The organism is Saccharothrix sabaoui, from assembly GCF_051756985.1.
In the GTDB taxonomy this organism is placed as follows: domain Bacteria; phylum Actinomycetota; class Actinomycetes; order Mycobacteriales; family Pseudonocardiaceae; genus Actinosynnema.
Genome location: NZ_JBPKJK010000068.1, coordinates 1 through 45,415, shown reverse-complemented (window position 1 = coordinate 45,415; position 45,415 = coordinate 1). Strand labels below are relative to the sequence as shown.

The following is a 45,415-nucleotide window of genomic DNA, read 5'->3' as shown; positions in this document are numbered from 1 at the left end:
TTCTGCTCGGCGACCTGCTTGCGCACGTCCTCCATGTCGACCTTGCGGGCCTGGTCGATCAGGTCCTCCAGCGCCGACTCGGGCAGCGCCCCCGGCTGGGCGTAGAGCACCACGCCGTCGCGCACGATCATCAGCGTCGGGATCGAGCGGATCTCGAACGCCGCGGCGAGCTGCTGCTGCGCCTCGGTGTCGACCTTGCCGAACACGATGTCGTCGTGCTTCTCGCTGGACTTCTCGTAGGTCGGGGCGAACTGGCGGCACGGGCCGCACCACCCGGCCCAGAAGTCGACCAGGACCATCTCGGAGCCGCCGACAACCTCGTCGAAGTTCTCCGCGGTCAGCTCCACGGTGGCCATAGGTCCTCCTCAAAGTGGACTCAGGGGTCGGCCCCCTTGTACCCGCTCCAACGACCGGGACACGCCGGACATTCCTTTCAACAAACTGTGGACCTCTTCAACAGAACGTTGTAGCTTTCGGTCACCCGATCGCAGGAGGTGTCCCGTGCGCAGGACCGCAGCCCTCGCCCTGTCCCTGTTCGCGCTGGTCGCGTGCGGTGCCCCCACCGAGGAGCCGCCCGCCGGACCGGCCGACGACCTGCCCGACACCGCCGCGGTGGTGCGGGCCGTCACCAAGGACGAGGCGCTCGCCGCGACCCTCCCGGAGGCCGTCCGGCAGGCCGGCAAGCTGCGCGTCGGGTCGAACGTGCAGAACCCGCCGAACAACTTCTACGCGGCCGACGGCAAGACCGCGGTCGGCTCCGAGGTCGACCTGGCCAAGGCGATCGGCGCCAAGCTCGGCCTGACCGTCGAGCACCAGGACATGGCGTTCAGCTCGCTCATCACGAGCCTCCAGGCGGGGCGCATCGACGTGACGATGGCCGCGATGAACGACACCGCCGAGCGGCAGCAGGCGATCGACTTCGTCGACTACTTCACCTCGGGCATCACGATCATGGTCCAGAAGGGCAACCCGCAGGGCGTCAAGGGCCCGGACGACCTGTGCGGCAAGGCGGTCGCGGTCAACCTCGGCTCCAGCCAGGAGACCTACGCCAAGGAGTACCCCTGCCTGTCCGGCGACCCGATCCAGGTGACCTCCACGGACAGCGACACGCAGAACCAGAACCAGCTGCGCACCGGGCGCGTCGCCGCGATCCTCAACGACCTGCCGACCGCCGTCTACGTCGCCAAGACCGCCGGTGACGGCGAGTTCTTCGAGGTCGTCGACCTGGCCCCGATCAACGGCGGCCCGTACGGCATCGGCGTGAACAAGGCCACCCCCGAGCTGACGGCCGCGATCCGGAAGGCCCTCCAGGCGCTCGTCGACGACGGCACCTACGGCAAGCTCCTCGCCGCCTGGGACGTCGAGCAGGGCGCGGTCGACGAGGTGACCGTCAATGGCCGGTGAGCCCGGAGTGACCCCGGCCCCGACCGACGACGAGCTGGTCGTCGTCCCGCTGCGCCACTGGTGGCGGTGGGTCGGCGGCGCGGTGATCCTGGTGCTGCTCGGCCTGCTGGGCTGGGCGCTGGCCGACGCGAGGATCGACTACGCGGCCGTGCCCGGGTTCTTCACCCACGACATCATGCTGCGCGGCCTGGTCAACACGGTCGTGCTGGCGCTCGCGGCGCAGGCCGGGGCGATCGTGCTCGGCGTCGTCATCGCCCTGATGCGCCGCTCGGCCAACCCCGTCGCCCGCTGGTTCGCCGCCGGGTACGTGTGGCTGTTCCGCGGCCTGCCCGTGCTGCTCCAGATCCTGCTGTGGTTCAACCTGGCCCTGGTGTTCGAGGACATCTCGTTCTTCGGCATCTGGGAGGAGAAGACGAACGTGCTGGTCACGGCGTTCGTCGCGGCTCTGCTGGGCCTCGGGCTCAACGAGAGCGCCTACATGGCCGAGATCGTGCGGGCCGGCCTGAACAGCGTCGACCACGGGCAGGTCGAGGCGGCCAAGGCCATCGGCATGACACCCGCCGTGGCGCTGCGCCGCGTCGTGCTGCCGCAGGCCATGCGGGTGATCATCCCGCCCACCGGCAACAACTTCATCAACATGCTCAAGGGCACGTCCATGGCGTCCGTCATCGGCTTCCTGGAGCTGGTCCACGCGGCCAACAACATCGCCTCGCGCAACCTCCAGATCATGGAGACGCTGCTCGCGGCGGCGGCCTGGTACATGGTGGTGGTGAGCGTGGCGAGCGTCGGGCAGCACTACCTGGAGCGCCACTACGGCAAGGGGGTCGCCCGATGAGCCTGGTACGCGCCGTGGGCGTGCGGAAGTCGTTCGGCGGGACCGAGGTGCTGCGCGGCGTCGACCTCACCGTGGAGGCCGGGCAGGTGGTGTGCCTGCTCGGGCCGTCCGGGGCGGGCAAGTCCACGTTCCTGCGGTGCGTCAACCACCTGGAGACCATCGACGCGGGCCGGATCTGGGTGGACGGCCAGGCCGTCGGGTTCGCCTCGCGCGGCGGGAAGCTGCACGAGCTGCGCGAGCGCGAGGTGGCCCGCCAGCGGCGCGGCATCGGCATGGTGTTCCAGCGGTTCAACCTGTTCCCGCACCGCACGGCGCTGGAGAACGTCGTCGAGGGGCCGGTGCGGGTGCTGCGCAGGCCCCGGCGCGACGCCGTCGACGAGGGGCGGGCGCTGCTGGCGCGCGTCGGGCTGGCCGACAAGGCCGACGCCTACCCGCACCAGCTGTCCGGCGGCCAGCAGCAGCGGGTGGCCATCGCGCGGGCGCTGGCGATGCGGCCCCGGCTGATGCTGTTCGACGAGCCGACGTCCGCGCTCGACCCCGAGCTGGTGGGCGAGGTGCTGGACGTGATGGTCGACCTGGCCCGCGACGGCATGACGATGATCGTGGTCACGCACGAGATCGGGTTCGCCCGCCAGGTGGCCGACTCCGTGGTGTTCATGGTCGACGGCGCGGTGGTCGAGACCGGCCCGCCCGGTCAGGTGCTGGACGACCCCCGGCAGCAACGCACGAAGCAGTTCCTCGCGAAGGTGCTCTAGGTGGACATGCGCATCCCGTCGTCGTACCTCGTCCAGTTCCACGAGCCGGAGGGCTACCTGGACTTCGCCCGCTTCGGGCCGCCGTCGCACGCGGTCGTGGACGCCTCCACCCGGCTGCTGGAGGCGTCCGCCGCCGCCGGTCCGTCCACCGTGGATGAACTGATGCGGCAGGAGCTGCGGGCGAAGGCGGCCGTGGCGCGGCTGTGCCGGGGCGACACCGACCACGTGGCGCTGCTGCCGAACACGAGCACCGGCCTGTTCCAGGTGGCGCTGGGCGCCACCGGGGAGGTGCTGGTGTCGGCGGGGGAGTTCCCGGCCAACACCTACCCGTGGGTGCGGTCCGGGCGGGCGGCGGTGCGGTGGCTGCCGGGCGGGCCGGTGACGCCCGAGGCGGTGCGGGAGGCGTTGACGCCGTCGGTGACGGTGGTGTCGGTGAGCGCCGTGGACTTCCGGACCGGTTACCGGGCCGACCTGGCCGCGTTGCGCGAGGTCGTCGGCGACCGGGTGCTGGTGGTCGACGGCATCCAGGGCTTCGGCGTGGTCGACGAGCCGTGGGAGGTGGCCGACGTCCTGGTCGTGGGTGGCCAGAAGTGGCTGCGGGCCGGGTGGTCCACCGGGTTCATGACGCTGTCCGACCGGGCCCTGCACCGCCTCGACCCGGTGCTGTCCGGGTGGACCGGCGCCGAGGACGCCGGGTTGTTCGACGACGCCGTCCACCCGGTGGCCCGGCACGCCGCGGGGTGGTCCATCACCAACCTCAGCCCCGTCGCCGCAGGCGCCCTGGCCACGGCCTTGGAGCTGGTCGAGCTGGCCGGTGTTCCACGAATCAACAACAGGATTGTTGAACAATCCGACAATCTCATGGAGATCGTCCGATCCGCAGGCGGCACCGTGGTGTCCGCGACCGACCGGCGGGCGGGCATCACCGCGTTCACGCTGCCCGACCGGCCGTCGTCGGTGGTGGGCGCGGCCCTGGCCGAGGCGGGGGTGACGGCGACCGTGCGGCCGGAGCACGTCCGCCTGTCGCCGCACGTCTCGACCACCCCGGCGACGGTCGCGCGGTTCGCCGACGCCCTCAAGGCCCTCACCGCCCGCGCCCACCGGGCACCCACGCCCGTCGCCACCAAGCTGGCCCCCGAGCCCACTGCCGCGTCCGCCGCCAAGCCGGCCACCGAGTCCGCCGCCGCCTCTGCCGCCGAGTCGGCCACCGAGTCCGCTGCCGCCTCTGCCGCAGCCGCCGCGTTTGCCACCACCGCATCGGCCGTTGCCGGGCCCGCTGTTGCCGCGTCCGCCGTCACCGCGTCCGTCATCGCCGCGCACTCCGCCGCCATGTCCGCGACCGCCGCATCCGCCGCCCCTGCCGCCCCTGCTGCCGCCGGGCCTGCCGCACCTGCCGTCACCTCCGCCGTCCCGGCGGCGGAGGTGCTCAAGGCGCTCGTCCCCACGGTGAACAGCCTGGCCGAGGCGTTGGGCGCGGGCACCGAGGTCGTGCTGCACGACCTCGGCGCACTGCCCAACTCGATCATCGCCATCGCGGGCGACCTGACCGGCCGCTCGGTCGGCGGTCCCATGACCGACCTGCTGCTCGGCCTCGTCCGCCGGGGCACCACCCAGGACCTCGCCGGTTACGAGACCTACGCGCCCGACGGCCGGGTGCTGCGCTCCTCCACCGTCTTCCTGCGCGACGAGCACGGCGAGGCGATCGGCTGCCTGTGCGTCAACAGCGACCCCGGCTCGCGGACCGGCGCCGGGCCCGCCGCGCGGCCGGTCGAGGCGTTCCCGGGTGACGTCGACACGCTCCAGCGCCTGCTGGTGGAACGGGCCGTCGCCGCAGTCGGCGTGCCGGTCGAGCTGATGAAGAAGTCCCACAAGTCGCAGGTCGTGCGCGTCCTCGACGAGGCGGGGCTGTTCCTGATCAGGGACTCCGTCGACTACCTGGCGGGCGTGCTCGGCGTCACCCGGTACACCATCTACAACTACCTCAACGAGACCCGGGGCTGACGTCGGCGTGCGCGGCGCGTTTTCCACCCCGGCGCGGCCGTGCCGCATGATGCACCCATGTTGTCGAGCAGCAGCGACGAGTTCCGCGCGTTCTGGGCCGAGCGCCACCTGTGCACCCTCACCACGATCCGGAAGGACGGCACGCCGCACGTCGTGCCCGTGGGCGTCACCCTGGACGTCGACACCGCCACCGCGCGCGTGATCACCTCCGGCGGGTCGCACAAGGTGCGGCAGCTCCTCGCCGCGGGCGAGGCGGGGGCACCCGTCGCGGTGTGCCAAGTGGACGGTCGCCGCTGGTCCACCCTGGAGGGGCGCGCGGTGGTCCGGCGCGACCCCGCGTCCGTCGCGGACGCCGAGCGGCGCTACGCCGCCCGCTACCGCACGCCCCGCCCCAACCCCGAGCGCGTGGTGATCGAGATCGCCGTCACCCGCGTCCTGGGCACGGTGTGAGCGCGCCCACCGCCGTCACGGTCGTCGGCATCGGCGCGGACGGCTGGGACGGCCTGCCCCACGCCTCGCGGCACGCCCTCGCCTCCTGCGACGTGCTGATGGGCAGCACCCGCCAGCTCGACCTCGTGCCCGGCGCGTTCGACCGCGTCCCGTGGCCGTCACCGCTGCTGCCCGCCCTGCCCGACCTGCTCGACCGGTACGCCGGCCGCCGAATCGGCGTGCTGGCCAGCGGCGACCCGATGTTCCACGGCATCGGCACCACGCTCGTGCGGCTGCTCGGCGCGGACCGGGTGCGGGTCGTGCCGCACCCGTCGTCGGTGTCGCTGGCCTGCGCCCGGCTCGGCTGGGCGCTCGACGACGTGGCCGTGGTCAGCCTGGTCGGCAAGCCCGCCGCGCTCGTCGTCCCGCACCTGCACCCCGGGCGGCGCGTCCTCGTGCTGGGCGCCTCGCCGGTCGAGGTCGCCGGGCTCGCCCCGCGCGCCCGCCTCACCGTCCTGGAGAACCTCGGCGGACCGGACGAGCGCGTGCACCACGACCCGGCCGCCGCCGGCCCGCTGCACGTCCTCGCCGTCGAGTGCGGCGCGGACGGCGCGTCCCTGGTCCCCGGCCGCCCCGACGACGCGTTCGAGCACGACGGGCAGCTCACCAAGCGCGAGGTGCGCGCGGTGTCCCTGGCGCTGCTCGCGCCCCGCCCCGGCGAGCTGCTGTGGGACGTCGGCGCGGGCGCGGGCAGCATCGCCGTCGAGTGGTGCCGCACGCACCCGTCGTGCCGGGCCGTCGCGGTCGAGAAGCACCCCGGGCGCGCCGAGCGCGTCACCCGCAACGCCACCGCCCTCGGCGTGCCCGGCATCCGCGTCGTGGTCGGCCCGTCGCCCGCCGCCCTGGAGGGCCTGGACGCCCCGGACGCGGTGTTCGTCGGCGGCGGCCTCACCGCGCCCGGTGTCGTCGAGCGCTGCTGGTCGGCGCTGCGGCCCGGCGGCAGGCTCGTCGCCAACGCCGTCACCCTGGAGTCGGAGGCCGTGCTCACCGCGTGGCACGCCCGGCTGGGCGGCGAGCTGACCCGGGTCGAGGTGAGCCGGGCCGCCCCGATCGGCGGCTTCACCGGCTGGCGCCCCCAGCTGCCCGTGACCACGTGGGCCGTGACCAAGCCCGTGACCAAACCCGTGACCAAGCCCGTGACCGAGGAGAACGCGTGACCGTCCACTTCATCGGCGCCGGCCCCGGCGCGGCCGACCTGCTCACCCTGCGCGCCGCCCGGCTCCTCGCCGAGTCCCCGGTGTGCCTGTACGCGGGCGCGCTCGTGCCCGTCGAGGTGCTGGGGCACTGCCCGCCCGGCGCGCGGCTGGTCGACACCGCGGACCTCGACCTCGACCAGATCCTGCGCGAGCTGTCCGACGCCCACGCCGCCGGGCACGACGTGGCCCGCCTGCACTCCGGCGACCCGTCCGTGTTCAGCGCGGTGGCCGAGCAGATGCGCAGGCTGGACGCCCTCGGCATCCCCTACGACGTCACGCCGGGCGTCCCCGCGTTCGCCGCCGCCGCCGCGTCGCTCAAGCGCGAGCTGACCGTGCCGGGCGTGGGCCAGACCGTCGTGCTCACCCGCACGGCCGCCCGCGCCACCCCCATGCCGCCGGGGGAGGACCTGGCGACGCTGGGCGCGTCCGGGGCGACCCTCGTGCTGCACCTGGCCGTGCAGCGGATCACCGAGGTCGTCGCCGACCTGCTGCCGAACTACGGCCCGGACTGCCCGGTCGCCGTGGTGGCGCGGGCGAGCCGCGAGGACGAGGAGGTGCTGCGCGGCACCCTGGCCGACATCGCCGCGCGGGTCGAGGCGGCCGGGATCAGGCGGACGGCGGTGATCGTGGTGGGCCGCGTCCTGGCCGCCGAGGGGTTCCCGGACAGCCACCTGTACTCGACCACCCGGTGCCGGACGGTGACGAGGGGTCGGGCGGGCCGCGCGTGACAGCGGGCCGGGCGTGACAGCGGGCCGGGCGTGACAGCGGGCCGGGCGGGCCGGGCCTGAGGGCGGTTAGGCGCGGCCCACCACCGTGCCCGCCCGGTCGATCACGATCACGTCCACCTCCACCGGGGCGCCGCGCAGCACCTCGTCCGCCGTCGCCTTCGCGCGCACCGCCACCAGGTCGCCCAGCGGCACCCCGGCGGCCTGGGCCAGGTGCAGGGCGCCCAGCGCCGTGTTGGCGCCCCGGACGGCGGCGGCCAGGGCCGGGTCGCCCACCAGAGAGGCCACGAAGCCCAGGTCCACCTGGGAGCGGCCCGAGTGCAGGTCCAGGTGGCCGTGCGCCAGCTTCGACAGCTTGCCGATGCCGCCCGCCACCGTCAGCCTGGGCACCGGGTGGCGGCGCAGGTACTTCAGCACCGCGCCGGCGAAGTCGCCCATGTCCAGCAGCGCGTCCTCGGGCAGGCCGTGCACCTCGGCGGCGACCCGCTCCGACGTGCTGCCGGTGCACCCGGCCACGTGCTCGCGCCCCGCCGCGCGGGCCACGTCCACGCCGCGCCGGATGCTGTCGATCCACGCCGAGCACGAGTACGGCACCACGACGCCCGTCGTGCCCAGGATCGACAGGCCGCCCAGGATGCCCAGCCGCGGGTTCCACGTCCTGCGCGCCAGCTCCTCGCCGTGCTCGACGGAGATCTCCACGACCACGTCCCCGGTGCCGCCGTGCTCCGCCGCCACCCGCGCCACGTGCTCGGTCATCAACCGCCTCGGCACGGGGTTGATCGCGGGCTCGCCGACCGCCAGCGGCAGCCCCGGCTTGGTGACCGTGCCGACGCCCGGCCCCGCGCGGAACACGACGCCGCCGCCGGGCGGGCCGGGGCGCACCGTCGACGAGATCAGCGCGCCGTGCGTCACGTCCGGGTCGTCGCCCGCGTCCTTCACCACCGACGCGGTCGCCGTGCCGCCGGACAGGGACTCGCGGGCCAGCGCGAACGTCGGCGTGCGACCCTTGGGCAGCACGACCCCCACCGGGTCGGGGAACTCGCCGGTGAGCAGCGCCGTGTAGGCCGCGGTCGTCGCGGCCGTGGCGCAGGCGCCGGTCGTCCATCCGTAGCGCAGGGTGCTCACGACGACAGGATGCAACAACGATGGGAACGGTGCTGGTGCTGGGGGGCACGGGGGAGTCCCGCGCGCTCGCCGCCGCCCTCACCGGCACGAGGGTGATCTCCTCGCTCGCCGGCCGGGTGCGCGACCCGAAGCTGCCCGAGGGCGAGGTGCGGATCGGCGGGTTCGGCGGCGTCGACGGGCTGGTCGCCCACCTGCGCGCCGAGCGCGTCGACGCCGTCGTGGACGCCACCCACCCGTTCGCCGACCGCATCACGGCCAACGCCCTCGCCGCGACGACGGCCACCGGCACGCCGTTCCTCGTGCTGCGCCGCCCCGGCTGGCCGCCGCGCCCCGGCTGGGAGTACGTGGGCAGCGTCGCCGAGGCCGCCGAGCGCGTCGCCGGCCGCACGCCGTTCATCACCACCGGGCGGCAGGAGCTGGCGCACTTCCGCGGCGGCGTGGCGCGCACCGTCGACCCGCCCGACCCGCCGGTCCCCGGCGTCACCGTCCTGCTCGACCGCGGTCCGTACGCGGTGGACGACGAGCTGGCGCTGATGCGCGCGCACGGCGTGGACGTGCTCGTCACCAAGGACAGCGGCGGGCCGATGACGGCGGCCAAGCTGGAGGCCGCCGCTCACCTGGGCCTGCCGGTCGTCGTGGTGCGCCGCCCGCCCGCGCCGGACGCGCCGCACGTGGCCACCGTCGCCGAGGCGCTCGACTGGCTCGCCCGCGGTGGCGTCCTCACCCGGGGTAGCGGCGCGGGGTGAACACCGTGCCGCGGTGGGTGAGCGTCGTCTGCGTCGACCCGACCAGCAGCAGGCACCGCATGTCCACGGTGGACGGGTCGAGGTCGGCCAGCCGCAGCACCCGCACGTCCTCCTCCGGTCCGCCGACGTCGCGGCCCACCACCACCGGGGTGTCCGGCGAGCGGTGGCGCAGCAGCAGGTCCCGCGCCGCCTCCACCTGCCACGTGCGGCTGCGCGAGGCCGGGTTGTAGATCGCCAGCACGAGGTCCGCCGCCGCCGCGGCCTCCAGCCGGCCGGCGATCACCTCCCACGGCTTGAGCCGGTCCGACAGCGACACCACGCAGTAGTCGTGCCCCAGCGGCGCGCCCACCCGGCTGGCCACCGCGTGCGCCGCGGTCAGCCCCGGCAGCACGCGCACCGGCACGTCCGCGAACTGCTCCTCCGCCGCGACCTCCAGCACCGCGCTGGCCATCGCGAACACGCCGGGGTCGCCCGAGGACACCACGGCGACCCGCCGGCCCCGCTTGGCGAGGTCCAGCGCGAACGCCGCCCGCTCGGACTCCACCTTGTTGTCCGAGGCGTGCACGCGCTGCCGCGGCGAGGCGTTCACCCGGTTCAGGTACGTCACGTAGCCGACCAGGTCGTCCGCCCCCACCAGCGCCCGGCGCGCCTCCGGCGTCAGCCACTCCGGCCCGGCCGGGCCGAGGCCCACCACGACCACCTCGCCGACGCCCGACGCCGAGACCGACGCCCGCCGCCGGTCCCCGGAGGGCAGCAGCGCCAACGAGAAGTACGGCACCGTGTCCGGGTCCACTTCGGACAGCGGCGCGGTGCGCTGGCCGCCGGTGGTGGCCCGCTCCACGTACCACGCCTCGTCGAGCCGACCGGCCTTCTCCAGCGCCGCCCGCACGTGCGGGAAGGTCCGCCCCAGCTTCATGATCGCCACCGGGTCGCCGCCCGACAGGTGCTCGACCAGCGCGTCGGTGGGCAGCGTGCCCGGCAGCACGGTCAGCACCTCGTCCCGCTCCACCAGCGGCCGGCCGATCACCGCCGCGCCCGCGCTCACCGACGTCACGCCCGGCACCACCTCGGCCGGGTACCGGTGCGCCAGGCGCTTGTGCAGGTGCATGTACGAGCCGTAGAAGAACGGGTCGCCCGCCGCCAGCACGACCACGTCGAGCCCCGCGTCGAGGTGCTTCGCGAGCCGTTCCGCGCACTCCTCGTAGAACCCGTCGATCTCGCCCTGGTAGTCGTCGGAGTCCTCGGTGGTCACCGGGTAGACGAGCTGCTCCTCGACCTGGCCCTCCCGCAGGTAGGGCTCGGCGATCCGCCGCGCCACGCTGCGCCCGTGCCGCGCGCTGTGGAACACCACCACGTCGGCCTCGCGGATGAGCCGCGCCGCCTTCACCGTCACCAGCTCCGGGTCGCCCGGACCCACGCCGACGCCGTACAGCCTGCCCGTCATTCGTCCTCGCTCGCGATCGCGTTGACCGCCGCGGCCGTCATGGCGCTGCCGCCGCGCCGCCCGCGCACGACCAGGTGCTCCAGGCCGAGGTCGTTGGCCACCAGCGCGTCCTTCGACTCGGCCGCCCCGATGAACCCGACCGGCACGCCCAGCACGGCGGCCGGTTTCGGCGCGCCCGCGGCGATCAGGTCGAGCAGGTGGAACAGCGCGGTCGGCGCGTTGCCGATGGCGACCACCGCGCCGTCCAGCCGGTCGCCCCACAGCTCCAGGGCGGCGGCGCTGCGGGTGTTGCCCAGCTCGTCGGCCAGCTCCGGCACGCGCGGGTCGTTCAGCGTGCACAGCACCTCGTTGCCCGCGGGCAGGCGCTTGCGCGTCACGCCCGCCGCGACCATCTGCGCGTCGCACAGGACCGGCGCGCCCGCCAGCAGCGCCTCGCGGGCGTCGCGCACCACGTGCGGCGAGAACGCGACGTCGTCGACCAGGTCGACCATGCCGCAGGCGTGGATCATCCGCACCACGACGCGCGCGACGTCGTCGGGGAACCGGGTCAGGTCCGCCTCGGCGCGGATGGTGGCGAACGAGCGGCGGTAGATCTCCGGCCCGTCCTTGACGTAGTCCTGCTCGGTCACCTGATCTCCTCGTACCCGTCGCCGGTCGCGACGAACTCCACCGCGCCACCGGCCGGCCGCCCGCACCTGCGCGCGCAGCCGGACCAGTGCACGCGCCCCGCGTGCGGGGTGCCGATCCAGCGCGCGACGTCCGCGCGCACGTCGGCCAACGACTTCGCGCACCCCGGCCGGCCGGTGCACGCGCTCACCCCGTGCCACGGCGAGTCGGGGGAGGTGAACAGGCCGCCCGCGTCGCTGCCGGCCGGGAGGACCAGGCCGCGCCACGGCGTCAGCCGCACCGGCGTGCCGGCCAGCAGGCGGGCGTCGAGCCGGCCCAGCGGGACGCCCGCGACCACGACGTCCCCGACCGGACCCGGTGTCGCGGGGATCACAGCGGGGTCGAGGCGGTCGGCCACCGGGACGCCCAGCGCCTCCGTGATCTTCCGCACACCGCCGTCCACTTCGGACAGCCGCCAGGCGGTCCCGCGCAGTTCCCCGAACAGCCGAGCCGCGCGCACCACGGCGCCCACCGGATCGGTCACCCGAAGCCCGGAATCACGCCCCGCCAGGAACAACGCGTCACCGACCAGGCCGATGTCACCCGAAAGCCCGCTCACCGCGTGACCCACCGTGACCAGGAACCGGCCCGGCAGGTCGGCCAGCGACGGTTCGGCCAGCAGCGCGGCGTCGAGCGCGTCCACCAGGTCCTGGTTGTCCTCCAGCGGCGCGGCGACGATGTTGCGCATCCGCTCGTGGGTCGCCGAGGGCAGCAGGCCGGCTTCCCGCAGGCGCGCCCCCAGCTCGTGCTCCGCCCCCGGCGCCAGGCCCCTGATCTGCACGTTCGCCCGCGACGTCAGCTCCAGGAACCCGTCGCCCAGCTCCAGCGCCGCCGCGCGCACCACGTCGAACCGCCGGGCGTCCAGCGTCCCGCCGGGCACCCGCACGCGCGCCAGCCCGCCGTCGGCCGCGACGTGCACGTCGACGGCCCCGGGGCAGGCGTCCGGGCGTTCCCGATCGGAGGACATGGGATGGATGCTAACCGCCGGGTTAGGGTGGCCCCGAACGGCGAAGCAACAGGAGGAAGCCGGTGCGAATCCGGCGCGGTCCCGCCACTGTGACCGGGTGAGCGCCCGGGAGTCAGGAACTCCGCCCAGCCGTCCCCCACGACCTGGGGCGAGGACCCCCGAGGGATGGAGCCCGCACGTGATCCTGCTGCTGTCGACCTCCGACACGGACCTGCTGTCCGCCCGCGCGAGCGGCGCGGACTACCGCCTGGCCAACCCCTCCCGCACCGCCGCGGCCGACCTCCCGGCGCTGGTCGAGGGGGTCGACCTGGTGGTCGTGCGCATCCTCGGCGGTCGCCGGATGTGGGAGGAAGGGCTCGACCACCTCCTCGCGGGCCCGCGCCCCGTCGTCGTGCTCGGCGGCGAGCAGAACCCCGACGCGCCGCTGATGGAGCTGTCCACGGTGCCCGGCGGCGTGTGCGCCGAGGCCCACGCGTACCTGGCGCACGGCGGCCCGGCGAACCTCGCCGAGCTGCACCGCTTCCTGTCCGACACGGTCCTGCTCACCGGCCACGGCTTCGAGCCGCCCGCGCCCGCGCCGAACTGGGGCGTCCTGGAGCGGCCGGAGCCCGCGGGGCCCGCGAACGACGGCCCGACCGTCGCGGTCCTGTACTACCGGGCCCACCACGTCGCCGGGAACACCGCGTTCGTGCACGCCCTGTGCGACGCGGTCGAGGCGAAGGGCGGCCGGCCGCTGCCGATCTTCTGCGCCTCGCTGCGCGCCGCCGAACCGGGGCTGCTCGCCGAGCTGGGCAAGGCGGACGCGCTCGTGGTCACCGTCCTCGCCGCGGGCGGCACGAAGCCCGCCGCCGCGTCCGCCGGCGGTGACGACGACGCGTGGGACGTGGGCGCGCTCGCCGCGCTGGACGTGCCGATCCTCCAGGGGCTCTGCCTCACCTCCAGCCGCGCGCAGTGGGACGACAACGACGACGGCCTCTCCCCGCTGGACACCGCCACGCAGGTGGCGATCCCCGAGTTCGACGGCCGGATCATCACCGTCCCGTTCTCCTTCAAGGAGGTCGACGAGGACGGCCTGACCGTGTACGTGGCCGACGAGGAGCGGGCCGCGCGCGTCGCGGGCATCGCCGTGCGGCACGGGAAGCTGCGGCACGTCCCCAACGCCGACAAGCGGATCGCGATCATGCTGTCGGCCTACCCCACCAAGCACTCCCGCATCGGCAACGCCGTCGGCCTCGACACCCCGGCGAGCGTCGTGCGGCTGCTCCAGGAGCTGCGCGCGGCCGGGTACGACATCGGCGACGAGCTGCCCGGCGTGGACGACCTCGACGGCGACGCGCTCATCCACGCCCTCATCGCGGCCGGCGGGCAGGACGCGGACTGGTTGACCGAGGAGCAGGTCCAGGGCAACCCGGTGCGGCTGCCCGCCGCCCGCTACCGCGAGTGGTACGCCACCCTGCCCGAGGACGCCCGCGCGGGCATGGAGGCGCACTGGGGGCAGGCGCCCGGCACGCTGTTCGTGGACCGCTCGAAGGACCCCGACGGCGAGGTCGTGCTGGCCGCCCTGCGCTCCGGCAACGTCGTGGTGATGGTCCAGCCGCCGCGCGGGTTCGGCGAGAACCCCATCGCGATCTACCACGACCCGGACCTGCCGCCCAGCCACCACTACCTGGCCGCCTACCGCTGGCTGGAGTCCGAGTTCCGGGCGGACGCCGTCGTGCACGTCGGCAAGCACGGCAACCTGGAGTGGCTGCCCGGCAAGACCGTCGGCATGTCCGCGGGCTGCGGCCCGGACGCCGCGCTCGGCGACCTGCCGCTGGTCTACCCGTTCCTGGTCAACGACCCGGGCGAGGGCACCCAGGCCAAGCGCCGCGCGCACGCCACCCTGGTCGACCACCTCGTGCCGCCGATGACCCGCGCCGACAGCTACGGCGACATCGCCAGGTTGGAGCAGCTGCTCGACGAGCACGGCACGATCGCCGCGATGGACCCGGCGAAGCTGCCCGCGATCCGCGCGCAGATCTGGACCCTCATCCAGGCCGCGAAGCTCGACCACGACCTGGGCGTCGCCGAGCGCCCGGCCGACGAGGGCTTCGACGACCTGATCCTGCACGTCGACGGCTGGCTGTGCGAGGTCAAGGACGTGCAGATCCGCGACGGCCTGCACGTGCTCGGGCAGGCCCCGACCGGCGAGGCCCGGGTCAACCTGGTGCTGGCGATCCTCCAGGCCCGGCAGATGTGGGCCGGTCGGGTCGCGGCGCTGCCCGGCCTGCGCGAGGCGCTGGGGCTGGCCGACACCACGCGCACGAGCACCGACCGGGTGGAGGCCGAGGCGCGGGCGCTGGTGCTGGGCATGGAGGAGGCGGGCTGGGACCCGGCCGCCGCCCGGACCCTCACCGACGTGGAGGACGTGGCGCGCGTGCTGGAGTTCGCCGCGCACGAGGTCGTGCCCCGGCTGGCCCGCACCACCGACGAGATGACCCACGTGCTGCACGCCCTGGCCGGCGGCTACGTGCCCGCCGGTCCGAGCGGGTCGCCGCTGCGCGGCCTGGTCAACGTCCTGCCGACGGGCCGCAACTTCTACTCCGTCGACCCCAAGGCGGTGCCGTCGCGGCTGGCGTGGGAGACCGGGCAGGCCATGGCGGACTCGCTGCTGGAGCGCTACCGCGCCGACACGGGGGAGTGGCCGCCGTCGGTCGGGCTGTCCGTGTGGGGCACGAGCGCGATGCGCACGGCGGGTGACGACATCGCCGAGGTGCTCGCCCTGATGGGTGTCCGCCCGGTGTGGGACGACCAGTCCCGCCGCGTCACCGGCCTGGAGGCGATCCCCCTGGCCGAGCTGGGCCGCCCGCGCATCGACGTGACGGTCCGCATCAGCGGGTTCTTCCGCGACGCCTTCCCGCACGTGGTCACCCTGCTGGACGACGCCGTGCGGCTGGTGGCCGACCTGGACGAGCCGGACGGGGACAACTTCGTCCGCGCCCACGCCCGGGCGGACCTGGCCGAGCACCAGGACCCGCGCCGCGCCACGATGCGCATCTTCGGCAGCAAGCCCGGCGCGTACGGGGCGGGCCTGCTGCCGCTCATCGACAGCCGGAACTGGCGCGACGACGCGGACCTGGCCGAGGTCTACGCGGTGTGGGGCGGGTACGCCTACGGCCGCGAGCTGGAGGGCGTGGAGGCGCGCAAGGACATGGAGAGCGCCTACAAGCGCATCGCCGTGGCCGCGAAGAACATCGACACCCGCGAGCACGACATCGCCGACTCCGACGACTACTTCCAGTACCACGGCGGCATGGTCGCGACGGTCCGCGCGCTCACCGGCACGGCCCCCAAGGCGTACGTCGGCGACAGCACCCGGCCCGAGGCGGTGCGGACCAGGACGCTGCACGAGGAGACCCACCGGATCTTCCGGGCGCGCGTGGTCAACCCCCGCTGGCTCGCGGCAATGCGCAAGCACGGTTACAAGGGTGCGTTCGAATTGGCCGCCACGGTCGATTACCTGTTCGGCTACGACGCCACCACGGGGGTGGTCGCGGACTGGATGTACGAACAACTGGCGGCCAGCTACGTGCTCGACCCGGAAAACCGGGAGTTCCTGGAGAAGTCGAACCCGTGGGCGCTGCACGGGATCTCGGAACGCCTGCTCGAAGCGGCCGAGCGCGGCCTGTGGGAACACCCCGAGCGGGCGACCCTCGACGCCCTGCAAGCCGTTTACCTGGAAACGGAGGGCGAACTGGAGGGCGGCGACTAGCCGGACCCGGTGAGCCGGAAAAGCGGCGCGCATTCCCCGGCGGGGAGTGCGCGCCGCTTTTCCCTTGTAGGGGTGCGTCAATTCGCGGATCGGCCGGTCGAGACACGCCGGTGCCGTCAGGTGAACGCTGTGTACCCGTATGGTCGACGCACTGTGCCCGAACGGACCACAGTGCGCACCGCTACCAGAATCGGTCCAGCCGCGCAAATGTCGCAAAGTGTGTAACAGCGCGGACACGAGAGCTTGACACGACTTCGTGGCGCGAACCACACTCCTCGAAACCTGGGAGCGCTCCCAGAACGTTCACCGCCGATCACCTGAGGAGTTCTCGTGCGCTACCGCAGAGCGGGCTTGGCCAAGGTCCTCGCCTGCACCGCAGTGCTCGCCGCAGCTGCCACGGCCTGCGGGTCGGGCGGGTCCGGCACCACCGCGGACGGCAAGACGGAGCTGACCGTCGCCACGTTCAACGAGTTCGGCTACGAGGACCTCTTCAAGGAGTACGAGGCCGCCAACCCGAACGTCAAGATCACCCACCGCAAGACCGGCCAGGGCGCGCCGCACCACCAGAACCTGTTCACCAAGCTGGGCGCGGGTTCCGGTCTCGCCGACATCGAGGCCGTGGAGGAGGGCTACCTCAGCCAGGTCATGGCCAAGTCCGGCCAGTTCGAGAACCTGAAGGAGATCGGCCCGGCCGAGGTCCGCGACGACCGCTGGCTGCAGTGGAAGGTCGACGCCGTCACCACCAAGGACGGCAAGCTCATCGGCTACGGCACCGACATCGGCCCGCTGGCCATGTGCTACCGCAAGGACATGCTGGACGCGGCCGGCCTGCCGTCCGACCCCGAGGGCGTCAAGTCCCTGTTCGCGACCTGGGACTCGTACTTCCAGGCCGGCGACACCTACGTGCAGAAGACCGGCAAGCCGTGGTTCGACTCGGCCGCCCAGATCTTCAACCCGATGCACAACCAGGCCAAGACGGGCTACTTCGACCGCGACGACAAGCTCGCGATCGAGACCAACGACGACAAGAAGATCTGGGAGCAGGTCACCGGCGCGGTGTCGCGCGGCCAGTCGGCGAAGCTCGTCGCGTGGAGCAAGGAGTGGCAGACCGGCTTCAAGGAGTCCGCGTTCGCCACGAAGACCTGCCCGTCCTGGATGCTGGGCGTCATCGAGGGCAACGCCGGTCCGGACCACAAGGGCAAGTGGGCCGTCACGGCCGCCTTCCCCGGCGGCGGCGGCAACTGGGGCGGCTCGTACCTGACCATCCCCAAGCAGGGCAAGAGCAAGGCCGAGGCCGTCAAGCTCGCCGCGTGGCTGACCGCGCCCGAGCAGCAGATCAAGGCGTTCGTCGCCAAGGGCACGTTCCCGAGCCAGACCCAGGCCCTGATCTCGCCCGAGCTGCTGAACAAGACCAGCGACTACTTCGGCGGCGAGAAGGTCGGCCTGCTGTTCTCCGAGCAGGCCAACAAGGTCGCCGGCGCCCAGTACAAGGGCCCGCAGGACGGTGAGATCCAGGACAACGTGATCGCGCCGGCCCTCCAGGCCGTGGAGCAGGGCGCCTCCGCCGAGGACGGGTGGAAGCAGGCTGTCGAGGGAGCCAAGAAGGCTGCCAAGTAATGACGACCGAACTCACGGTCACGCGCGGGCGGGGCGCCGAGCCCCGCCCGCCGCGGCGTGCCGACAACGATGACACCCCGCCCGGGAAGCTGAGCCTGCGCCACCGGCTCACCAACCTGGACGTGAAGGTCTCCCCGTACCTCTACATCGCCCCGTTCTTCGTCCTCTTCGCCGTCGTCGGCCTCTTCCCGCTCCTGTACACGGCCTACGTGTCGCTGTTCAAGTGGGAACTGGGTGCCGACGAACAGCCGTTCGTGGGGGTCGAGAACTACACGACGCTGCTCGCGGACTCGCAGTTCTGGAACGCGATGGTCAACACGCTGAGCATCTTCGCGATGTCCACCGTGCCCCAGCTGATCATCGCCGTGATGCTGGCCGTGCTGCTCAACACCGCGCTGCGCGCGCGGACCGCGTGGCGGATGGGCGTGCTGCTGCCCTACGTGGCCAGCCTCGTGGCCCTGACGATCATCTTCGGCGACCTGTTCGGCCCGCAGTACGGCCTGGTCAACGACACGCTGGAGCTGTTCGGCATCGACCGCATCGACTGGCAGTCCGAGCGCTGGTGGAGCCACGCGGCCATCGCCACGATGGTGAACTGGCGCTGGACCGGCTACAACGCCCTCATCGTGCTGGCCGCCATGCAGGCGATCCCGCGCGACGTGTACGAGGCGGCCTGGGTGGACGGCGCGAGCAAGGTGCGCCAGTTCTTCAGCATCACGCTGCCGCTGCTGCGCCCGACGCTGATCTTCGTGGTCGTCACCTCGACCATCGGCGGTCTCCAGATCTTCACCGAGCCCAAGCTGTTCGCCCCCGCGGGCAGCAGCAACGGCGGTGCGACCAACCAGTACCAGACGGTCGTGCTCTACATGTACCAGTCCGGTTTCCAGAGCTTCGACCTCGGTTACGCCTCCGCGATGGCCTGGGTCCTGTTCGTCGTCATCATCGCGATCGCGGGCATCAACTTCCTGCTCACCCGCCGGCTCGCGTCCAGTGGGGAGGCGTGATGACCACCGTCCTCGACCGCCGCGACGCGGTCAAGCCGCGACGGTTCAAGAAGGTGGTGAACCTCGCCGAGCAGCGACCGAGCTTCACCGTCTACGGCATCCTGATCGCGTTCATCCTCGGCTCGGCGTTCCCGTTCTACTGGTCGTTCCTGGTCGCCAGCCACGACGACGCGGAGTTCACCGCGACGCCGAGCCTGCTGCCCGGCGGCCAGTTCTTCTCGAACGCGAGCCGGGTGCTCGACTCGATCCCGTTCTGGAAGGCCCTGGGCAACAGCGTCCTGGTGTCCGGCACGGTGACCCTGTCGGTGGTCGTCCTCTCCACCCTGGCCGGCTTCGCGTTCGCCAAGCTGCGCTTCAAGGGCCGGGGACCGCTGATGGTCTTCGTGGTGGCCACCCTCGCGGTGCCCACGCAGCTCGGCATCATCCCGCTGTACATGGCGATGGCGGAGTTCGGCTGGTCCGGCACCCTCGGCGCGGTCATCGTCCCCAACCTGGTGACCGCGTTCGGCGTGTTCTGGATGCGCCAGTACATCGCCGACGCCGTGCCCGACGAGCTGATCGAGGCGGCCCGCATGGACGGGTGCAGCATGATCCGCACGTTCTGGCACGTGTGCCTTCCCGCCGTCCGCCCGGCGGCGGCCATGCTCGGCGTCTTCACGTTCATGACGTCGTGGAACGACTTCCTCTGGCCGCTGATCGTGCTCAACGCGGAGAACCCGACGATGCAGGTCGCCCTGGAGAAGCTCCAGAGCGGCTACTACGTCGACAACTCGCTCGTGCTCGCCGGGACCACCATGGCCACGGTCCCGGTCTTGATCGTGTTCCTCGTACTCGGTCGGCAGATCGTCGCCGGGATCATGCAGGGTGCTGTGAAGGGGTAGCTGTGGAGTCGATTTCCTTTCCCGAGGGATTCGTGTGGGGCGCCGCGACCGCGGCGTTCCAGATCGAAGGCGCGACCACCGCGGACGGTCGCACCGCGTCCATCTGGGACACGTTCTGCAAGACGCCCGGTGCGGTCGTCGGCGGCGACACCGGTGATCCCGCCGCCGACCACTACAACCGCGTGGACGAGGACGTCCAGCTGATGGTCGACCTCGGCCTCCAGGCGTACCGCTTCTCCACGGCGTGGCCGCGGGTGCGGCCCGACGCCGGCCCCGTCAACCAGGCCGGCCTGGACTTCTACTCGCGCCTGGTGGACAAGCTGCTCGAAGCGGGCATCGCGCCCTGGCTGACCCTGTACCACTGGGACCTGCCGCAGACCCTGGAGGACGCGGGCGGCTGGGCCAACCGCGACACCGCGTACCGCTTCGCGGAGTACGCCGAGTCGGTCGTCGGCGCCCTCGGCGACCGGGTGGTCAACTGGACCACGCTCAACGAGCCGTGGTGCTCGTCGCTGCTCAGCTACGCCGCCGGCGTGCACGCGCCGGGCCGCCAGGAGCCGGAGGCCGCCGTGGCCGCCGTGCACCACCTGCTGCTGGCGCACGGCCTGGCCACCGCGGCCATCCGCGAGCAGGCGCCGAACGCCAAGGTCGGCATCACGCTCAACATGTACCCGATCATCCCGGCGGACCCGGACGACGACGCCGACCTCGACGCCGCCCGCCGCCTCGACGGCCTCCAGAACCGGATCTTCCTCGACCCGCTGTTCAAGGGCGAGTACCCGGCGGACATCGTGGCGGACCTGGAGCCGTACGGCTTCTCGAAGCACATCCGCGAGAACGACCTGGAGATCATCTCCGCGCCGCTGGACCAGCTGGGCGTGAACTACTACGCCGAGCACTTCGTCAGCGGCACCCCGGCGGAGGAGCCGGCGGCACCGGTCCAGACCAACGGCCGTCGCCCGACCGGGTCACCCTGGGTCGGCGCGGAGCACGTCACGTTCCCCAGCCGGGGACTGCCGCGCACCGACATGGACTGGGAGGTCGAGCCCGACGGCCTGTTCAAGGTGCTCAAGCGGGTGCACGAGGACTACCCGAGCATCCCGCTGTACGTGACCGAGAACGGTGCCGCGTACCAGGACTCGATCGAGGACGACGGGTCGATCAACGACCACGAGCGCCGCGACTACATCGACGGCCACCTCCGGGCGGCGCACGCGGCCATCCAGGCGGGTGTGGACCTGCGCGGCTACTTCGCGTGGTCGCTGATGGACAACTTCGAGTGGGCCGAGGGGTACGCCAAGCGGTTCGGGATCGTGCATGTCGACTACGAGACCCAGGTGCGGACGCCTAAGATGAGCGCCATGTGGTACTCGCAGGTTGCCCGCGGCAACGCTCTCGCGGCGACGGTCGCTCCGTGACGGATGCCGTTGACCCACCCAAGGCGCGACGACCCAACACCCGGCTGGAGGAGGTCGCTCGCGCCGCCGGGGTGTCCAAGTCGACCGTCTCCCGGGTGATCAACGGCGAGCCGTACGTGAGCTCGAAGGCGCGCGAGGCCGTCCACCTGGCCATCGGCAAGCTCGGGTACAGCCCGAACCAGGCGGCCCGGACCCTCGCGGGCAGCCGCGCGAACTGCATCGCCGTGGTCGTCTCGGAACAGGGCAGCAGGGTGCTCGCCGACCCGTTCTTCGCGGGCGTGCTCCGCGGTGTGCACGCGGAACTGGCCGGCAAGCGCGTCCAGCTCGTCCTGATGATGAGCAAGGAAGGCGACGAGCAGGACCTGGTGAACTACCTCTGCGGTGGCCACGTGGACGGCGTGCTGGTGCTCAGCCTGCACGGCCAGGACCCGCTGCCCCGCACGCTCGCCGACGCGGGCCTGCCGACCGTCGTCGGCGGCAGGCCCCTCGGCGCGGGCGGGGTGCCCTACGTCGACTCGGACAACTTCAACGGGGCCATGGAAGCGGCCCGCTACCTGGTCTCCCTGGGGCGCAAGCGCATCGCCACGATCGCGGGCACCCGGGACATGGCGGTGGGCATGGACCGCCTGTCGGGCTGGAAGCGCGGCCTGAGCCAGGCCCGGATGGAGACCGACCTGGTCGCCTACGGGGACTTCACCCCGGAGAGCGGCGCGGTCGCCATGGCCGATCTGCTCAAGCGGGACCCGTCGCTCGACGCGGTGTTCGTCGGGGCCGACATCATGGCGCTGGGCGCGCTCCAGACCCTGCACGCCCACGGGAAGAGGGTTCCCGAGGACGTGGCCGTGGTCGGGTTCGACGACCTGATGATCGCCGCCACCGCCGTGCCCGCGCTGACCACGATCCGCCAGGACGTGGAGCAGCTGGGCCGGACGATGACGTGGCGGCTCATGGCGGAGCTGGCGGGGGAGGAGAACCTGCCGCCCTTCCTGCTCCTGCCCACCTCGATCGTGCAGCGCGCCAGCGCGTGAGGACCCCGCGGGACCGGTCGGCGACGTCGTTCGCCGGCCGGTCCCGCGCGCGTTCGGCGGCATCCGCCCGGTGATCGACCGGTCATCGTCCCACCGGGCGGAACATCACTCGGATGGCCCAGCTGTTACCACTTGCTGACCACCGTTCGGCCTGGCTAACGTCCTCCCCACTGCTCTGGGAGCGCTCCCAGAGACCGGTAGCCAGGGGGAGGCGGTTCCTCTCGCCCACCGCCTCCCCCAACCCCCGCGCGAAGGAGCGCAGCACGATGGCAGCCCGACACGCACCACCGACGGCCGAGGCCGCCGCGGACCCCCGGGGTCACCGCCCCGCGGGGCGGGCGCGGACCCCCGGCGGTGGCCGGGCGGCGCCGTCGTGACCACGGGCGACGAGGGCCGCGACGGGACCACCGCCACGGGTGGCCCGGTGGGATTCGGGTTCCAGGCGAGCTGGCAGGGCAGCGGCGTCACCCCCACCGGGTCCACCCCGAGCGGCAGGACCCGTTCCTCCGGTTAGCGGAGCCCTCGTTTGGCCTGGCGGCGCAGCTGCATGATCCGGGCTGCGCCGACCAGGCCCACCAGCACCGCCCCGGCGAGCGCGCCGAACAGCAGGGCCACGCCCAGCGGCAGCGTCCCCGACGCCCCCAGGAAGTGGATCGTGGACTGGGCGGGGTTCTGGAGGATGAACACCAGCAGGAAGACCAGCACGACGAGCGACGCCAGCACCGCCACCCACGTGCCGCTGATCCTGGTCGGCCGGATCTTCCCCGGCGTGGTCGTGCCGGACGGGGGCGTGGTCGTGCCGGGCGGGGTCGTGTCCCGGGTGGTCGTGCCCCCGGTGGTCGTGCCCGGTGCCCCGGGCGGGCCGGCCGGCGGTCGGACGACGGCGTCGCGGGTGTCCCTCGGCGCGGGCACCGCGGGGTCGACCGGGATCGGGGTCGTGGGCAGTGCCTCTGCGCGGTCGTCGCGTGGGGTGGTCACGCCCGGATTATCGGCCCGCCACCCCCCGCCCGCACGGTCACTCACACGGTCGGCGGTAGTCCAGCGCGCCGCTGACCGCCTCGACGTACTGCGACCACTCCTCGCGCGAGACGTGCGCCTCCACCCGCCCGCAGATGGCGGCGACGGCGACGGTGAAGTCGAACTCCCACGACCGGGTCGTCCCGTCGTCGTTCGACGTGACCACCTTCGAGGGGGTGTCGCCGAACGACACGCCGTTGACGCCGGCGGTCCGCCCGCTGATCGACGCCAGCTCCCGCGGCACCGCCGAGTCGGCCACGTCCCACAGCGTCACCCGGTCGTACTCGCCGACCGTCACCAGCGCCGGCGGCCCCTCGGTGCGGAAGGCCAGCGCGCGGACCGCGTCCGGGTGCACCTTCTGCGACAGCCGGCTCCGGGGGTCGCCCGGACTGGTGATGTCCCAGACCCGGAGCACCCCGTTCGCCAGGCCGGCGGCCAGCGTCCCGCGGTCCCGGGACATCGCCACGGCGGTGACGTCCTGGGCGGTGCGCAGCTCGACGACCCGCTGCGGCTGCGCGGGGTCGGCCAGGTCGTAGAGCCGGATGACGCCCGCGTCGTCGTAGGTGATCGCGACGCCGCCGTCCTGGCTGAAGCCCAGGCCGTTCAGCGGTCGGTCGTGCTTCGTCAGGCGCGACTTCTGCCGCGCCCGCTGCCCCGGCGGGGCCGACGGCACCCACTCCCACAGCGCCACCTCGGCCAGCGGGGACGCGGTGATCAGCCGGTCCGCCCCCACCGGGTCGAACGCGATGCGCGCCACCGGGGAGCCGAAGGTGTGCAGGACCTCCGGGTTGATCGCGTCGGTGATGTCCCAGACCTGCGCCACCTGGTCCTCCAGGGTGGTGGCGTACGCCCGCGCGCCGCTGTCCACGACCACCGAGGTGACCACGGCCGTCGGCCCCATCCGGGCGGCCAGCCTGCGGTACTTCCCCTCGGCCGGGACGGGCACCCGGGCGTTCGGCCGCGGCGTGCCGTCGGGGTCGAGGCCCTGGCCGGACGGGAACGCCGAGCGGGTGACCACGTCGGGCGCGCTCGCCGCGTTGGCGCCCAGCACGCCGTTGCGCAGCGCCGCGGTCGGGTTGAGGTGGTACGCGGTGAGGGCGAGCTGGTCGGCCAGGCCCGGCTTGCTGCTGCGCAGCGCCTGCGACTGGTTGGAGACCGACCAGGCGGCCGAGGAGCGCCACCCCTCGTTGGCCTCGTCCTGCGCCCGGATCGCGAAGAACACCGCCGTGCCCGAGCACAGCAGCAGCACGGCCAGCAGCGCCACGAGCTGCCGCAGCCTGCGCGTGCGGCGCTGCGCGAGCAGCCGCTCCCGGTCGCGGGCGGCCAGGCCGGCGGCGAGGAAGGCCCGTTCCTGGGTGCTGGTGCACACGCCGTCGCGCTGCGTCCACTCGACCGCCGTGTCCAGCCGCGTGCCCCGGTACAGCGCGTCCGGGTCGCGGTCCAGGGAGGCCCAGGTGGCGGCGGCCTCGGTGAGCTGCCGCATGGTGCGCAGGCCGTCGCGGTCCTCGGCGAGCCAGCCGCGCAGCCTCGGCCACGAGCGGATCAGCGCCTCGTGCGCGATCTCCACGCCGTCCCGGTCGAGGGTCAGCAGCCGGGCGTGCGCGAGGCGGTCGAGGACCAGGTCCACGTCCGGGCCGGGGTCCAGCTCGGCGCGCGGCAGCCGCCGCTTGGTGTCCTCGGTGCCGTCGCCCAGGGCGGTGAGCCGCAGGAAGACCTGCCGGGCGAGCGCGCGCCGGGGCTTGTCCAGCGAGGTGAACGTGCGCTCGGCGGTCTGCGCGAGGGCGTGCTGCACGCCGCCCGCCGCCTCGTAGCCCGCCAGGGTCAACGTCGTGCCGCGCCGCCGCCGCCACGTCTCCAGCAGGGCGTGCGACATCAGCGGCAGCACGCCCGCCTGCCCGGTGGCGTCCGCGACGAGCCGCGACACCAGGGCGGTCTCCACCGTGCACGACGCCTTCACGGCGGGCTGCATGATCACCTGGCGCAGCTCCTCCGGGCCCATCGGCCCGAGCAGCAGCTGCCCGTCGGTCACCGCCTCCACCAGCTCCGGGTGCTGCGCGCAGTGCCCGTAGAAGTCGGCGCGCACGCCCAGCACCACCGTGCAGTCGGCGGTGAGCAGGGCGTCGATGAACGCGGTGCGCTGCGCGGCGTCCTGGCAGAGCGTGAACACCTCCTCGAACTGGTCCACGATCAGCAGGTCGACGTCGAGGTCCAGCCCGTCCGCCCGCACGCCGGACTGGCCGGGCGTGACGACCGCCGCGCGACCGGTGAAGCGGGGCACGAGGCCGGCGCGCAGCAGCGACGACTTGCCCGCGCCGGACGCGCCGAACACCGCCACGAAGCGGCGCCGCGTGAGGCGCTTCTCCAGGTCGTCGAGCACGAGGTCGCGGCCGAAGAACCACTCGGCGTCCTCGGTGCCGTAGGCGGCGAGCCCCGCGTAGGGCGGGTGGCCCTCGTCGGGGCCGGGCTCGGCGGTGGGCAGCACGTCGGCGGCGACCCGCCGCCAGCGCTCCTCCCACGCGGCGGCGTCGCCGTCGCAGGCCCGCACGTAGGCCAGCGTCACGGCGAGGGTGGGCAGCTTGCGCCCGCCCGCCGCGTCGGACAGCGTCGTCGCGGAGTAGTGGGCGCGTGCGCCCAGCTGCCGGTAGCTCAGGCCACCGGCGCGGTCGCGCAGCGCGCGCAGGTCCGCGGCGAACGCGAGCAGCGGGCTGTCACCGGCGTCCAGCGGTCGCTCTCCACGCGGCACGGGTCACCCCCTGACCAGTATCCCCGATCCTCGGCGGCGTCCGGGGCGCGGTCCAGGCTCCCAGAACCGCCGGGGCGGTGGGTCCGCTTCGGAGCGTGCATCCGGGTGAACGCACCGCCCCCCGGTGCTGCTCCGTGTCGGCCCGTGTTCACGGTGTGACGGAAGTGGGTGGCCACCCCGATCCCGGCGGTTACCCTCGGGTCGTGACCACCCCCGCCGCGCCCCGCCTGGTCGTGCTCAACGGGCCGCCGGGGTGCGGCAAGTCCACCCTCGCCCGCCGCTGGACCGCCGACCGGCCGGGCGCCCTGGCGCTGGACGTGGACGTGGTCCGGGACCTGATCAGCGGCGACCCCGCCGAGGCCGGCCCGCCGGCCCGGGACATCGCGGTCGCCGCCGCCCGCACCCACCTGCGCTCCGGGCGCGACGTGGTGGTGCCGCAGTTCCTGGGGCGGGTGGAGTTCCTGGAGCGGCTGGAGGCGCTGGCGGGCGAGGTGGGCGCGTCGTTCCACGAGGTCGTGCTGTTCGTCGCGAAGGACGACGCCCTGCGCCGGTTCGCCGCGCGCGGCACCGTCCGCGAGGACCCGGAGGTGCTCGCGCGGTACCACGACCGGCTGGTGGAGGTGGTCGCCGCCCGCCGGCCCGTCGTGGTCGAGCCGGTGGAGGGCGACGTGGAGGGGACCTACCGGGCGCTGCTCGCGGCGCTCACGCCAGCACGGCCGTGACGTAGGGGTCCGGGTCGGCCAGGATCGCCCGCACCGCGCTGCCCGCCGCGCCCCGCACCGCCGCCTCCGCGCCCAGCGACGACGCGACCACCCGCACCGGGGACCACTCGGCGCTGACCACCCGCCGGTCCAGCTCGGCGCGCAGCGGCTCGCGCAGCCACGGCTCCAGCCGCGCGTAGGTGCCGCCGAGCACGACGGTCGGCAGGTCGAGCAGGTTCACCGTGCCCGCGAGCGCCACGCCCAGCCACTTCGCCGCGGTCCGCACGGCCGAGGTCGCCGCCCGGTCGCCCGCGGCGAGCGCCGCCAGCAGCTCCTCCACGCCCGCGACGCCCGCCGCGCGCAGGACCGGGTCCTGCCCGGCCAGGCGCTCCAGGCAGCCGCGCGAGCCGCACCCGCACTCGGGGCCGCGCGGGTCGACCGACAGGTGCCCCAGCTCGCCGCCGAACCCGGACACGCCCTCGAACAGCCCGCCGCCGACCACGATGCCCGCGCCGATGCCGATCTCGCCGGAGATGTGCACGAAGTCGTTCGCCACGTCGCCGTGCCACAGCTCGGCGAGCGCGGCCAGGTTCGCCTCGTTGGCCACGAGCACCGGCACGTCCAGGGCGACCCGCCTGGTCAGCTCGCCGCGCACGTCCACCTCGCGCCAGCCCAGGTTCGGCGCGACGCGCAGCGTGCCGCCCGCCACCTCGACCAGGCCGGGCACGGCCACGCCGACGCCGCCGACCGGCACGTCCTCCGCCAGCGCGGTGCGCACCGCGCTGGCGACCTTGGCCAGCACCCGGGCGGGGGAGGAGTCGCGGTTGTCGCTGGCCCGCAGCCAGCGGGCGCGCACCCGGCCGGTGAGGTCGACCAGGCAGGTGGCGAGGTAGTCGACGCCGATCTCGACGCCCAGGCCGTGCGGCCCGGTGGGGGACAGGTGCAGGGCGGTGCCGCGCCGGCCGGGTCCGGTCCTGGCCTGCGCCTCGCCCTCGGCCACCAGGTCCGCGCCGATCATCCGGTCGACGAGGCTCGACACGGTGGCCTTGGTCAGGCCGGTGCGCGCGGCCACGGCGGCGCGGGAGGAGCCGGGCGCGTCCGCGATGGCGTCGAGCACCAGGGCGGAGTTGTGCCGGCGCACGGTGTGCTGGCTCGCCGGCTGCGGTCTGGGCACTGGCGGTCTGGACACCACTGGATACTAGCCGGGAAGTGGGTTAAGTTTAGGCATCAAACTTATTTGGAGGTGTCCTCGTGTCGGACAAGTTCAGCTTCGGTCTCTGGACGGTCGGCTGGCAGGGGCGTGACCCCTTCGGCCTCGCGAGCCGCCCCGTGCTCGACGCGCCGGTGGCCGTGCGCAAGCTCGCGGAGCTGGGCGCGTGGGGCATCACGTTCCACGACAACGACCTGGTCCCGTTCGGCGCCGACGCGGCCGAGCGCGACAAGCGCGTCTCCGCGTTCCGGGCGGCCCTGGACGAGACCGGCCTGGTCGTGCCGATGGTGACCACCGACCTGTTCACCCACCCGGTGTTCAAGGACGGCGGCTTCACCAGCAACGACCGCAACGTCCGCCGGTTCGCGCTGCGCAAGGTGCTGCGCAACCTGGAGCTCGCCCACGAGCTCGGCGCGGAGACCATCGTGCTGTGGGGTGGCCGCGAGGGCTCCGAGGTCGACGCGGGCAAGGACGTGCGCGCCGCCCTCGACCGCTACCGCGAGGCGCTCGACACCATCGCCGCCTACTCCGAGGAGCAGGGCTACGGGCTCAAGTTCGCCCTGGAGCCCAAGCCCAACGAGCCCCGCGGCGACATCCTGCTGCCCACCATCGGCCACGCCATCGCGTTCATCAACGAGCTCGAGCACCACGAGCTGTTCGGCGTGAACCCCGAGGTCGGCCACGAGCAGATGGCGGGCCTGAACTTCGTCCACGGCATCGCGCAGGCGCTGTGGCAGGGCAAGCTGTTCCACATCGACCTCAACGGACAGAAGGGCCCGCGCTACGACCAGGACTTCGTGTTCGGGCACGGCGACCTGCTGTCCGCGTTCTTCCTCGTCGACCTGCTGGAGACCGGCGGCTACGAGGGCCCGCGGCACTTCGACTACAAGCCGCTGCGCACCGAGGACCTCGACGGCGTGTGGGACTCGGCCGCCGCCAACATGCGCACCTACAAGATCCTGCGCGAGCGGGCCGCGGCGTTCCGCGCCGACCCCGAGGTGCAGGAGGCGCTCAAGTACAGCGGCGTCTACGAGCTGGCCGAGCCGACCCTCGCCGAGGGCGAGTCGGTCGCCGACTTCATCAAGGCCGACGACGTCGACCCGGAGGCCGCCGCCCAGCGCGGGTTCGGCTTCGTGAAGCTCAGCCAGCTCGCGCTCGAACACCTGCTGGGCGCGCGCTGATGGCGCTCGTCGCGGGCGTCGACTCGTCCACCCAGTCGTGCAAGGTGGTGGTGCGGGACGCCGACACCGGCGCCCTCGTGCGCGAGGGGCGGGCGGCGCACCCGGCGGGCACCGAAGTGCACCCGCACGCGTGGTGGGACGCGCTCCAGGCGGCCATCGCGCAGGCGGGCGGCCTCGACGACGTCGAGGCGGTGTCGGTCGCCGCGCAGCAGCACGGCATGGTCGTGCTCGACGCGGCCGGCGAGGTCGTCCGCCCGGCGCTGCTGTGGAACGACACCCGGTCCGCGGGCGCGGCGGTCGACCTGACCGCCGAGCTGGGCGGCCCGGCCGAGTGGGCGAAGGCCGTCGGCAGCGTGCCGGTGGCCTCGCTGACCGTCACCAAGCTGCGCTGGCTCGCGTCGAACGAGCCGGCGGCCGCCGCCCGCGTGGCGGCGGTCTGCCTGCCGCACGACTGGCTGACGTGGAAGCTCTCGGGGCAGTCCTCGCTGGACGCGCTGACCACGGACCGCAGCGACGCCAGCGGCACCGGCTACTGGTCACCGTCCACTGAGGACTACCGTCTGGACCTGCTGGAACTGGGTCTCGGGCGCGTGGTCTCGGTGCCGCGCGTGCTGGGCCCGGCCGAGCTGACCGCCGGCCGGTTCGGCGCGGGCGCGGGCGACAACGCGGCGGCGGCCCTCGGCGTGCAGGCCCGGCCCGGTGACGTGGTGGTGTCCATCGGCACGTCCGGCACCGCGTTCGCGCGGTCGTCCACGCCGATCGTCGACGGCACCGGCACGGTCAACGGGTTCGCCGACGCCGAGGGCGGCCACCTGCCGCTGGTGTGCACGCTCAACGCCTCGCGGGTGCTCGACGCGACGGCCCGGGTGCTCGGCGTGGGCCTGGACGAGCTGTCCGCGCTCGCGCTGTCCGCGCCCGCCGGGGCGGACGGCCTCGCGTTCGTCCCCTACCTGGAGGGGGAGCGGACGCCGAACAAGCCCGACTCCACCGGCGCGCTGCACGGCCTGCGGCTCGACACCATGACCCCGGCCCACCTGGCCAGGGCCGCGGTCGAGGGCCTCGTGTGCAGCCTCGCCGACGCCGTCGACGCCCTCGTGGCGCTGGGCACCCCCGTCGAACGGGTGCTGCTCATCGGCGGCGGGGCGCGGTCGGTCGCCGTGCAGCGGGTGGCGGCGGCCGTGTTCGGGTGCCCGGTCGTCGTGCCGTCGCCGAGCGAGTACGTCGCCGACGGCGCGGCCCGCCAGGCGGCGTGGGCGGCGAGCGGCGCGGCCGGGGCCCCGGTGTGGACGGACCTCGCGGCCACCGCCGTGGAGGCCGACCCGACCCCGCACGTGCGCGAGCGCTACGCGTCCGCGCGGGAGCTCACCGTGGACCGCTGAGGTCCTCCGGTTCCTCGTCGGGGGCACTTCCGCACCTGTCCCGCAGGTGCGGAAGCGCCCCCGACGAGCGCCGTCGCGCCCGACCGCCCCTGGCCCGGTGACCCGCTCAGGCGTGGGACAGGGCGAACGCGCTCAGGAACCCCGCCACGGTCACCAGGCCGATCAGCAGGTGGGCGTCCTCGAACGCCTCCGGGATCATCGTGTCCGCCACCATCGACAGGATGGCGCCGCCGGCGAACGCGGTGATCCCGGCCAACCACGCCGCCGGCGCGTCCGCCGGCAGGCCGTGCCCCAGCATCGACGCCAGGCCGCTGACCAGGGCGATCCCGGTCCACAGGCCGAAGACGTACCGGCGTGACCGGCCCGCCCGGCGCATACCCGCCGCCGAGGACAGGCCCTCCGGCACGTTGGAGACGAACACCGCGGCCACGGTCACCGCGCTCACCCCGCCGCCCGCCAGCAGGCTCACCCCGATCACCACCGACTCGGGGATGCCGTCGAGCAGCGCGCCCACCGCGATGGCCGTGCCCGAGCCCGACCGCTCCGACTCCGACGGCTGCTGGTCGCCCGACCGCTTGCGGTGCCGCGCGCCGCGCCGGGCCAGCAGCACGTTCGCCCCGGTGTAGGTCACCGCGCCCAGCGCGGCCCCCGCCGCCGTCGGCAGCAGACCGCCCTGTCGGTGCGCCTCGTCGATCAGCTCGAACGACACGGCCGACATCAGCACGCCGCTGCCGAACCCCATCACCGCCGCCACCACGCCCCGCGGCACCCGCACCAGGTACCCCACGAGCGCGCCGAGCAGCAGCGCCGACCCCGCCAGCAGACCCCACCCCGCCGCCTCGAACACCCGGCCTCCCGTGTCGCGCCCCGCCCGTGCGGGTACTCGCCGCCCATGAGGATCGTCGTGACCGGCGCCACCGGCAATCTGGGCACCGCCCTGCTCCGCGCGCTCGCGGGCGAAACGGACATCTCGGTGCACGGCGTCTCCCGCCGCCCGCCCCGTGACGAGGACGCCTACCGCGGGGTCGCGTGGACCCCGCTCGACCTCAGCCGCGAGGGCGCGGAGGTGCCGCTGACCGAGGTGCTGCGCGGCGCGGACGCCGTCGTGCACCTCGCCTGGCGCATCCAGCCCGGCCACGACGAGCGCGCCCTGTACCGGGCGAACGTCGCGGGCAGCGACCGGGTGTTCACCGCCGCCGCCGGGGCGGGCGTGCCGCACCTCGTGCACATGTCGTCGGTCGGCGCCTACTCACCGGCCGCCAAGGACCGCGCGGTCGACGAGAGCTGGCCGACGGACGGCGTGCCCACCTCCTACTACAGCCGCCACAAGGCCGCCGTGGAGCACCTCCTCGACCAGGTCGAGCTGGAGCACCCGGCGCTCACCGTGAGCCGGGTCCGCCCCGGCCTGGTCCTCCAGCCCGAGGCCGCCGCCGAGATCAAGCGCTACTTCCTCGGCCTCCTCGTGCCGCACGCCCTGTTCCGCCTCAGGACGCCCGTCCTGCCGCTGCCGCGCGGGATGGTGCTCCAGTTCGCGCACGCCGACGACGTGGCCGACGCCGTGACCAGGGTCCTGCTGGGTCGCCACCCCGGCGCGTTCAACGTCGTCTGCGACCCGGTGATCACCCCGGAGGTGCTGGCCGGCGTCCTGGGCGCGCGGCACGTGCCGATCCCGCCGGCCGCCCTGCGCACCGCCGCCAAGGTGACCTGGAACCTCCGCCTGCAACCCACCTCCCACGGCTGGGTCGACCTGGCCCTCAACGCCCCCGTCCTGGACGCCACCCGCGCCCGCGAGGTCCTCGGCTGGCAACCCCGCCACGACGCCCGCGACGCCCTCCGCCAACTCCTGACCGGCCTGGCCCGCAAAGACGGCCTCCCCGCCAGCCCACCCCTCCGCCCCTGACCCCCGCGAGAGTCCAACCCCCAGACCCCGAGAGTCCAACCCTCAAGACCCGAGAGTCCAACCTCCAGGCCCCCTGAGTTCTGCACTCAGGCCCACGAGCCGCGTGCCCGGACGGTCCTGAACGTAGAACTCAGGGGGCCTGGGCGTTGGACTCTCGGGTCTTGAGCGTTGGACTCTCGGGTCTTGAGCGTTGGACTCTCGGGGCCTGGGCGTTGGACTCTCGGGGGTTAGAAGGTTTTTGACCAGCCCATGATCTCGGCCACGATGAAGGCCAGGACCAGGGCGGTCAGGACGACCACCAGCACCAGGGTGATGACCGGCCCGCGCCGCGACGGCATCGGCTGCGGGTGGGACAGGCCGGACGTCTGGCCGGCGTCGGGCGGCGTCTCGCCCGGGGGCACACCGCCGCCGGGCTCCAGGCCGGGCGTGCGATCGGGCTCGGGGTGGGGCGGCGGCGCGCCGCCCGGGGTGCGCGAGGTGTCGGGGTCGTGCGGTGTGCCGGTCATACCGCCCGGACTACCCCGCGCCACCCGTGTGAACCACCACCACGAGGGGTAGTCCACCCGCATGAGCGGTGTCCAAGACGAGTTGCTGCGGACGTTGACCAAGGTGGCCAAGGCCCTGCGCGCACAGGGCATCCCGTTCGCCCTGACGGGCGGGTGCGCCGTGTACGCGAGGGGAGGGCCCGCGACGGAGCACGACGTGGACATCCTGGTGCGCGAGGAGGACGCCAAGCCGGCCGTGAGCGCGCTGGTGGCGGAGGGGATGCGCGCGGCCACGCCGCCCGAGGACTGGTTGCTCAAGGTGTACGACGGTGACTCGTTGGTGGACCTGCTGTTCCGCCCGAACGAGATCCCGGTCACCGACGAGACCCTGTCCCGGGCGGAGGACCTGGCCGTGGGCTCCGTGTCGCTGCCGGTGATGCCCGCGACCGAGGTGATGATCAGCAAGCTGCTCGTGCTCGACGGGCACCGGTGCGACTTCAGCGAGCTGCTGCCGTTCGCCCGGGCCCTGCGCGAGCAGATCGACTGGCAGAAGGTCCAGTCGGCGACGAAGCACTCGCCGTACGCCGAGGCGTTCCTGGTGCTCGTCGAACGCCTCGACCTGCTGCACACGACGACGTTGACCGGGAGCGCGTGATGACCGCAGAGCCCGAGCAGTACCTGTCCGCCCGGTTGCGCCGGGCGCTGGCCGAGGACCCGCGCACGACGGAGCAGGGCGTGCGGGTCACCGTGCGCGGCGACAACGTGATGCTGTCCGGGACGGTGGCCAGCGCGGACCGCCGCCAGGCCCTGGAGGCGGTGATCCACGACGTCGCCCCGGGGTTGACCGTGCTCGACGACGTGAAGGTCGTGTCGGTCGACGCGCCGGCCGGCCGGGAGGAGCTGCGATGATCCGCATCGCCGCCGTGGGTGACGTGCACCTGGGCGAGGACGCGCGCGGGCGGATGAGGCCCGCGCTGGAGCAGCTGGGCGACTGCGCCGACGTGCTGCTGCTGGCCGGTGACCTGACCCGGCACGGCACCGTCGAGGAGGCGCGGGTGGTGGCCGACGAGTTCGGCGGCCTGCCCGTGCCCGTGGTCGCGGTGCTCGGCAACCACGACTACCACGGCGACAAGCCCGTCGAGATCACGCAGGTGCTGCGCGACGCGGGCCTGCACGTGCTGGAGGGCGAGACGGCGACGTTCCAGGTGGACGGCCACTCGCTCGGCGTCGCCGGGGTCAAGGGCTTCGGCGGCGGGTTCGCCGGCAAGTGCGGCAGCGCGTTCGGCGAACCCGAGATGAAGGCGTTCATCAACCACACGAGCGGCATCGCCGACTCGCTGCGGTCCGCGCTGGGCAGCCTCGACACGGACGTCAAGGTCGCGCTGACGCACTTCGCGCCGGTGCCCGACACGCTGCGCGGCGAGCCGCCGGAGATCTACCCGTTCCTCGGCTCGTACCTGCTGGGCGAGGCGATCGACGCCACCGGCACGGACCTCGCCGTGCACGGGCACGCGCACTTCGGCACCGAGCACGGGATGACGCCGGGCGGCGTGCGCGTGCGGAACGTGGCACAACCCATCCTCCGGCAGGCATACACCGTGTACTGCGTGGAACCCGCCGTGGTGGAGGTGTAGACCCATGGAGGAAACCAGGACCGAAGGCCCGTCCGTGGTGTGGGCGGGTCCCGCCGACGCCCCGGCCGTGGTGGTGCTCGACCCGTCCGGCGTGGGCATCCACGGCGACCTGCCCGCCACGTGGCGGCCGTTGACCGAGTACCTCCAGGTGATGTGGTGCAGGCTGCCCGCGTCCGCCGAGGGCGAGGTGGACGAGGTGCTGCGCGAGTTCGAGGGCCGCGACGTGCCGGTGCACCTCGTGGCGGGCGCGGCGGCCGGCGCGGACGTGGGGGAGCTGGTGAAGCGGCACGAGGGCTTCATCAGCTCGGTGCAGACCTTCGCCGCCCCAGTGCCGCTCGGGCACCCGGAGGTCGTGCTGGAGGTGCTGCGCGAGCTGCTCGACCACGGCATCGAGCCGGTCGGGACCCCGGCTACCGGCGACGCGCAGGCGCCGCCCTCGCTGCTCGGTGACGCAGCGTCGGCACTGCGTCAGTCGGTCCGGTCGCTGTTCACCCGGTTGTCTGACAACTGATCGCGTGACATCGGATAGCTGATCGTGTGACGTCGTAGGGCCCGCGGACCACTCACGGTTCGCGGGCCCTACGACGTTCACGGTTCGCGGGCCCTCGGCGTGTACGCCCCGAAGCGGGAACGTGCAGAGCGGGAACGTGCAGACGCGACGAAGCCCCGCGGACGTGGTGTCCGCGGGGCCTCGAACGTCGGTCAGCGCACTTCGAGCGGTGGCCTCGGCGACGGGATCGGGGGAGAAGACCCGCCCCTCCGCTGCGGCGGGACCGCTCTGCCGCTCATCGCAGCGGGTCGCCGGGGCGGCCGCCGTCGGGGAGGTCGTGGCGCGTCTCCCCGGCCTGCGGCGGGCGCGCGACGTCACCTCGCCACGCACCGGTCTCGGAGCCGCGGCCCTCGATGAACTCCTTGAAGCGGCCCAGGTCGCCGGTCACGCGGTGCTCCACCACGCCCAGCGCGGAGCCGGCCTTCTCGACCAGCGTCTGGGGGTCGTACTCCATCTGCACGTGGACCCGGGTGTGCCGGTCGTCGATGCGGTGGAAGGTCACCACGCCGCCCTGCGGCGGGCCGTCCACGGTGTGCCACGCGACCCGCTCGTCCGGGTGCTGCTCGGTGATCTCCGCGTCGAACTCACGGGTGACACCACCGATCTTGGTCACCCAGTGGGTGCGGGTGGGCGTCACCTGGGTGATGCTCTCGACACCCTCCATGAACCGCGGGAACGACTCGAACTGCGTCCACTGGTTGTAGGCGGTCGTGACCGGGACCTCGACGTCCACGGACTTCTCGATCGTCGTCACTGTGCTTGCACCCTCTCGTAGGTGAAACGAGTTCGAGCACTGGTTACCCCCGCGCGGGCTTCTCACACATGGCCGCTCCCGTAGGGGTGACTGTGAGTAGCGCTTCACCGTCACGCGTTTGGTTCGCTCCTCGCCGGCTAACTCTCCTCTGTGGACCAGTACCCCGACGCGGTTCTGTTCGACCGCGACGGCACGCTCATCAAGGACGTGCCCTACAACGGCGACCCCGCGAAGGTCGAGCCGATGCCCGGTGCCCGCGAGGTGCTGTGCCTGCTCAGGGCGCACGGCGTGCGCACGGGCGTGGTGAGCAACCAGTCCGGTGTCGGGCGCGGCCTCATCACCGAGGAGCAGGTGGCCGCCGTCAACGCGCGCGTCGAGGTGCTGCTGGGCCGGTTCGGCACGTGGCAGCTGTGCCCGCACGCCCCGGAGGACGGGTGCTCGTGCCGCAAACCGTTGCCGGGCATGCTGATCAGGGCGTGCGAGGCGCTGGGGGCGCGCCCGGAGCGCACCTACTTCATCGGCGACATCGAGGCGGACGTGAAGGCCGCGCTGGCGGCCGGCGTCACGCCGATCATGGTGCCCACCCCCGTGACCCTGGCCGACGAGGTCGACCGCGCGCCGCACACGGCGCCCGACCTGCGCAGCGCCCTGGCGATGGTCCTATGAGGACGATCGTGGCCAGGCTCGACAGCGACGGCGACGTGCTGCTCGCGGGGCCGGCCGTCCGGGCCGCCGCGCACGCGGGCGAGGTCGTGCTGCTGTGCGGGCACGCGGGCGCGCAGGCCGCCGAGCTGCTGCCGGGCGTCGACCGGGTCGTGCGCTGGGACTGCCCGTGGATCGCCGCGCCCGCGCCCGAGGTGCGCACACCGGACGTGGAGGGTGTGGTGGCGCTGCTCAAGGGCGTCCGCGCCGACGTGGCGCTGGTCCTCACCTCGTTCCACCAGAGCCCGCTGCCGCTCGCGCTGCTGCTCAAGCTCGCCGGCGTGCCGAAGGTCGTCGCCCGGTCGATCGACTACCCCGGCTCCCTGGTGGATGTCAGGCTGCGCGACGACCCGGACGTCCCGGAGGCCGAACGCGCGCTGGAGGTCGCCCGCGCCGCCGGCTTCGAGCTGCCGCCGGGCGACGACGGCCGGCTCGCCGTGAAGCCCCCGCCGGAGACCGACCAGGTCGGCCCGTACGTGGTGGTGCACCCCGGCGCGTCCGTGCCCGCCCGCGCCTGGTCGCCGGACCGGTGCGCCGGGGCGGTCGCCGCCCTCGCCGCCGCCGGGCACCGGGTGCTGGTCACGGGCGGGCCCAAGGAGACCGAGCTGACCAGGCACGTCGCCGGCGACCACGGCGTCGACCTCGGCGGTCGCACGACGTTCGCGCAGCTCGCCGGGGTGCTGGCCGGGGCGGACGCCGTCGTGGTCGGCAACACCGGCCCGGCGCACCTGGCCGCCGCCGTCGGCACGCCGGTGGTGTCGCTGTTCGCGCCGGTCGTGCCCGCCGTCCGCTGGGCGCCGCACGGCCGGCGCGTCCTGCTGGGCGACCAGCACGCCCCGTGCCGGGGCTCACGCGCTCGCGAGTGCCCGGTCGCCGGGCACCCGTGCCTGAACACGGTGACGCCCGACCGGGTCGTCGCCGCCGTCTCCGAACTGGTGGGGGTGCGGACGTGAAGATCCTGCTGTGGCACGTGCACGGGTCCTGGACGAACGCGTTCGTCCGGGGCGGGCACGAGTACCTGATAGCCGCCCCGCCGCGGGGCATCGGCCTCGCGGGCCGGGACTGGCCCGCCGCGCGGGAGGTCGACGTCGCCGACGCGGAGGCCGACGTGGCCGTGCTGCAACGGCCCGAGGAGATCGGCTGGGTGCCCACCGGCGTCCCCGTCGTGTACCTGGAGCACAACACGCCCAAGCACCCCAACCAGCCGCACCCGCTGAAGGACTGGCCGGGCACGATCGTGCAGGTCACGCACTTCAACGACCTCATGTGGGACTGCGGCGACACCCGCACGGTGGTGATCGAGCACGGCGTCGTCGACCCCGGCCACCGCTACACCGGCGACCTGGCCCGCGCGGCCGTCGTGGTGAACGAGCCGGTGCGGCGCGGGCGCGTGGTGGGCACCGACCTGCTGCCGCGCTTCGCCGAGGCCGCGCCGCTCGACGTGTACGGCATGGGCACCGAGCAGCTCGGCGGGATGGGCCGCGGCGACCACGACCTGGACTCGCTGCACCGCGAGCTGGCCCGCCGCCGCGCCTACGTGCACCCCGTGCGGTGGACCTCGCTGGGCCTGTCGCTGATCGAGGCCATGCACCTGGGGATGCCCGTGGTGGCGCTGGCCTGCACGGAGGTGGTGCGTGCCGTGCCGCCCGAAGCGGGCGTGGTGTCCACCGACGTGGAGGAGCTGGTGCGCGGCCTGCGGGAGCTGGTCGCGGACCCCGCGCTGGCCGTGCAGCGGGGCAAGCAGGCCAGGGAGTTCGCCCTGGCCCACTACGGACTGGACGCCTTCCTGGGGGCCTGGGACCGGTTGCTGACAGGAGTGAGCGGATGAGGATCGCGATGGTGTCGGAGCACGCCAACCCCCTGGCCGCCCTGGGCGGTGTCGACGCGGGCGGGCAGAACGTGCACGTCGCCGCGCTGTCGGCCGAGTTGGTGGCGCTCGGGCACGACGTGGAGGTCTACACCCGCCGCGACGACCGGGGGCAGCCCGAGCGGGTGCGCACCGAGCAGGGCTACGAGGTGGTGCACGTGCCGGCGGGACCGGCGCGCGCCGTGCCGAAGGACGAGCTGCTGCCGCACATGGGCGAGTTCGCCCGGTTCCTGGAGCGGTGCTGGACCGAGCGGCGCCCCGACGTCGTGCACGCCCACTTCTGGATGTCCGGCCTGGCGTCGGTGCCGGCCGCGCGCCGGGCGGACGTGCCGGTCGTGCAGACCTACCACGCCCTGGGCACGGTCAAGCGCCGCCACCAGGGCTCCGACGACACCAGCCCGGCGCAGCGCATCGGCATCGAGCGGATGATCGGCCGCGAGGCCGACCTCATCGCCGCGACCTGCGAGGACGAGGTGGCCGAGCTGGTCCGCATGGGCGTGCAGCGGTCGAAGGTGGCGGTCATCCCGTGCGGCGTGGACCCGGTGCGCTTCCACCCGGAGGGGCCCGCCGCCGCGCGCGGCCGGCTGCACCGGGTCGTGTCGGTCGGCCGGCTCGTGCCGCGCAAGGGCTTCGCCGACCTGATCACCGCGCTGCGCTCGCTGCCCGACGCCGAGCTGGTCGTGGCGGGCGGCCCGGCGGACGTCGCCTCCGACCCCGAGGCGCGCCGGCTGCTCGACCACGCCGACCGGATGGGCGTGCGCGACCGGCTGCGGCTGGTCGGCCGGGTGTCGCGGGACGACATGCCCGCGCTGCTGCGCTCGGCCGACGTGGTGGCGTGCGTGCCCTGGTACGAGCCGTTCGGCATCGTGCCGCTGGAGGCCATGGCCTGCGGCGTGCCGGTCGTGGCCAGCGCGGTGGGCGGCCTGACCGACACCGTCGTGCACAACGTGACGGGCGTGCTGGTGCCGCCGAGGGAGCCGCTCGCGCTGGCCCGCGCGCTGCGCTCGCTGCTGGCCGACCGGGCGCGCCGCGAGGCGTTCGGCATCGCGGGCTCGGACCGCGTCGCCGCCCGGTACGCCTGGCACCGGATCGCCGAGGACACCGAACGCGTCTACGAGCGGGCGACCGCGAACCGGACCACCGCGGGTCGGACCACGGGTCGGACCACCGCGGGCCGCGCCGTCGCCGTGGGAGGAACCCGATGAGCGTGGAAACGCACCTGGACGGGCTGGCGAGATCGCTGGCCGCGCTGCGCGCCCAGGCGCCGAGGCTGACCCGCTGGGGCGGCCTCCTGGCGCGCCGGCTCGGCGACGGCGGGCGGCTGCTCGCCGCGGGCAACGGCGGCTCGGCGGCCGAGGCGCAGCACCTGACCGCCGAGCTGGTCGGCCGCTTCCGGGACGACCGGAAGCCGTTCTCCGCCATCGCGCTGTGCGCGGAGTCCTCCAGCGTCACCGCGATCGGCAACGACTACGGCTACGACCAGGTGTTCGCCCGCCAGGTCACCGCGCACGCCCGGCCCGACGACGTGGTGGTGCTGCTGTCCACGAGCGGGCGCAGCCGGAACCTGCTGGAGGCCGTGTCGGCGGCCCGCGAGGCGGGCGCCCACGTGTGGGCGATGACGGGCCCCGCGCCGAACCCGCTGGCCGACGCCGTGGACGAGGTGCTGGCGCTGCCCGGCGAGCCCGCGAACGTGCAGGAGGCGCAGCTGGTCGCCGTGCACGCGCTGTGCGCGGCGTTCGAGGCGGCGCTGCCCGCCGGTCTGCGGAGCGCGTCGTGAGGCTGGTCGTCGTCGGGGACTGCCTGCTCGACGTGGACGTCGTCGGCACGGCGGAGCGGCTGTGCCCGGACGCGCCCGCGCCCGTGCTGGACGTGTCCGCCGAGCACGTGCGCCCCGGCGGGGCGGGCCTGGCGGCGGCCCTGGCGGTCGGTGACGGGCTCGACGTGGTGCTGGTCGCCGCGGTCGCCGACGACGCCGACGGGCACCGGTTGCGCGACGCGCTGGCCGGCGTGCCCTCGGTGCTCGGCCCGACGACCGCGGCCACCCCGGTGAAGACGAGGCTGCGCTGCGACGGGCACTCGATCGCCCGCGTCGACCGGGGCGGCGGCCCCGGCGAGCACCGGGTCACCGACGAGATGCTGGACGCGGTGCGGTCCGCCGACCTCGTGCTGGTCTCCGACTACGGGCGCGGTCTGGTCCGCGACGAGCGGCTGCGCGCCGCGCTGGCCGACGTCCCCGCGGTGTGGGACCCGCACCCGCGCGGTCCGGCCCCGGTGCCCGGCGCTCGGCTCGTCACGCCGAACGAGGCCGAGGCCAGGGCGTTCAGCGGGTGCGCCGACGCCGAGGACGCCGCGGCGGCGCTGCGCGAGCGGTGGCGGGCCAGGGCGGTCGTGGTCACGCGCGGCGCGGACGGGGCCCTGCTGCACGGCGGCGGCACGCCGGTCGCGGTGCCCGCGCCCCGGGTCGCGGTGACCGACCCGTGCGGCGCGGGGGACCGGTTCGCGGTGACCGCCGCGGCGGGGCTGCTGGCGGGCGTGCCGCTGGACGAGGCGGTGGCGCGCGCGGTCACCGCGTCGGCGGACTTCCTGGCGCGCGGCGGCGCGGCCGGGTTCGCCGAGCGCGCCGCGCGGGCGACCGGGACCTCGACGGGACCCGCCGGCATCCCCGCGGCGCGCGTCGGCGGCTCGCGACCCCCCGGGGTGCTCGCCTCAGGGGCGCCTGCCTCAGGGGTGCCTGCCGATGGGGCGCCGGCCGACGGGGTGTCGGTCGCCGAGGCGGTGCGCGCCCGGGGCGGGGTCGTGGTCGCCACCGGCGGCTGCTTCGACCTGCTGCACGCGGGCCACGTGCGCACGCTGCGCGCCGCCCGGTCGCTGGGCGACTGCCTGGTCGTGTGCCTCAACTCCGACTCGTCGGTGCGCCGCCTCAAGGGCCCCGACCGGCCGGTCACCCGCGAGCAGGACCGGGTCGAGGTGCTGCGCGCGCTGGACTGCGTGGACGACGTGCTGGTGTTCGAGGACGACACGCCGGAGCGGCTGCTGGCCGACCTCCGGCCGGACGTCTGGGTCAAGGGCGGCGACTACACCGAGGACTCGCTGCCGGAAGCCGACCTCGTGCGCGGGTGGGGCGGCCGCACGGTCGTCGTGCCCTACCACCGGGGTCGGTCCACCACCGAGATGCTGTCGAGGAGGGGCTGATGCTGGGTCAGGTGCTGGTGACGGGCGGCGCGTCCGGGTTGGGCGCGGCCGTCGTGCACGCGGTCCACGAGCTGGGCGGCACGCCGCTCGTGCTGGACAAGGCCGCGCCGTCGTCGCCCGAGGTCGCCGACTTCGAGTCGGTCGACCTGTCGGACACCCGGGCGGCGGAACGGGCCGTGAAGGCCATCGCCGAGCGCAACGGCGGCCTGCGGGCCGTGGTGACGGCGGCCGGGACCGACGCGTGCGGCAGGCTCGACGAGGTGTCCGCGACCGACTGGGAGCGGGTGGTGATGGTCAACCTGCTCGGCACCGCGGCCGTGGTGCGGGCGGCGCTGCCGCTGCTCGGCGACGGCGGCCGGGTGGTGACCATCGCGTCCACGCTCGGCATCAAGGCCGTCAGCGACGCCACCGCCTACTGCGCGTCGAAGTTCGGCGTCGTCGGCTTCACCCGCGCGCTCGCCGCCGAGACCGCCGGCCGCGTCGGCGTGACGCTGGTGATCCCCGGTGGGATGCGCACGAGGTTCTTCGACGACCGCGAGGAGCAGTACCGGCCGCCGGACGACAGCAAGCTCAACCCGCCCGAGCGGGTGGCCGACGCCATCGTGTTCGCCCTGCGCCAGCCCGAGGGCTGCGAGGTGCGCGAACTCGTCGTCGCCCACGCGGAGGAGGGTTCGTGGCCGTAGCCCCGGGCCGGGCACCGGCCGGGCGATCGACCTGCCGCGGCGGTTCCGGTCCCGCTACGGGTCGGAGCCGCCGCACCGGCTGTTCGCGTTCGACTCGGCGGGCATCGTGACCGCGCGGGCCCTCGCGATCGGCGGTCCCGGCCCGGCGGGCGTCCTGGAGCCCGCGCGGCTGCGGCCGACGACGCCGGGTGGACCGCTGCCGGGCGGACCGCCGCCGGGCGAACCGCTGCCCGCCACGCCGGACCACTTCCGACCGGTGTTCCCCGTTCACCGCCACGCCATGCGGGGTTAACCGTGTCGGACGACGGGTATGTGGTGGCCGTGAGCCAGGCAGAAGAGTCCCACCAGCGAAGACTTGCCCGCAACCTGAACGAGCTGTTGCAGGAGCTGCGGGTGGCGCAGGCAGGCGTGCAGATCCTGTTCGGTTTCCTGCTGTCCATCGCGTTCACCGACCGCTACGCGTCCGCGGACACCTACATCCGGGTGACGCACCTGATCACGATCCTGTTCGCGGCCCTGTCGGTGGCGCTGCTCACGGCCCCCGCCGCCTGGCACCGCATCCTCTTCCGCCGAGGCAGGCGCGAGGACGTCATCGAGGTCGCGAACCGGTTCGCCATCTGGGGCATGGCCAACCTCGCGGTCGCCATGACCGGCACCGTGCTGCTGCTCGGCGAGGTCATCATCGGCAGCCCGTGGGCGATCCTGCTCGGCGTCGTCGCGGCGCTCCTCTTCGGCAGCCTGTGGTTCTTCCTCCCGATCCGGGAGCGCAACCGCGACTCGGCCGGGGCGGAGGACGACGAGCCCGAGGACGACGAGGACCGCGGGGAGTGACAGCGGGGAAGTGGTGACGACGGGGAGCGGGTGACGGCGGGGGCGGCCCGATTCGTCGGTGTCGGTGTGCGGGCTGCCCACCGGCTTCGACTGGGACGAGCCCCGCTGGCGCAGGTAGACGCCGCGGGCCTGGCAGCCGGCCCCGGACACGCGCCGGCCCACCGCCAACTCGCGCAGGAACAGCACGTCGTCGCCGACGCGCACGCGGGCCGCGTCGCCCCGCACCTCCACCTCGCGCACCTCCCCGCCGGGGAGGTCCAGCGCGGCGCGGTCGACCCCCTCGCGCGCCCGTTCGGTCAGCAGCCCGCAGGCGCGCGAGGTGTCGCCGGAGGCGACCGCGGACGTGAACTCGCCCACGGCCCGCCCCACCGGGTCCTCGCTGCCCGAACCGCACCCGGCCACCGCGAGCCCGGCCACCGCGAGCACCGCCGCCGGCGCGCGCACCGCGCGGATCACGGCCGACCCCCGCGTCACGGCCTCAGGAGCACCTTGATCGCGTTGTCCTGCTTCTTCTGGAAGATCTCGTACGCGTGCGGCGCCTCGTCCAGCGCCATGTGGTGCGTGGCGAAGGTGTCCACGCCCAGCGGGTCGTCGTCGGTCAGCAGCGGCAGGATCTCCGGCACCCAGCGCCACACGTTCGCCTGGCCCATGCGCAGCTGCACCTGCTTGTCGAACAGCGTCAGCATCGGCATCGGGTCGGCCATGCCGCCGTACACGCCGGACAACGAGATCGTGCCGCCGCGCCGCACGATGTCGATGGCCAGCCGCAGCGCGTGCAGCCGGTCGACGCCCGCGGTCGTCATGAACTTCGCCGCGATGGCGTCCGGCAGCAGCCCCACCGCCTGGTGGGCGAGCTTCGCGACCGGCGCGCCGTGCGCCTCCATGCCCACCGCGTCGACCACGGCCTCCGGGCCGCGCCCGTCGGTCAGCTCGCGGATGTGGTCGACCAGGTTGCTGTCGCGCACGTTCAGCACGGTCACGCCGTGCTTGCGGGCCCGCTCCATCCGCTCGGGCACCAGGTCGACGCCGATGACGGTGCCGACGCCCCGGTGCTGGGCGATGCGGGTGGCCATGTCGCCGATCGGCCCGAGGCCGAGCACGACCAGGGAGTCGCGGGCGTCCGCGTACTCGACGGCCTGCCACGCGGTGGGCAGCACGTCGGACAGGAACACGAACCGGTCGTCCGGCGGGCCGTCCGGCACCTTGATCGGCAGCGTGTTGCCGAACGGCACCCGCAGGTACTCGGCCTGCCCGCCCGGCACCTGCCCGTACAGCTTGGTGTAGCCGAACAGCGCCGCGCCCGACCCCTGCTCGCGCACCTGCGTCGTCTCGCACTGCGACTGCAACCCCTGCGAGCACATGAAGCACGTGCCGCAGGAGACGTTGAACGGGATCACCACCCGGTCGCCGGGCTTGACCGCGGTGACCTCCGGGCCCACCTGCTCGACCACGCCCATCGGCTCGTGCCCCAGGATGTCGCCCACGTCCAGGAAGGGACCCATCACCTCGTACAGGTGCAGGTCTGACCCGCACAACCCGGTCGAGGTGATCCGCACGACCACGTCGGTGGGCTCCTTCAGCTCCGGGTCGGGCACGGTGTCCACGCGCACGTCCCGCTTGCCGTGCCAGGTGACGGCCTTCATCGGTGCTCCTCTCGGCCCGCTGCGGTCCCCCGAGGCGTTCCCCCGGCGGCGTGTGGCAAACACGGACGGGGGTACCCGCGCGGCCATGGAGGCACCTCTTCCCCAGGACCGCGCCGGCACGCCGCTGCGAGCGGTGGTGACCGGCGCCGACTCCGGCATCGGCAAGGCGATCGCGGTGGCCCTCGCGGGCGGCGGCGTGGACGTCGGCATCACGTTCCACCAGGACGCCGAGGGCGCCGAGGACACGGCGGCGCAGGTGCGCGACCGCGGCGCGCGGGCGGCCGTGCGACAGGTCGACCTGGCCGACCTGCCCGCCGCCGCCGACGTCGTGGACGAACTCGCCGACGAGCTGGGCGGCGTCGACGTGCTGGTGAACTGCGCGGGGACCGGCAGCGCGCAGAAGGCACTGGACATGGACCTCGCCACGTGGCGCTCGGTGCTGGCCGTCGACCTCGACGCCGCGTTCCTGTGCGCCCAGCGCGCCGCCCGGCGCATGATCGCCGCGGGCAACGGCGGCCGGATCATCAACATCACGTCGGTGCACGAGCACCAGCCGCGGGTGGGCGCGGCGCCGTACTGCGCGGCGAAGGCCGGCCTGGGCGCGCTGACGAAGGTGCTGGCGCTGGAGCTGTCCGAGCACGCCATCACGGTGAACTCGGTGGCGCCGGGCGAGATCTCCACGCCGATGACCGGCCAGGAGGACGTGGACCCGCGTGAGCAGTCGCGGCCCGGTGTGCCGCTGGGCCGCCCCGGCCACGCGGCCGAGGTCGCGGCGGTGGTGGCCTTCCTGGCCACCCCGGCGGCCGGCTACGTGACCGGGGCGTCGTTCGTGGTCGACGGCGGCATGACGCTGATGGGCCCGCAGGCCAGCCCGCTGCTCGGCGACCACGG

At 74.0% G+C, this 45,415-nt stretch carries 44 protein-coding genes and 1 riboswitch; of the genes, 32 read left to right on the top strand and 12 right to left on the bottom strand.

The features are described 5' to 3' along the window. The coding region (gene trxA / locus ACR807_RS21815; protein WP_438923226.1) for a thioredoxin at positions 1-356 on the bottom strand (356 nt) is incomplete at its 3' end. Between the two features lie 145 nt (positions 357-501). On the opposite strand from trxA, the gene ACR807_RS21810 reads away from it, so the two are divergent. From ACR807_RS21810 to cobM, 7 genes are read left to right on the top strand one after another with little or no spacing between them, the layout of a single operon-like run. Next, complete coding sequence (locus tag ACR807_RS21810; RefSeq protein ID WP_438923225.1) at positions 502-1,404, top strand: ABC transporter substrate-binding protein; 903 nt, start codon at positions 502-504, stop codon at positions 1,402-1,404. Further along, positions 1,394-2,239 carry an amino acid ABC transporter permease gene (locus tag ACR807_RS21805; protein ID WP_438923224.1) on the top strand — a complete coding sequence of 282 codons (846 nt, stop codon included), beginning with the start codon at positions 1,394-1,396 and terminating at the stop codon, positions 2,237-2,239. The genes ACR807_RS21810 and ACR807_RS21805 overlap by 11 nt, the downstream gene beginning before the upstream one ends. Beyond that, complete coding sequence (locus ACR807_RS21800; RefSeq protein ID WP_438923223.1) at positions 2,236-2,994, top strand: amino acid ABC transporter ATP-binding protein; 759 nt, start codon at positions 2,236-2,238, stop codon at positions 2,992-2,994. The genes ACR807_RS21805 and ACR807_RS21800 overlap by 4 nt, the downstream gene beginning before the upstream one ends. Positions 2,995-3,000: 6 nt before the next feature. After that, entirely contained in the window at positions 3,001-4,995 is a 1,995-nt protein-coding gene (locus ACR807_RS21795; RefSeq protein WP_438923228.1) for an aminotransferase class V-fold PLP-dependent enzyme, read from the top strand. Between the two features lie 57 nt (positions 4,996-5,052). Continuing rightward, a complete protein-coding gene (locus ACR807_RS21790) occupies positions 5,053-5,445 on the top strand; it encodes a pyridoxamine 5'-phosphate oxidase family protein (protein ID WP_438923222.1) in 393 nt (130 codons plus the stop codon). Continuing rightward, complete coding sequence (gene cbiE / locus ACR807_RS21785) at positions 5,442-6,641, top strand: precorrin-6y C5,15-methyltransferase (decarboxylating) subunit CbiE (RefSeq protein WP_438923221.1); 1,200 nt, start codon at positions 5,442-5,444, stop codon at positions 6,639-6,641. Before ACR807_RS21790 ends, cbiE begins: the two co-directional genes overlap by 4 nt. Next, positions 6,638-7,408 carry a precorrin-4 C(11)-methyltransferase gene (cobM, locus tag ACR807_RS21780; protein ID WP_438923220.1) on the top strand — a complete coding sequence of 257 codons (771 nt, stop codon included), beginning with the start codon at positions 6,638-6,640 and terminating at the stop codon, positions 7,406-7,408. The genes cbiE and cobM overlap by 4 nt, the downstream gene beginning before the upstream one ends. A 66-nt stretch (positions 7,409-7,474) precedes the next feature. Here cobM and ACR807_RS21775 read toward each other — a convergent pair whose 3' ends face one another. Then, complete coding sequence (locus tag ACR807_RS21775) at positions 7,475-8,530, bottom strand: cobalt-precorrin-5B (C(1))-methyltransferase (RefSeq protein WP_438923219.1); 1,056 nt, start codon at positions 8,528-8,530, stop codon at positions 7,475-7,477. 20 nt (positions 8,531-8,550) lie between these two features. On the opposite strand from ACR807_RS21775, the gene ACR807_RS21770 reads away from it, so the two are divergent. Further along, a complete protein-coding gene (locus ACR807_RS21770) occupies positions 8,551-9,276 on the top strand; it encodes a cobalt-precorrin-6A reductase (protein WP_438923218.1) in 726 nt (241 codons plus the stop codon). Here the strand turns inward: ACR807_RS21770 and ACR807_RS21765 are convergent. The 3 genes from ACR807_RS21765 to ACR807_RS21755 are packed head-to-tail and all read right to left on the bottom strand — an operon-like array spanning position 9,251 to position 12,353. Beyond that, positions 9,251-10,720 (bottom strand): precorrin-2 C(20)-methyltransferase, encoded by a 1,470-nt coding sequence (locus ACR807_RS21765; protein WP_438923217.1) that lies wholly within the window; start codon positions 10,718-10,720, stop codon positions 9,251-9,253. The two genes, ACR807_RS21770 and ACR807_RS21765, sit on opposite strands and share 26 nt — an antisense overlap. Beyond that, positions 10,717-11,349, bottom strand: coding sequence for a precorrin-8X methylmutase (locus tag ACR807_RS21760; protein WP_438923216.1), 633 nt, complete (start codon positions 11,347-11,349; stop codon positions 10,717-10,719). The genes ACR807_RS21765 and ACR807_RS21760 overlap by 4 nt, the downstream gene beginning before the upstream one ends. Further along, the gene (locus tag ACR807_RS21755; RefSeq protein ID WP_438923215.1) at positions 11,346-12,353 is read right to left on the bottom strand and encodes a ferredoxin-like domain-containing protein; all 1,008 of its coding nucleotides are present in this window, start codon (positions 12,351-12,353) and stop codon (positions 11,346-11,348) included. Before ACR807_RS21755 ends, ACR807_RS21760 begins: the two co-directional genes overlap by 4 nt. A gap of 8 nt (positions 12,354-12,361) precedes the next feature. Then, positions 12,362-12,496: riboswitch (cobalamin riboswitch) on the top strand. 35 nt (positions 12,497-12,531) lie between these two features. Between ACR807_RS21755 and cobN the strand changes: the two genes are divergently transcribed. The 6 genes from cobN to ACR807_RS21725 all read left to right on the top strand — a co-directional run bounded on the left by cobN (position 12,532) and on the right by ACR807_RS21725 (position 22,052). Then, the gene (gene cobN, locus ACR807_RS21750) at positions 12,532-16,104 is read left to right on the top strand and encodes a cobaltochelatase subunit CobN (protein ID WP_438923214.1); all 3,573 of its coding nucleotides are present in this window, start codon (positions 12,532-12,534) and stop codon (positions 16,102-16,104) included. 330 nt (positions 16,105-16,434) lie between these two features. Continuing rightward, positions 16,435-17,721: an ABC transporter substrate-binding protein gene (locus ACR807_RS21745; protein WP_438923213.1), complete on the top strand. Its 1,287-nt coding sequence runs from the start codon at positions 16,435-16,437 to the stop codon at positions 17,719-17,721. Next, complete coding sequence (locus ACR807_RS21740) at positions 17,721-18,725, top strand: carbohydrate ABC transporter permease (protein WP_438923212.1); 1,005 nt, start codon at positions 17,721-17,723, stop codon at positions 18,723-18,725. The genes ACR807_RS21745 and ACR807_RS21740 overlap by 1 nt, the downstream gene beginning before the upstream one ends. After that, the gene (locus tag ACR807_RS21735) at positions 18,725-19,606 is read left to right on the top strand and encodes a carbohydrate ABC transporter permease (protein ID WP_438923211.1); all 882 of its coding nucleotides are present in this window, start codon (positions 18,725-18,727) and stop codon (positions 19,604-19,606) included. The genes ACR807_RS21740 and ACR807_RS21735 overlap by 1 nt, the downstream gene beginning before the upstream one ends. 11 nt (positions 19,607-19,617) lie before the next feature. Next, entirely contained in the window at positions 19,618-21,024 is a 1,407-nt protein-coding gene (locus ACR807_RS21730; RefSeq protein ID WP_438923227.1) for a GH1 family beta-glucosidase, read from the top strand. Next, positions 21,021-22,052 (top strand): LacI family DNA-binding transcriptional regulator, encoded by a 1,032-nt coding sequence (locus tag ACR807_RS21725; RefSeq protein ID WP_438923210.1) that lies wholly within the window; start codon positions 21,021-21,023, stop codon positions 22,050-22,052. The genes ACR807_RS21730 and ACR807_RS21725 overlap by 4 nt, the downstream gene beginning before the upstream one ends. Before the next feature lie 510 nt (positions 22,053-22,562). Here ACR807_RS21725 and ACR807_RS21720 read toward each other — a convergent pair. Beyond that, on the bottom strand, positions 22,563-23,030 hold the full coding sequence (locus tag ACR807_RS21720) for a LapA family protein (protein WP_438923209.1): 468 nt from the start codon (positions 23,028-23,030) through the stop codon (positions 22,563-22,565). A gap of 37 nt (positions 23,031-23,067) precedes the next feature. Next, positions 23,068-25,812: an nSTAND1 domain-containing NTPase gene (locus ACR807_RS21715; protein WP_438923208.1), complete on the bottom strand. Its 2,745-nt coding sequence runs from the start codon at positions 25,810-25,812 to the stop codon at positions 23,068-23,070. A gap of 203 nt (positions 25,813-26,015) precedes the next feature. Between ACR807_RS21715 and ACR807_RS21710 the strand changes: the two genes are divergently transcribed. After that, complete coding sequence (locus ACR807_RS21710) at positions 26,016-26,534, top strand: AAA family ATPase (RefSeq protein WP_438923207.1); 519 nt, start codon at positions 26,016-26,018, stop codon at positions 26,532-26,534. Here ACR807_RS21710 and ACR807_RS21705 read toward each other — a convergent pair. Continuing rightward, entirely contained in the window at positions 26,515-27,702 is a 1,188-nt protein-coding gene (locus ACR807_RS21705; protein WP_438923206.1) for an ROK family transcriptional regulator, read from the bottom strand. The genes ACR807_RS21710 and ACR807_RS21705 overlap by 20 nt on opposite strands. Positions 27,703-27,764: 62 nt before the next feature. Between ACR807_RS21705 and xylA the strand changes: the two genes are divergently transcribed. Then, positions 27,765-28,904 (top strand): xylose isomerase, encoded by a 1,140-nt coding sequence (xylA, locus tag ACR807_RS21700; RefSeq protein WP_438923205.1) that lies wholly within the window; start codon positions 27,765-27,767, stop codon positions 28,902-28,904. Further along, on the top strand, positions 28,904-30,283 hold the full coding sequence (locus ACR807_RS21695) for an FGGY family carbohydrate kinase (RefSeq protein WP_438923204.1): 1,380 nt from the start codon (positions 28,904-28,906) through the stop codon (positions 30,281-30,283). The genes xylA and ACR807_RS21695 overlap by 1 nt, the downstream gene beginning before the upstream one ends. A gap of 106 nt (positions 30,284-30,389) precedes the next feature. Here the strand turns inward: ACR807_RS21695 and ACR807_RS21690 are convergent, their stop codons facing one another. Next, on the bottom strand, positions 30,390-31,130 hold the full coding sequence (locus ACR807_RS21690; RefSeq protein WP_438923203.1) for a ZIP family metal transporter: 741 nt from the start codon (positions 31,128-31,130) through the stop codon (positions 30,390-30,392). Between the two features lie 45 nt (positions 31,131-31,175). Here ACR807_RS21690 and ACR807_RS21685 point away from each other — a divergent pair, with 45 nt between their 5' ends. After that, entirely contained in the window at positions 31,176-32,183 is a 1,008-nt protein-coding gene (locus ACR807_RS21685; protein ID WP_438923202.1) for an NAD-dependent epimerase/dehydratase family protein, read from the top strand. A gap of 227 nt (positions 32,184-32,410) precedes the next feature. Here ACR807_RS21685 and ACR807_RS21680 read toward each other — a convergent pair whose 3' ends face one another. After that, on the bottom strand, positions 32,411-32,689 hold the full coding sequence (locus tag ACR807_RS21680) for a DUF6480 family protein (RefSeq protein ID WP_438923201.1): 279 nt from the start codon (positions 32,687-32,689) through the stop codon (positions 32,411-32,413). A 61-nt stretch (positions 32,690-32,750) separates the two neighbouring features. On the opposite strand from ACR807_RS21680, the gene ACR807_RS21675 reads away from it, so the two are divergent. Genes ACR807_RS21675 through ACR807_RS21660 form a run of 4 tightly spaced genes read left to right on the top strand, consistent with a single transcriptional unit; the run spans position 32,751 to position 34,813 of the window. Next, the gene (locus ACR807_RS21675; RefSeq protein WP_438923200.1) at positions 32,751-33,323 is read left to right on the top strand and encodes a nucleotidyltransferase family protein; all 573 of its coding nucleotides are present in this window, start codon (positions 32,751-32,753) and stop codon (positions 33,321-33,323) included. Continuing rightward, positions 33,323-33,577: a BON domain-containing protein gene (locus tag ACR807_RS21670; protein ID WP_438923199.1), complete on the top strand. Its 255-nt coding sequence runs from the start codon at positions 33,323-33,325 to the stop codon at positions 33,575-33,577. The genes ACR807_RS21675 and ACR807_RS21670 overlap by 1 nt, the downstream gene beginning before the upstream one ends. Further along, complete coding sequence (locus tag ACR807_RS21665; RefSeq protein ID WP_438923198.1) at positions 33,574-34,302, top strand: metallophosphoesterase family protein; 729 nt, start codon at positions 33,574-33,576, stop codon at positions 34,300-34,302. Before ACR807_RS21670 ends, ACR807_RS21665 begins: the two co-directional genes overlap by 4 nt. Before the next feature lie 4 nt (positions 34,303-34,306). Then, a complete protein-coding gene (locus tag ACR807_RS21660) occupies positions 34,307-34,813 on the top strand; it encodes a hypothetical protein (RefSeq protein WP_438923197.1) in 507 nt (168 codons plus the stop codon). Positions 34,814-35,087: 274 nt separating this feature from the next. Here ACR807_RS21660 and ACR807_RS21655 read toward each other — a convergent pair whose 3' ends face one another. Beyond that, complete coding sequence (locus ACR807_RS21655; protein WP_438923196.1) at positions 35,088-35,606, bottom strand: SRPBCC family protein; 519 nt, start codon at positions 35,604-35,606, stop codon at positions 35,088-35,090. A gap of 150 nt (positions 35,607-35,756) precedes the next feature. Here ACR807_RS21655 and ACR807_RS21650 point away from each other — a divergent pair, with 150 nt between their 5' ends. The 9 genes from ACR807_RS21650 (at position 35,757) to ACR807_RS21610 (ending at position 42,881) form a co-directional block, all read left to right on the top strand. Continuing rightward, positions 35,757-36,272 (top strand): D-glycero-alpha-D-manno-heptose-1,7-bisphosphate 7-phosphatase, encoded by a 516-nt coding sequence (locus ACR807_RS21650; RefSeq protein ID WP_438923195.1) that lies wholly within the window; start codon positions 35,757-35,759, stop codon positions 36,270-36,272. Beyond that, positions 36,269-37,261 (top strand): glycosyltransferase family 9 protein, encoded by a 993-nt coding sequence (locus ACR807_RS21645; RefSeq protein WP_438923194.1) that lies wholly within the window; start codon positions 36,269-36,271, stop codon positions 37,259-37,261. Before ACR807_RS21650 ends, ACR807_RS21645 begins: the two co-directional genes overlap by 4 nt. Further along, on the top strand, positions 37,258-38,136 hold the full coding sequence (locus ACR807_RS21640) for a glycosyltransferase (RefSeq protein ID WP_438923193.1): 879 nt from the start codon (positions 37,258-37,260) through the stop codon (positions 38,134-38,136). Before ACR807_RS21645 ends, ACR807_RS21640 begins: the two co-directional genes overlap by 4 nt. Further along, positions 38,133-39,380, top strand: a complete 1,248-nt coding sequence (locus ACR807_RS21635; RefSeq protein ID WP_438923192.1) for a glycosyltransferase — start codon at positions 38,133-38,135, stop codon at positions 39,378-39,380. Before ACR807_RS21640 ends, ACR807_RS21635 begins: the two co-directional genes overlap by 4 nt. Next, positions 39,377-39,952, top strand: a complete 576-nt coding sequence (locus ACR807_RS21630; RefSeq protein WP_438923191.1) for a D-sedoheptulose-7-phosphate isomerase — start codon at positions 39,377-39,379, stop codon at positions 39,950-39,952. The genes ACR807_RS21635 and ACR807_RS21630 overlap by 4 nt, the downstream gene beginning before the upstream one ends. After that, entirely contained in the window at positions 39,949-41,367 is a 1,419-nt protein-coding gene (gene rfaE2 / locus ACR807_RS21625) for a D-glycero-beta-D-manno-heptose 1-phosphate adenylyltransferase (RefSeq protein WP_438923190.1), read from the top strand. Before ACR807_RS21630 ends, rfaE2 begins: the two co-directional genes overlap by 4 nt. Continuing rightward, a complete protein-coding gene (locus ACR807_RS21620; RefSeq protein WP_438923189.1) occupies positions 41,367-42,050 on the top strand; it encodes an SDR family oxidoreductase in 684 nt (227 codons plus the stop codon). Before rfaE2 ends, ACR807_RS21620 begins: the two co-directional genes overlap by 1 nt. 106 nt (positions 42,051-42,156) lie before the next feature. Further along, positions 42,157-42,342 carry a hypothetical protein gene (locus ACR807_RS21615; protein WP_438923188.1) on the top strand — a complete coding sequence of 62 codons (186 nt, stop codon included), beginning with the start codon at positions 42,157-42,159 and terminating at the stop codon, positions 42,340-42,342. Between the two features lie 29 nt (positions 42,343-42,371). Next, positions 42,372-42,881, top strand: a complete 510-nt coding sequence (locus tag ACR807_RS21610) for a DUF6328 family protein (protein WP_438923187.1) — start codon at positions 42,372-42,374, stop codon at positions 42,879-42,881. Positions 42,882-43,351: 470 nt separating this feature from the next. On the opposite strand, the gene ACR807_RS21605 is transcribed toward ACR807_RS21610, so the two are convergent. Continuing rightward, complete coding sequence (locus tag ACR807_RS21605) at positions 43,352-44,524, bottom strand: zinc-dependent alcohol dehydrogenase (RefSeq protein WP_438923186.1); 1,173 nt, start codon at positions 44,522-44,524, stop codon at positions 43,352-43,354. An 85-nt stretch (positions 44,525-44,609) separates the two neighbouring features. On the opposite strand from ACR807_RS21605, the gene ACR807_RS21600 reads away from it, so the two are divergent. Then, on the top strand, positions 44,610-45,415 hold an 806-nt coding region (locus ACR807_RS21600; protein WP_438923185.1), incomplete at its 3' end, for an SDR family oxidoreductase.

Bases quoted from the DNA above. Each gene is read 5' to 3' on its own strand.
- ACR807_RS21805 (WP_438923224.1), top strand. From the start codon at position 1,394: ATGGCCGGTGAGCCCGGAGTGACCCCGGCCCCGACCGACGACGAGCTG.
- ACR807_RS21800 (WP_438923223.1), top strand. From the start codon at position 2,236: ATGAGCCTGGTACGCGCCGTGGGCGTGCGGAAGTCGTTCGGCGGGACC.
- ACR807_RS21795 (WP_438923228.1), top strand. From the start codon at position 3,001: ATGCGCATCCCGTCGTCGTACCTCGTCCAGTTCCACGAGCCGGAGGGC.
- ACR807_RS21790 (WP_438923222.1), top strand. From the start codon at position 5,053: ATGTTGTCGAGCAGCAGCGACGAGTTCCGCGCGTTCTGGGCCGAGCGC.
- ACR807_RS21770 (WP_438923218.1), top strand. From the start codon at position 8,551: ATGGGAACGGTGCTGGTGCTGGGGGGCACGGGGGAGTCCCGCGCGCTC.
- ACR807_RS21765 (WP_438923217.1), bottom strand. From the start codon at position 10,720: ATGACGGGCAGGCTGTACGGCGTCGGCGTGGGTCCGGGCGACCCGGAG.
- ACR807_RS21755 (WP_438923215.1), bottom strand. From the start codon at position 12,353: ATGTCCTCCGATCGGGAACGCCCGGACGCCTGCCCCGGGGCCGTCGAC.
- ACR807_RS21740 (WP_438923212.1), top strand. From the start codon at position 17,721: ATGACGACCGAACTCACGGTCACGCGCGGGCGGGGCGCCGAGCCCCGC.
- ACR807_RS21735 (WP_438923211.1), top strand. From the start codon at position 18,725: ATGACCACCGTCCTCGACCGCCGCGACGCGGTCAAGCCGCGACGGTTC.
- ACR807_RS21695 (WP_438923204.1), top strand. From the start codon at position 28,904: ATGGCGCTCGTCGCGGGCGTCGACTCGTCCACCCAGTCGTGCAAGGTG.
- ACR807_RS21685 (WP_438923202.1), top strand. From the start codon at position 31,176: ATGAGGATCGTCGTGACCGGCGCCACCGGCAATCTGGGCACCGCCCTG.
- ACR807_RS21680 (WP_438923201.1), bottom strand. From the start codon at position 32,689: ATGACCGGCACACCGCACGACCCCGACACCTCGCGCACCCCGGGCGGC.
- ACR807_RS21675 (WP_438923200.1), top strand. From the start codon at position 32,751: ATGAGCGGTGTCCAAGACGAGTTGCTGCGGACGTTGACCAAGGTGGCC.
- ACR807_RS21670 (WP_438923199.1), top strand. From the start codon at position 33,323: ATGACCGCAGAGCCCGAGCAGTACCTGTCCGCCCGGTTGCGCCGGGCG.
- ACR807_RS21665 (WP_438923198.1), top strand. From the start codon at position 33,574: ATGATCCGCATCGCCGCCGTGGGTGACGTGCACCTGGGCGAGGACGCG.
- ACR807_RS21660 (WP_438923197.1), top strand. From the start codon at position 34,307: ATGGAGGAAACCAGGACCGAAGGCCCGTCCGTGGTGTGGGCGGGTCCC.
- ACR807_RS21645 (WP_438923194.1), top strand. From the start codon at position 36,269: ATGAGGACGATCGTGGCCAGGCTCGACAGCGACGGCGACGTGCTGCTC.
- ACR807_RS21635 (WP_438923192.1), top strand. From the start codon at position 38,133: ATGAGGATCGCGATGGTGTCGGAGCACGCCAACCCCCTGGCCGCCCTG.
- ACR807_RS21630 (WP_438923191.1), top strand. From the start codon at position 39,377: ATGAGCGTGGAAACGCACCTGGACGGGCTGGCGAGATCGCTGGCCGCG.
- ACR807_RS21620 (WP_438923189.1), top strand. From the start codon at position 41,367: ATGCTGGGTCAGGTGCTGGTGACGGGCGGCGCGTCCGGGTTGGGCGCG.
- ACR807_RS21605 (WP_438923186.1), bottom strand. From the start codon at position 44,524: ATGAAGGCCGTCACCTGGCACGGCAAGCGGGACGTGCGCGTGGACACC.